This is a genomic window from Hymenobacter latericoloratus, assembly GCF_014199535.1.
Lineage (GTDB): Bacteria > Bacteroidota > Bacteroidia > Cytophagales > Hymenobacteraceae > Hymenobacter > Hymenobacter latericoloratus.
Genome location: NZ_JACHNV010000001.1, coordinates 1,256,659 through 1,308,929 on the forward strand (window position 1 = coordinate 1,256,659; position 52,271 = coordinate 1,308,929).

At 59.8% G+C, this 52,271-nt stretch carries 39 protein-coding genes, 1 tRNA gene and 1 rRNA gene (1 of these 41 running past the window's edge); 26 read left to right on the top strand and 15 right to left on the bottom strand.

What is annotated here, in order from left to right:
* The 3 genes from GGU46_RS05455 to GGU46_RS05465 form a co-directional block, all read left to right on the top strand.
* Positions 1-733, top strand: the 3' portion of a protein-coding gene (locus GGU46_RS05455) for a serine hydrolase (RefSeq protein WP_183402502.1). Its footprint begins 485 nt before the window's first position; only the last 733 of its 1,218 coding nucleotides appear in the window; its start codon lies off the left edge, out of view; the stop codon is at positions 731-733.
* Positions 734-818: 85 nt separating this feature from the next.
* Positions 819-1,445 (top strand): M15 family metallopeptidase, encoded by a 627-nt coding sequence (locus tag GGU46_RS05460; RefSeq protein WP_183402503.1) that lies wholly within the window; start codon positions 819-821, stop codon positions 1,443-1,445.
* A gap of 55 nt (positions 1,446-1,500) precedes the next feature.
* Positions 1,501-3,279 (top strand): glycoside hydrolase family 10 protein, encoded by a 1,779-nt coding sequence (locus tag GGU46_RS05465; protein ID WP_183402504.1) that lies wholly within the window; start codon positions 1,501-1,503, stop codon positions 3,277-3,279.
* Between the two features lie 71 nt (positions 3,280-3,350).
* On the opposite strand, the gene GGU46_RS05470 is transcribed toward GGU46_RS05465, so the two are convergent.
* The 3 genes from GGU46_RS05470 to GGU46_RS05480 form a co-directional block, all read right to left on the bottom strand.
* Positions 3,351-4,646: a hypothetical protein gene (locus GGU46_RS05470; protein WP_183402505.1), complete on the bottom strand. Its 1,296-nt coding sequence runs from the start codon at positions 4,644-4,646 to the stop codon at positions 3,351-3,353.
* A 45-nt stretch (positions 4,647-4,691) separates the two neighbouring features.
* On the bottom strand, positions 4,692-6,278 hold the full coding sequence (locus GGU46_RS05475; RefSeq protein WP_183402506.1) for a SusD/RagB family nutrient-binding outer membrane lipoprotein: 1,587 nt from the start codon (positions 6,276-6,278) through the stop codon (positions 4,692-4,694).
* An 86-nt stretch (positions 6,279-6,364) separates the two neighbouring features.
* Positions 6,365-9,490, bottom strand: a complete 3,126-nt coding sequence (locus GGU46_RS05480) for a SusC/RagA family TonB-linked outer membrane protein (RefSeq protein ID WP_183402507.1) — start codon at positions 9,488-9,490, stop codon at positions 6,365-6,367.
* Between the two features lie 420 nt (positions 9,491-9,910).
* Here GGU46_RS05480 and GGU46_RS05485 point away from each other — a divergent pair, with 420 nt between their 5' ends.
* From GGU46_RS05485 to GGU46_RS05495, 3 genes are all read left to right on the top strand, one after another.
* The gene (locus tag GGU46_RS05485) at positions 9,911-11,089 is read left to right on the top strand and encodes an acyltransferase family protein (protein ID WP_183402508.1); all 1,179 of its coding nucleotides are present in this window, start codon (positions 9,911-9,913) and stop codon (positions 11,087-11,089) included.
* 57 nt (positions 11,090-11,146) lie between these two features.
* The gene (locus GGU46_RS05490; protein ID WP_183402509.1) at positions 11,147-11,653 is read left to right on the top strand and encodes a DUF2059 domain-containing protein; all 507 of its coding nucleotides are present in this window, start codon (positions 11,147-11,149) and stop codon (positions 11,651-11,653) included.
* A gap of 451 nt (positions 11,654-12,104) precedes the next feature.
* On the top strand, positions 12,105-13,313 hold the full coding sequence (locus GGU46_RS05495) for a TIGR03435 family protein (RefSeq protein WP_183402510.1): 1,209 nt from the start codon (positions 12,105-12,107) through the stop codon (positions 13,311-13,313).
* An 80-nt stretch (positions 13,314-13,393) separates the two neighbouring features.
* Here the strand turns inward: GGU46_RS05495 and GGU46_RS05500 are convergent, their stop codons facing one another.
* Positions 13,394-16,576, bottom strand: a complete 3,183-nt coding sequence (locus GGU46_RS05500) for a glycoside hydrolase family 3 N-terminal domain-containing protein (RefSeq protein ID WP_246398579.1) — start codon at positions 16,574-16,576, stop codon at positions 13,394-13,396.
* 444 nt (positions 16,577-17,020) lie between these two features.
* Here GGU46_RS05500 and GGU46_RS05505 point away from each other — a divergent pair, with 444 nt between their 5' ends.
* The 4 genes from GGU46_RS05505 to GGU46_RS05520 all read left to right on the top strand — a co-directional run bounded on the left by GGU46_RS05505 (position 17,021) and on the right by GGU46_RS05520 (position 22,187).
* Complete coding sequence (locus GGU46_RS05505) at positions 17,021-17,401, top strand: hypothetical protein (RefSeq protein ID WP_183402511.1); 381 nt, start codon at positions 17,021-17,023, stop codon at positions 17,399-17,401.
* Positions 17,402-17,503: 102 nt separating this feature from the next.
* Positions 17,504-19,894, top strand: a complete 2,391-nt coding sequence (locus GGU46_RS05510) for a TonB-dependent receptor (protein WP_317171860.1) — start codon at positions 17,504-17,506, stop codon at positions 19,892-19,894.
* A gap of 278 nt (positions 19,895-20,172) precedes the next feature.
* Positions 20,173-21,735, top strand: coding sequence for a PepSY domain-containing protein (locus GGU46_RS05515; protein WP_183402512.1), 1,563 nt, complete (start codon positions 20,173-20,175; stop codon positions 21,733-21,735).
* Positions 21,732-22,187, top strand: a complete 456-nt coding sequence (locus GGU46_RS05520) for a hypothetical protein (RefSeq protein ID WP_183402513.1) — start codon at positions 21,732-21,734, stop codon at positions 22,185-22,187. Before GGU46_RS05515 ends, GGU46_RS05520 begins: the two co-directional genes overlap by 4 nt.
* A 291-nt stretch (positions 22,188-22,478) precedes the next feature.
* Here GGU46_RS05520 and GGU46_RS05525 read toward each other — a convergent pair whose 3' ends face one another.
* Entirely contained in the window at positions 22,479-23,228 is a 750-nt protein-coding gene (locus GGU46_RS05525; RefSeq protein ID WP_183402514.1) for a superoxide dismutase, read from the bottom strand.
* 201 nt (positions 23,229-23,429) lie between these two features.
* On the opposite strand from GGU46_RS05525, the gene GGU46_RS05530 reads away from it, so the two are divergent.
* A complete protein-coding gene (locus GGU46_RS05530) occupies positions 23,430-24,701 on the top strand; it encodes a carboxypeptidase-like regulatory domain-containing protein (RefSeq protein ID WP_183402515.1) in 1,272 nt (423 codons plus the stop codon).
* 66 nt (positions 24,702-24,767) lie between these two features.
* Here the strand turns inward: GGU46_RS05530 and GGU46_RS21880 are convergent, their stop codons facing one another.
* The 3 genes from GGU46_RS21880 to GGU46_RS05545 form a co-directional block, all read right to left on the bottom strand.
* Complete coding sequence (locus GGU46_RS21880; RefSeq protein ID WP_184093884.1) at positions 24,768-26,261, bottom strand: TPM domain-containing protein; 1,494 nt, start codon at positions 26,259-26,261, stop codon at positions 24,768-24,770.
* A gap of 229 nt (positions 26,262-26,490) precedes the next feature.
* Entirely contained in the window at positions 26,491-27,207 is a 717-nt protein-coding gene (locus GGU46_RS05540) for a 3-ketoacyl-ACP reductase (protein ID WP_183402516.1), read from the bottom strand.
* 439 nt (positions 27,208-27,646) lie between these two features.
* A complete protein-coding gene (locus GGU46_RS05545; protein WP_183402517.1) occupies positions 27,647-29,266 on the bottom strand; it encodes a Na+/H+ antiporter in 1,620 nt (539 codons plus the stop codon).
* Positions 29,267-29,394: 128 nt separating this feature from the next.
* Here GGU46_RS05545 and GGU46_RS05550 point away from each other — a divergent pair, with 128 nt between their 5' ends.
* Both GGU46_RS05550 and GGU46_RS05555 read left to right on the top strand, forming a co-directional pair.
* Entirely contained in the window at positions 29,395-31,251 is a 1,857-nt protein-coding gene (locus tag GGU46_RS05550; RefSeq protein WP_183402518.1) for a DUF885 domain-containing protein, read from the top strand.
* Positions 31,252-31,560: 309 nt separating this feature from the next.
* On the top strand, positions 31,561-32,070 hold the full coding sequence (locus GGU46_RS05555) for a DUF4126 family protein (protein WP_183402519.1): 510 nt from the start codon (positions 31,561-31,563) through the stop codon (positions 32,068-32,070).
* Positions 32,071-32,178: 108 nt separating this feature from the next.
* On the opposite strand, the gene GGU46_RS05560 is transcribed toward GGU46_RS05555, so the two are convergent.
* Positions 32,179-32,499: a hypothetical protein gene (locus GGU46_RS05560; protein WP_183402520.1), complete on the bottom strand. Its 321-nt coding sequence runs from the start codon at positions 32,497-32,499 to the stop codon at positions 32,179-32,181.
* A 99-nt stretch (positions 32,500-32,598) separates the two neighbouring features.
* Between GGU46_RS05560 and GGU46_RS05565 the strand changes: the two genes are divergently transcribed.
* The 4 genes from GGU46_RS05565 to GGU46_RS05580 all read left to right on the top strand — a co-directional run bounded on the left by GGU46_RS05565 (position 32,599) and on the right by GGU46_RS05580 (position 35,261).
* Entirely contained in the window at positions 32,599-33,345 is a 747-nt protein-coding gene (locus GGU46_RS05565) for a Dph6-related ATP pyrophosphatase (RefSeq protein WP_246398576.1), read from the top strand.
* 61 nt (positions 33,346-33,406) lie between these two features.
* The gene (locus tag GGU46_RS05570; RefSeq protein WP_183402521.1) at positions 33,407-33,817 is read left to right on the top strand and encodes a thiol-disulfide oxidoreductase DCC family protein; all 411 of its coding nucleotides are present in this window, start codon (positions 33,407-33,409) and stop codon (positions 33,815-33,817) included.
* A 46-nt stretch (positions 33,818-33,863) separates the two neighbouring features.
* Entirely contained in the window at positions 33,864-34,868 is a 1,005-nt protein-coding gene (locus GGU46_RS05575; protein ID WP_183402522.1) for a zinc-binding dehydrogenase, read from the top strand.
* A 111-nt stretch (positions 34,869-34,979) separates the two neighbouring features.
* A complete protein-coding gene (locus GGU46_RS05580) occupies positions 34,980-35,261 on the top strand; it encodes a hypothetical protein (protein WP_183402523.1) in 282 nt (93 codons plus the stop codon).
* Positions 35,262-35,363: 102 nt separating this feature from the next.
* Here the strand turns inward: GGU46_RS05580 and GGU46_RS05585 are convergent, their stop codons facing one another.
* Positions 35,364-36,806 (bottom strand): FAD/NAD(P)-binding protein, encoded by a 1,443-nt coding sequence (locus GGU46_RS05585; RefSeq protein ID WP_184093882.1) that lies wholly within the window; start codon positions 36,804-36,806, stop codon positions 35,364-35,366.
* Between the two features lie 232 nt (positions 36,807-37,038).
* Positions 37,039-38,004 carry an ADP-glyceromanno-heptose 6-epimerase gene (gene rfaD, locus GGU46_RS05590; RefSeq protein ID WP_183402525.1) on the bottom strand — a complete coding sequence of 322 codons (966 nt, stop codon included), beginning with the start codon at positions 38,002-38,004 and terminating at the stop codon, positions 37,039-37,041.
* A 362-nt stretch (positions 38,005-38,366) separates the two neighbouring features.
* Here rfaD and GGU46_RS05595 point away from each other — a divergent pair, with 362 nt between their 5' ends.
* The 4 genes from GGU46_RS05595 (at position 38,367) to lpxB (ending at position 42,038) form a co-directional block, all read left to right on the top strand.
* Entirely contained in the window at positions 38,367-39,284 is a 918-nt protein-coding gene (locus tag GGU46_RS05595; RefSeq protein ID WP_183402526.1) for an ABC transporter substrate-binding protein, read from the top strand.
* Positions 39,285-39,302: 18 nt separating this feature from the next.
* Positions 39,303-40,304: a FecCD family ABC transporter permease gene (locus tag GGU46_RS05600; RefSeq protein ID WP_183402527.1), complete on the top strand. Its 1,002-nt coding sequence runs from the start codon at positions 39,303-39,305 to the stop codon at positions 40,302-40,304.
* A gap of 93 nt (positions 40,305-40,397) precedes the next feature.
* Entirely contained in the window at positions 40,398-40,817 is a 420-nt protein-coding gene (locus GGU46_RS05605; RefSeq protein ID WP_183402528.1) for a 6-pyruvoyl trahydropterin synthase family protein, read from the top strand.
* 111 nt (positions 40,818-40,928) lie between these two features.
* Positions 40,929-42,038, top strand: a complete 1,110-nt coding sequence (lpxB, locus tag GGU46_RS05610) for a lipid-A-disaccharide synthase (protein ID WP_183402529.1) — start codon at positions 40,929-40,931, stop codon at positions 42,036-42,038.
* 561 nt (positions 42,039-42,599) lie between these two features.
* Here the strand turns inward: lpxB and clpX are convergent.
* The 4 genes from clpX to GGU46_RS05630 form a co-directional block, all read right to left on the bottom strand.
* Positions 42,600-43,823 carry an ATP-dependent Clp protease ATP-binding subunit ClpX gene (clpX, locus tag GGU46_RS05615; RefSeq protein ID WP_139920308.1) on the bottom strand — a complete coding sequence of 408 codons (1,224 nt, stop codon included), beginning with the start codon at positions 43,821-43,823 and terminating at the stop codon, positions 42,600-42,602.
* Between the two features lie 247 nt (positions 43,824-44,070).
* Positions 44,071-44,778, bottom strand: coding sequence for a ClpP family protease (locus GGU46_RS05620; protein ID WP_262890922.1), 708 nt, complete (start codon positions 44,776-44,778; stop codon positions 44,071-44,073).
* 112 nt (positions 44,779-44,890) lie between these two features.
* Positions 44,891-46,219: a trigger factor gene (gene tig, locus GGU46_RS05625; protein WP_183402530.1), complete on the bottom strand. Its 1,329-nt coding sequence runs from the start codon at positions 46,217-46,219 to the stop codon at positions 44,891-44,893.
* Positions 46,220-46,343: 124 nt separating this feature from the next.
* A tRNA-Leu gene (locus tag GGU46_RS05630) sits at positions 46,344-46,425 on the bottom strand.
* A gap of 321 nt (positions 46,426-46,746) precedes the next feature.
* On the opposite strand from GGU46_RS05630, the gene GGU46_RS05635 reads away from it, so the two are divergent.
* From GGU46_RS05635 to GGU46_RS05655, 5 genes are all read left to right on the top strand, one after another.
* Positions 46,747-48,954 carry a RelA/SpoT family protein gene (locus GGU46_RS05635; protein ID WP_183402531.1) on the top strand — a complete coding sequence of 736 codons (2,208 nt, stop codon included), beginning with the start codon at positions 46,747-46,749 and terminating at the stop codon, positions 48,952-48,954.
* 164 nt (positions 48,955-49,118) lie between these two features.
* Entirely contained in the window at positions 49,119-49,610 is a 492-nt protein-coding gene (locus GGU46_RS05640; protein WP_139920316.1) for a Fur family transcriptional regulator, read from the top strand.
* Complete coding sequence (locus GGU46_RS05645) at positions 49,607-49,954, top strand: STAS domain-containing protein (RefSeq protein ID WP_139920318.1); 348 nt, start codon at positions 49,607-49,609, stop codon at positions 49,952-49,954. The genes GGU46_RS05640 and GGU46_RS05645 overlap by 4 nt, the downstream gene beginning before the upstream one ends.
* Positions 49,954-51,225, top strand: a complete 1,272-nt coding sequence (locus GGU46_RS05650; protein ID WP_183402532.1) for an adenylosuccinate synthase — start codon at positions 49,954-49,956, stop codon at positions 51,223-51,225. Before GGU46_RS05645 ends, GGU46_RS05650 begins: the two co-directional genes overlap by 1 nt.
* A 956-nt stretch (positions 51,226-52,181) precedes the next feature.
* Positions 52,182-52,271, top strand: a 16S ribosomal RNA gene (locus GGU46_RS05655); the annotation flags it as partial.

Genomic DNA, 52,271 nt, shown 5'->3' on the forward strand with positions numbered 1-52,271 from the left:
GGGGCCTGCCGAGCTGCGGGCCGGCCTGCGCCGCCACGGCCTGCGCCACACGGTAGTGCGGCACCGCCTGTCAGTAGGCGACCAGGACTCTACGGCCCGCCGCACCAACCCACTGGCCTTCTTCACAGATACCAGCCTTACCCGCCCCTTGTACGTGCAGCCGGCCGCTACCTACGCGGGCCGCTGGCCCCGGCCGTGGCGGCGCGGCTGGGGGGTAGGGCGGGCGCACCTGCAGGGCGGCACGCTGGTAAACGAGCCCCTCGATTTCCAAACCAAAAACGTTACGTCCCTGCCCGACCTGCAACGCGCGTTGCGGGCCGTGCTGTTTCCGGAGGCCACGCCGCCGCGCCGCCGCTTTCGGCTGGCCCCTGCTGATGCGGCCCTGCTGCGCGACTACCTGCACCGTTTGCCCCGGCAAAGCGCGGCCCCGCGTTACCCGGCGGCCCTCTACCCCGATAACTACGCCAAGTTTCTGCTGGCGGGCGGCGCGCCGGGTCCGCTGCCCGAGGGCGTGCAGATGTATAATAAAATAGGGCAGGCCTACGGATTTCTTATTGATAATGCCTACGTCAGCAACCCCACCCGGGGCGTGGAGTTTCTGCTCAGCGCGGTGGTCTATGTCAACCAGGACGGTATTCTCAATGACGACCAGTACGGGTACGACACGGTGGGGCTGCCGTTTTTGCGGCGGCTGGGGCAGCTCATCTACCAGTTTGAGCTTGGGCAACGGTAACCGGACAAACGTAACAGTACCGATACCTGAACCGTAAGAGGCAGCACTCGTTGCTGTTCGGCTGCAGCTCTGATTGAATTACTCTATGGCTGCCAACGAATTCGGACTACCTCTTGTCAGCTCCCCGGAGCACTACCAGCAGCGCATTGCCCAGAGCCAGGAACAGGAGCTGGTTGACCTGCGGGAGCTGATTCCGGACCTGGTGCTGGATATCCGGTACGCTACCAGCCGTAATCTGCTGGGTGTGGCCTTGTATCCCACGGCTGGGGCCTACCTGCGCCGCCCCGTGGCCGAGGCCCTGGCGCGGGTGCAGACTGTCCTGGCCCAACGGGGGCTGGGCCTGTGCGTGTATGACGCTTACCGGCCCTACAGCGTATCGGTGCGGCTGTACGAGCAGCTGCAGGATGAAAACGTGGCCGCGCCGCCCTGGCGCGGCTCGCGCCACAACCGGGGCTGCTCCGTTGATGTAGGGCTGGTAGAACAGGCCACCGGCCGCCACGTGCCCCTACCCACTGATTTCGATGAGCTGACGCCGGCCGCCCACATCCGGTTTGAGAATCTGCCGAATCATATTCTGCTGAACCGGACAGTATTACTGGCTGCCATGCAGGCCCAGGGGTTTGTAAACTACCCCAACGAGTGGTGGCATTTCGACCACTACCGCTGGGCCGAGTTTGACCTGCTCGACCTGCCGTTCGCGGCGCTGAGGTAGGCGGTAAACCATACGTTCGCTAGTTCACCGCCTCGCTTGCACTACCTTTGCGGTAATGTTCCGATTACCTGCCGCCCGCCGCTTTCTGTTGTTTCTGGTTCTGAGTGTCAACTGGCTGGCCACCCGCGCCGCCGATGTCCCTCCCAAGCGTGAGCTGCGGGGCGTCTGGATTGCCACGGTGGAAAATATCGACTGGCCCAGCTCCCGCGGCCTCACGCCGGAGCAGCAGCGCCGCGAGTACCGCCGCATGCTCGATGACCACCAGCGCAGCGGCATCAACGCCGTGTTTGTGCAGGTGCGGCCCGCCTCCGATGCCTTCTACCAAAGCAGCCTGGAGCCCTGGAGCAAGTGGCTGACCGGGCAGCAGGGCAAGGCGCCGACCCCGTTCTACGACCCTTTGCCCTTCCTGATTGAGGAAGCCCACAACCGCGGCATGGAGTTTCATGCCTGGTTTAACCCGTACCGGGCCACCATGGACACCGTGACGCGGCGGCTGGCGCCCAACCACCCCTACCGCAAGCACCCCGAGTGGTTTCTGCGCTACTCCGGCAAGCTGCTCTACAACCCCGGCCTGCCCGAGGTGCGCAACTATATCAGCGAGGTAATCCTGGACGTGGTGCGCCGCTACGACATCGACGGGGTGCACTTCGACGACTACTTCTATCCCTACCCCGAAGCCGGCCAGGTGATCCACGATGAGGACGCCTTTGCCCGCTTCAACCCCGACGGCCTCAAGCTGGCCGACTGGCGCCGCCAGAACGTGAACACCCTCATCCGCGACCTGCACGATACCATTCAGCACACCAAGCGCTGGGTGAAGTTCGGCATCTCGCCCTTCGGCGTGTGGCGCAACCAAACCTCCGACCCCAACGGCTCGGCCACCAAAGCCTTCCAGGGCTACGACGGCCTGTACGCCGACGCGCTGGAGTGGCTGCGCCAGGGCTGGGTTGATTACGTGTTGCCCCAGCTGTACTGGAGCACGGGCTTCAAGGTAGCCCAGTACCCGGTGCTGGTAGAGTGGTGGGCCCGCAACAGCAACGGCCGCCACCTCTACATCGGGCACGGGGCCTACCGCATGTCGGAAAGCACGAAGTCGGATACGGTGTGGCGCAATCCGCGCGAGCTGCCCCGGCAGGTGCGCCTGAACCGCACCTTCCCCACGGAGGTAGGGGGTAGCGTGTTCTTTAGCTCGAAGTCACTGATGGCGAACGTGCTGCATACTACCGATTCTTTGCGGCAGCACGAGTTTCGCTACCCCGCCCTGGTGCCTGCCATGCCCTGGCTGGATGCTGTGCCCCCGCGCCCGGCCCAGAACCTGACCGTAGCCACGGCCGCTGCCGCCGCCACCCTCACCTGGCAGCCCGGTCCCGCCGCTGCCGATGGCGACCAAGCCGCCTACTACGCCCTCTACCGCTTCAACGAAGACCAGACGCCTACCCCCGACGACCCGCGTAACCTGCTGGCCCTCATCCGGCCCCAGCCCGGCCGGCCCCTGACGTTTACGGATACCACGGCCCGCGCCGGCCGGGGTTACTCCTACTACCTCACCGCCTTCGATAGGCTCCACAATGAGAGCCGACCAATTTCGGTGCGCACCACGGGCCGCGCCGCCGAGGTAGTGGTGGCCCAATCGGCGCCGCCCGCCCCGGGAACGACCCCCGTTACTACTTCGGCCCCCGCCACCCCGCCGCCGGCCGCGCCACCGGCTCGCCCCACGCCCCGCCCAACTACTCCGCGGCCGACTACTACCGTCAGCACGCCGACCAAGGTGAAGGTCAAAACCAAATCGAAGCGGCGCGGCGGCTTCTTCGACCGGATATTCGGCCGGCGGTAAAGGAGTACAACCGCACAAAAAAAGCGCCTTCCCAACCGGGAAGGCGCTTTTTTTATGGTGACACATCGGTTCTACAAGGCCTTCACGGCCAGGGTCAGGGTCACGTCCGTGGCCGTGCGGTTCAGGCCCGTCACGGTGAAAATGGCGTACTGGTTGGTGTTGCGCAGGCGGGCTACGTACACGTCGCCCACCACGGCATTGTCGATGGTGGTTACCTGGGCCGTGGTGGCGGCGTTCAGGTAGGTCTGGCGGATGCTGTTAAGCGTGGCGGCCGTGTACACGGCGGCCGTGGTTTTCACAAACCGGGTGGGCTCCGCGGCGGGCGTAGTGGCCGTGGCCGCCCGGCCGTTCAGGGCCTGCAGCCGGACGGCGTTGCTGGCCGTGCTGGTAATGGCCAGGTCCTTGAGCAGCGGGTCGCCGGCGGCTGGTACCGTACTGAATGTAGTCAGGTCCAGGGCGGCCTGGTCGCCGCCGGTGGTGCCAGTGTAAGTGAGCGTGAGAGTGCGGGCCGCCGCCAGCGCCGTGGCCGTGCCGGGCGTAAGGGGAGCCGCTGTAGCCGAAGCCGTGCGCACGTTGGGCGTGCCGGCAAACCGGCTTTTCGCCTCAAAGCGGTACGTTACCTCCTGGCCACCGGAGCCGGCCGGCAGAGTTACGTTTACATCCACGGCCGTGCGGGCCCCGGTTTGGGCGCCGGCGGTGGGTAGGCGCTGGCGCAGGGCCCGCCGCTCGGGCGCGGTGCCCACCTTCACGTAGGTAATCAGGCTGTCGAGGTCTTTGTAGAGCGTGCCGGCCGTGGTCAGGCTGGTAGCGGCGTTGATGCCGCCGTCATTCAGCACCACGTTGTAGCGCACCACGTCGCCGGGCACCAGGGTGCTCCCGGCCGGGGCGGTTACGTTGGTCACGCTGTTCACTCTTACGGTAGGGGTAGGCTCGGCCAGGCGGAAGGAGAACGTGCGCAGCTTCGACTGACCATTTTCGGCGGCTACCACCGCCGACACCCGCACGTTGGCTTTGTTGGCGCCGGCCGGCACGGTGTAGCTCACTACCAGCGTGTCGGCGTTTTTGCGCTTGGAGAAGGCCGCTTTGTACGGAATGGTTTGCACCAGCAAGGAGTCCGTGGCCGGCTCCACGCGCTGATAAATGCGCACCTCGCGCAGGGGCGAGGTCTGCTGGGCGTACTGCAGCTCGAAGGTAAACGTCTCGCCGGTGGCGTATTTGGTGCTCAGGCCCAGGGCGTTGCCGACAAAGGTCGGCAGCTGCTCGCCCACTTCCGAGTACATGGTGTCCAGCTCTTTGTCGCAGGCCGCCAGCAGCAGGGGGGCCGCGGCCAGCAGCCACCGGCCGGTATGGTTAATTATCCGTTTCATGGAAAGAGTTTCGTTAAGAGAAATCAACAGGGGCCGCAGTCAGGCTTAGGGCTGGTCCCACCACATGGGCTTGTTGATGTACTCGAAGTCGTTGCTAGCACCCACTGCGGCGTACAGGGCCGCTACGTTCTGGGGGTTGTACTGCGTTTCCGTCAGGGCCGGCAGCAGGCGGCGGGGCCAGCGGTTTTTGTACTCGGCCTGGTTGGCCAGAGCGGCATTCACGCCCACCGGGTAGCGCAGGTTCACGTAAATGCTGGGGTCGAAATCGTAGCGGCGCAGGTCCGACCACGACTCCGGGTTCAGGAACATGGCAATGTACTTCTGTTCCATGATGCGCTTGAGGTCCAGCTGATCGGGCGTCTGGGCTACGGCCGCGCTGTTGAGGTAGTCCGTTATCTGCTGGGCCGAGATGGGCGCGAAGGTTACGGCGGGTGAGGCATTGCTGCCGCCTACTCCAATTTTGTCCATATGCGCCCGAATGCCTTCCCGGTAGGCGGTCAGAGCCCCGGCTTTGTCGCCGGTGATAAACTTTACTTCGGCCTCAATAAACTTCACTTCGTGGTAGGTAATCACCTCGAAGTAGCCCAAGTCGCGGGCGTACCAGCTGCTGTAGAAGTCAGTGGCGTTGCCGGTGGCGGCCGAAATAGGCGTGCCGCCCGCCACGCCCGGGTCGGTGCCGGTGCTGTTGGCCGTGGCAATGATGGGGAAGCGCGGGTCCACCACGCCGGGGTAGGTAGCGCCCGGCGCGTTGCCGTTCAGGTACTTGATAATGTTGGCCGAGTAGGTAGCCGACGTAGTGGCGTTGGCAAAGTTGGCGCGGGTAGTCCCGAAAATGTTGGTGGTGCCAGTGAGGGGCGCTACCGGAGCCTGGAACTGCAGCTGGGCGTCGTCGGCCTTGCCCGTGAAGCTCTCGGCCACCAGCTTCAGAATCTGGGGCGCTACCTGGGCCGTAAAGTTGGCTTTCTTGCTCAGGTGCAGCAGCTGCCGGGCCTTCAGGGCTTTAGCCAGCCGCACCCACTTCTGCGGGTCGCCGCGGTACAGGATGTCGCCGCTGACGCTGGGGGAGGTGCTGTAGAAAGCCCGGAAGTTGGCCGAAGCTGGCTTCGAGAGCTCCACGATGCCCTCGTCCAGGAGCTGCTGAATGCTCTGGTACACCTGCTCCTGCGGGTCGTACTTGGGCGTGTAGTTCTGGGCCCCCTGGAAGGCCTCGGAGTAGGGCACGTCGCCGAGCATGTCGGTGGCGTGGGCCAGGCCCATGGCGGTAATAATTTTGGAAGCCCCCACGTAGTACACCGAGCCTTCGGCCTCAGCCGTTTTCAGGGCTTCGCGGGCATTGCCCGCCGACCAGTAGTAGAAGTAGTTGAGGGTGTTGTTGCCGTTGCCGGTGGTGAGGAAAAACTGGTCGGTGCTGGCCTGGGGCGTGCGCCGCACAATGTACTGGGTAATGTAAGGCGTCGTCAGGGACGTGAACATCTGCTGCTGAAAGGCCTGGGATATAGCGCCGGGCAGCAGGAAGTTGGGCGTGGCATCGGCCGGATTGTTGGGGTCGTTATTCACGTCGAGAAAACTCTCGCACGACGTGAGCAGGCCCCCGCTACACAAGAGTCCCAGGGCCAAGATATATTTTTTCATTAAAGTCGGGAGTAGGAAATGAGGAAGAAAGTAGGCCTCGGCGGCGGTAGCAACCACCGTCCCGCCGGCCTCGTTCACGTCATTGATTAAAAGTTAAAGCGCAGGGCCATGTCCACGCCGCGGGTGCCGGGCACGTTGCCGTAGTCGAAGCCGCCGGAGCCGCCGCCGCGCACGCCGGAGCCCGCCGCCGCCGTTTCCGGATCGGCCCCGGAGTAGTTGGTCAGCAGCAAGAGGTTGCGGCCCGTCACACTCACCTGCGCCCCCTTCACGATGGAAGTGCCCAGCCAGGAGGAGGGCAGCGCGTACGACAGGGTCACGTAGCGCAGGCGCGTCCAGGAGCCATCTTCAATGAAAGGAGTACCCACCGCCCCCAGAATGCTCTGGAAGTACTGCTGAGTTAGCTCCACCGGGCGGGTGTTGGGCGCGTAGGAGCCATCAGCCTGCCGTACTACCCCCTCAAACACGGCCTGTTTATAGCGGTCCTCGGTGCGGGTGCTCAGGCCGTTGCGGGTCGTAAACCAGTCGTTGCCGTTCACCACCTTGCCGCCCTTCCGGAAGTCGAGCAGGAAGGTCAGCTCCAGCCCTTTGTAGGTCAGGGTGTTGGTAATCTGGGTCGTGAAGTCGGGGGCGCGGTTGCCGGCGTACACGTAGGTGCTGGTGTTGATGGTGGGGTAGCCGTTGGCCCCGATGATAACCTGCCCGGCGTAGGGCCCGCTGGTTACGCGCACGTAGTCCAGGGCCGCAATGGAGTTAATGGGGCGGCCGGGGAAAGCGCTACCCCGCGCCACGTCAATGATGTTGGCGTCCGACTGGTTGACTTCGGTCAGGAAGCTGGGCAGCTTGGTGGCCTCGTTCACGTTGCGGTAGAAGTTGGCCAGAATGTCCCACTGCAGACCGTTGGCTTGCTTGATCAGGGTGCCGGCCAGGGCTATTTCGATGCCCCGGTTGGTCACCGTGCCGCCGTTGATGTACTGAAAAATATAGCCTGAGGGCTGACTTACGCGCGGCGCAATCAGCTGATCCGTAGTTACTTGGTAGTAGTAGCCGGCATTCACGCTCAGGCGGTTCTGCAGAAACTGCAGATCCAGGCCGGCCTCGTACGAGGTGGTGCGCTCCGGCACCAGATCAGCATTGCCCCCGAAGAATCCCTGGCGGAAGCCGCCCCCGATGTAGGAGCTCTGGGCCAGCGGCGAATCAACGCGGTAGGGCAGCGGGTCTTTGCCCACCTGGGCCACGGAAGCGCGGATTTTGCCGTAGTTGAAAATCGGGTTCTGGTCCAGGCCCAGGGTGCGGCTGAACTCGTAGCCGGCCGCGGCGGACCCGTAGAAGAAGCCGCCCCCGAAGTTTTTGTTGTTGCGCGGCAGCGTGGACGACACGTCGTAGCGGCCGCTGAGCTCCAGGGTAAGCTGCTGCAGCAGGTCCAGGTTCAGGCGGGCGAAGTTGCCGACCAGGCGCCGCTCGCTGGTGGTGTTCAGGGCGCTGCGCGTGTCGGTGTTGTTGAGCGAGGCCACGCCGGGCGTCCGGAAAATCTGACCCAGCACATCGGTGGTTTCGCGCTTGCTCATTTCCACCGTGTTGCCGATGGTCAGCACCCCGGCCAAGTTTTCGTTGATCTGGTGGGTGAAGATGGCCAGCAGGTTGGAGTTGAGCAGGCGGTTCAGGGTCGTCGATTCCGAAATGCCACCGTCCTGGTTGCCGGGCTGGGAGGTGCCAATGGCCCGCACCGACTGGGTTTTCTCGGTGTACAGGTCGGTACCGATGTTGTAGCTCACCTTCAGCCACTTCACGGGGTCGTAGCTCAGCTGCGTGTTGCCGATGAAGCGGTTGGTGCGGTCGGTCTGGGGGTTGTTTTTTACCGTCCAGTAGGGGTTGTCGGCGTCGGTAGAGCCCACGCTGCCGGGCAGCAGGCGGCGGCGCGTGCCGTTGGGGTTCAGGTACACGCGGGCGTCGTCGTTGCGGGGCCAGTTGAGCAGGCTCACGAAGTAGCCCCCGCTGCCCCCAAACAAGCCAGGGCCCTGCAGGGGCCGCTCGGCGCCCGAGTTTAGGTACTGCGCCGAGCCCGAGGCGCTGATTTTCGGCGAAAACTGCATGGTGCCCGCCAGGCGCACCGTGGTTTTATCGTACTGGCTTTCCGGCACTACCCCCTTGTTGTCAAGCCGGGAAGCCGATATCTGGAAGGTGCCCTTCTCCGTGCCGCCCGATAGGGTCAGGTAGTTCTGGTACGTGGTGCCGCGCCGGTGGAAGTTGCCCAGGTTGTCGTACACCGTTTCGCCGGGCTGGAAGCGCGGGCCCCAGGAGTTGCGGGTGGTGGCATCGAACACGCCGCCGGTGCCCTGCTTGTACTGGTCCTGCAGCTGGGGCAGGCGGTTTACCTCATCCACCGAAAACTGGGTGCGGAAGTCGATGGACGTGCGGCCAGCCCGCCCTTTTTTGGTGGTAATAATTACGGCCCCGTTGGCGGCGCGCAAGCCGTAGAGGGCCGCCGCCGACGGGCCTTTCAGCACCGTCATGCTCTCAATATCCTCGGGGTTGATGTCGGAGGCGCGGTTGGTGCTTCCCACCGAGCGGCCCAGCAGCCCGTTGAACGCCGAGCCCCCGCCGGGCGCGGTGCTTTCGGCAAACGAGCTGTTGTCCATGATGATGCCATCAATAACGAACAGGGGCTGGTTGTCGGCATCCAGGGAGTTGCCGCCCCGAATTACAATGGAAGCGCCTTCGCCGGCCCCGCCGCCCGAGCTGGTTACCTGCACCCCGGCCACTTTGCCCTGCAGGGCATTCACAATGTTGGGCTGGCGCGAGTCAATCAGGTCCTTGGCCTTCACTTCCTGGGCGCCGTAGTTGATCTGGCGGCGCTCCTGCTTGATGCCGAAGGCCGTCACCACTACTTCATCCAGCTTGCGGGTATCGGCCGAGAGGGTCACGTTCTGGTTATCGGCGGCGGCGGGGCGCTCCAGGCTGGTGTAGCCGATAAAGCTGAACACGAGGGTAGCCCCCTCGGGCACGCCGGCCAGGGTGTAGCGGCCTTCCACGTCGGTCTGGGTTCCGAGAGTAGTGCCCTTTACCAGCACGTTCACGCCCGGCAGCGGGGCCCGGCCGTTGGCATCGGTCACGGTGCCCTGTATGGTGCGCGTGGCGGCCTGCTGAGCCCACGCGGCGGGCGCGGCCACCAGCAGCCCCAAGGCTACGGAGGACGACCATAAACGTCTTTTCATACGCAGTTCGAAAAAGAGTGAGAGAGAAAGGAAAATAAAGCGAAGCGGCAACCGAAGCACTGTTCGGTTGCAGTTGGATTATGGCCGGAAGTAAGAAAAAAGATGCCGGAATGGATGGGACGGGTCCGGCGGGCTGCACAGCAGCCAAACAGCGCAAAAAGGGTAGGGTGGGGCGGGTAAGAAGGGTAGGGCGGGGCAGTGAAACGGAGGCGTTAGCCAGAGCAAGGATGCTAAAACTACGGCACGAAACGTAGGGAAGCAACTATATTTAGTATTTTTTGAAGGTCTGATTTGCTTTTGATTATCAGTTGCAAAACCGCAACTTTCCCGGCGACCTTGCCGGGCCGGAGGTATGTAAGCTGACCGATTTACCAGCCGCTTCCCTTAAAGCAATTCCGCAGGCTTTTACTTCTTTTCCGTATGCAGACTACCACCCAGGCCGCCGTGCGCACCACCGGTACCGTACCATTAGCCGAGGCCGCCCAGCCCGGCCGCCTCGTGAGCCTTGATGTATTCCGGGGGCTCACCGTCATGGCCATGATTTTGGTGAACAACCCCGGCGACTGGGGCCACATCTACGCGCCGCTGGAACACGCGCATTGGCACGGCTGCACCCCCACCGACCTGATCTTTCCCTTCTTCCTGTTCATTGTGGGCGTCAGCATTACCTATGCGCTGGACGGGGCCCGGCGCCAGCCCGAAACCCACGGCCGCACCTTCGTCCGGATTCTGAAACGCGCGGCTATCCTGTTTGGGCTGGGATTGTTTGGGGCCCTGTTTCCTGCGTTTGATTTCAGTACGGTTCGGATTCCGGGCGTGCTGGCGCGCATTGCGGTGGTGTTCCTGGTGTGCGGCATGCTGTTTCTGAAAACCTCGCGTAGGCAGCAAATAGGGTTACTGGCATTTCTGCTGGTTTTCTATAACGTGCTGCTGCAGTTGGTACCTGTGCCCGGCTACGGCCCCGCCAACCTGGAGGCCGGCACCAACCTCGGCGCCTGGCTTGATAGAGCCGTGCTCGGCGAAGCCCACCTCTGGAAGCAAAGCCGCACCTGGGACCCGGAAGGGCTGCTGAGCACCCTGCCCGCCATTGGTACGGGGCTGCTAGGGTTATTGGCCGGGCAGTGGCTGCGCCGCCGGGAGGTGGAGCCGGCCACCCGGGTAGCGTGGCTGTTTATGGCCGGCGGCGGCTGCGTGCTGCTGGGCCTGATCTGGAACGGCTGGTTTCCCATCAACAAAAGCCTCTGGACCAGCTCCTTTGTGCTCTACACCGGTGGGCTGGCTATGGCCGTGCTGGCCGGCCTCTACTGGCTGACGGACGTGCAGGGCTACCGCGGCTGGATAAAAGCGCCGCTGGTGTACGGCGTGAATGCCATTACTGTATTTTTCCTCTCGGGCCTGATTCCGCGCCTGCTGAACATGATCAAGGTGACGGGCGCCGACGGGCAGCCCACCGGCCTGCGCAACTGGCTGTACGCTACCTTCTTCGTGCCCTACTTCAGCCCCGTAAATGCTTCCTTGGCCGGAGCCATTGTGTGCGTACTGATCTGGCTGGGCGTGCTCTGGCTGATGTACCGCCGTAATATTATCATTAAGGTGTAGCGGGCCGGAGGGGGTAGGGAAATAGCTTGGTCGATAGAATTTCGCGTACTTCGGCAGATGAAGAAACTCCTGTTATTGGCCGCCGGCCTGGCCCTGGCCGCCCCTGCCGCTACGGCCCAAACCACGGCCGCCACTCCCAGCGCGGCCACGCCTATTTCGGCGGGCCAGCGCAAGGCAGCCGAAGACCTCCTCGCCGCTACCGATTCCGAAAAGAACCTCACGGCCACCATCGACCGGATGCTGGCCTCGCAGCTGGAGCAAAACCCCGGCATGAAAGTCGTGGAGCCCGAAATGCGCGCCTACCTCACCAAGTACATGAGCTGGCAGTCGATGAAGGAAGACATGGTGCAACTCTACGCCCGTGAGTTCACGGAAAAAGAGCTGAAAGAGCTGACCAAGTTCTACCAGACGCCCACCGGCCGCAAAACCATCACCAAAATGCCCCAGCTTATGGCCGCCGGCATGGAAATCGGCCAGAAGCGTATGCAGGAGCACCTGCCGGAGCTCCAGCAGGCCATTGCCGAGAAAATGAAAACTCAGGCTCCGGGTGGGGAAGTGAAATAGCGGCCGGGCCCCACGCCGACGCGCAGCGCCTGACTAGTTGACGCCCGCGCCGCCGGGACGGATGTTGTGGGCGCCGCAAGAAGTGTAGGTTTCTACCTCCGGCCAGCCCAGCCTTGCCGGCAAACAGCAGCACGAAGCTAATCAGTCGGACGCTGCGTGCCGGATCAGGGCCCAGCCGCTACTAGCCAGCAGCTGGCTAGTAGCGGCTGGGCCGCGGCGTAGGTATAGGGGTGGAGGCCGCCTTCGGGCGGGCAGCTAACAGTTTCGGTACCGGAGTGCTACCCGGCGGCGTGTTCCAGCAGCCCCGTAAGGCGCAGGGGCGGGTTCAGCAAGGGGCCTAGCAGACAGTGAGCGGGGAATTAGGCGGAAGGCAACGAGGTAGCAGACAAGCTACTGAGAAAAGAGTAGTTTACGACGCATCTGGAAACTACCTCCTGCTATGTATCCACTTATGTATCCACGAGTATGCCTGCTAGCTGGTCTGTGTGCCGGCCCCGCCCTGGTGTTTGGCCAAGCCTTGCGAGAAGGCGACCTGGTGCCGCCGTTTACTCTCTCGCAGGTAGTGAACCGCAGCGGAGGCGGCTTCAGCTCTACCGAAGCGAAAGGCAAAGTGCTGGTAATTGAGTTTTGGGGAACGTGGTGCGGCCCGTGCATTCCGGCCCTGCTCCACCTCGATTCGCTGCAGCAGGCCTTTCCGCAGCAGCTGCAGGTAGTGGGGGTAGCCAACGACTCGGAGCAGCGGCTCCGGACGTTCGTGGCCCGGCGGCCGGTGCAGCTTCCGCTGGCGGCTTTACCCGACCAGAATGCCCCGCTCTACCGCTACTTCCCGCACAACAGCGTGCCGCACACCGTTATCATTGGCAAAGACCAGCGCGTGCTGGCCATTACGCGGCCCGATCAGCTAACTACTGCCTCCCTGCGGGCTATTCTGGCCGGGAAAAAGGCCAAGCTGCAAGCCAAGCACGATGTAGTAGTGAAGGACCCGTTGGTTTTCTTCCCGGCCGATACCGCTACCCGTTTTGCCGTGAGCGTCCGGCCCTACCTGCAGGGCCAACACAGCCAACTGCGCCGCGACCAGACTCCCGGCCTGCGCGGGCGCCGACTCACGGCCATTAATGTGCCCGTGGAAACCTTATTCCGCGAAGCCTACGGAGTGTCGCACCTGCGGGTGAAAAACGAACTGCCCGCCCTGCAAGTCAGCCAGGAACCCGCCAACCTGGTGTGCCTGGATTTGATTGTGCCCACGACGGATAAAGCGCATCTGCTCCGGCACCTGCGCCAGGAGCTACCCCGCCAGTTTCCGGTCCAGCCCCAGCTAGTGCGCGAAAGCCGGCCGGTGTACGTGCTGCGGCAACGCAAATCCCGGCAGCCCTGGCCGGAGTCTAAGAAGCCAGAAAGCGGCATGTGGTCGGGCAAAGGGCTGGAAGTGGAAGGGGGCCGGGTGGAAATGCTCCGCGAGTTTCTGGAGAATATGTCGAGCAAGCCCGTGGTAGATGAAACGGGCCTGCTGGGCCGCTACGACATGAAGCTGGAGCTACAGCCGGAAGCCGGTAGAGCGGAAATCCTGAAGTCCTTGCAAGCCATGGGTCTGGAGATGGAAGAGGCAACCCGCAAAATTGAAATACTGCAGCTAAGCCCCGGCCGCCTGGCTGTTCAATAGCTATTCGTGAAGTCGTTAAAAACACTAAGCCCCAACAGAGACTGTTGGGGCTTAGTGTTTTTGGTTCCCTGAGGGTAGTATTACTGCTCCTGCGGCACCGTGCTTTCCACGGCCTGTTTCCGGGCCTGCTGAATGCTCTCTAGGGCTACCTGCAGCACCCCGCTCCGCACGCTGCGCTCCGTGATTTTGTTGTTGCGGCGGGTGGGGTTCACGCGGTTGGTCAGCACAATGCAGGTGAGTTCTTCTTTGGGGTCAACCCAGAAGTAGGTGCCCGTAAAGCCGGTGTGCCCGTAGCTGAGCTGGGAAACGCTGTTGGCCGAATTCACGGTGGGGTTAGCCGCCGGCCTATCGAAGCCCAGGGCGCGGCGGTTGTCGGGGCAGAACTGGCACTTGGTGTACTCGGCCAGGGTTTCGGGCTTGAGGAGCTGCTGCCCGCCGTACGTGCCATTCCAGGCGTAGAGCTGCACCAGTTTGGCTAGGTCGTTGGCGTTGCCGAAGAGGCCAGCGTGGCCGGAGAGGCCGCCGAGCAGGGCCGCGCCTTCGTCGTGCACGGTACCGTGGAGTTGGGCGTGGCGGAACAGGGAGTCGTACTCGGTGGGGGTGATGCGGCTGAGCGGGAAGCGACGGGTAGGGTTGTAGCCCAGGGTAGTGGCGCCCAGCGGCCGGTACAGCTCATCCGTCACGAACTGGTCAATCGTTTTGCCCGAAGCGGCCTTGATGAAGCGCGGGTACATGATAAACGACAAATCGGAGTACACGTAGCCCGGCTTCTCGTTCAGCGGCGACTCGGCAATGGCCTTGGTGATGCGCTCCGGAAAATCCTGGCGGGCCCACAGGCGAGGGCCCGCAGGCAACGGGAAGCGGGCCGAGGAATCGGGGCGGAAGTAGCGGCGGCTCATCTCGGCGGGCTGCGTGGCCGATACGTCCTTGGCATCGGGGCTCTTGCCGAACAGGGAGTTGAACAGGCCGCGGGGCTCGGTGTAGTCCTTCCAGAACGGAATCCAGGCTTTTAGGCGAGCCTGGTGAGTCAGCACGTCGCGCAGCTTCAGGCTTTCCTTATTAGTGCCTTTGAACTCCGGGAACAGCTGGCCCAGGGTCATGTCGGGGTTGAACTTGCCCTCGTCCTGGAGCTTCATCAGGGCCGGCAGCGCCGCCGCTACCTTGGTCACGGAAGCCAGGTCGTAGAGGTCGGTGTTGCGAACGGGGCGGGCGGCTTGGCCGGCGGCAGAGGGGTAGGAGTGGGTGCCGTAGCTTTTGCGCAGCACCACTACCCCCCGGCGGGCAATCAGCACCTCGCCGCCCGGAAACGCCTGCGCCCCTACTGCCCCATTCATAATAGAGTCCACGCGGGCTTCCAGGTTGTTGTTCATGCCCACAGCCTCAGGGAAGCTGTAGCGCAGCCGAATGCCGCCCTTGGTAGCCAGACCCGCGCCGTAGCCATACCGGTCGGAAACCGTCACGGGCAGCTTACCGCTGGCCGACACGCCCCCGAAAATTACCTCAGCGGCTACGTCCTGGGCGTTCTTGCTTTCCTGGTAGGCCAGCACCACCGCATCGGCGCGGTCCAGGTCCCGGACTTTCGCCACGGCGTACGCGGAGCCAAACACTGTTACCACCAGCTTCTGGCCCTTGCCACCCAGCTCGCGCAGCAGCACGTTGGTTTCGGGCGCAATACCGAAGTTGGTAGCGGGCAGGCGGCCCAGGTTGTTCAGGCCCACCAGCACCAGGTTGTAGGGTTTCAGGGTTTCGCGCATGCGCGTCAGCTCGTCCATGCTGGGGGCGGCGGGCAGCCAGAAGTGGCGTACCGGGGCGTAGTCGGCTACCATGCGCTGAAAGTCGGTGGTATCCTTGGTGCCGATGGTGAGGGTAGCGAGGCGCAGGGTATCAAGGCGCTGCAGGGGTAGCAGGCTCCGCTGGTTGCGCAGCACCGTTACGCTCAGCTCCGTGAGGCGCTGGCTCAGGTATTGGGCGTGGGGCGTGTTCAAGTCCTGAATGAGGTTGCGCAACTCGATGGGCTTGTACTTGTTCAGGCCGGCCCACTCCTTCAGGGCCAGCACCTTGCGGCAGCGGGCATCGAGGTCGGCCTGGCTGAGCTGACCTTTGTTGATGGCTTCGCGCACCATCTTCAGGGCCAGCGGAATGTTCTTGCTGAACTCCAGAATGTCGTTGCCGGCCAGCAGGGCGCGCAGGTCGGCGTCGCCGGGCGGGTATTTCGAGATGACGCCCTTCATGTTCATGGCGTCGGTAAAGATGATGCCTTCGAAGCCCAGCTTCTGCTGCAGCAAGCCCTGGATAATAGGTTTGGAGAGGGTAGAGGGCAGGCCCGTCGTATCGAGGGCCGGAATGTTGAGGTGGGCCACCATCATGCCCCCTATGCCGCGCTTAATCAGGCTTTTGAAGGGGTAGAGTTCCAGGGTATCAATGCGCTTCTTGTCGATGCGAAGCAGGGGTAGGGCCAGGTGCGAATCGGTGTCGGTGTCGCCATGGCCGGGGAAGTGTTTGGCTACGGCCAGCACGCCCGCATCCTGCATGCCCTTCATGTAGAGGTAGCTTTTCTCCGTGACGCCTTCCCGATTCTCGCCCCAGCTGCGGTACCCGATGACGGGGTTCTGAGCGTTGTTGTTCACATCGACCACCGGCGCGAAGTTGACGTGCATGCCCAGGCGCTTAAATTGAGCTGCCACCTCGGTACCCATGTCGTACACCAGCTGATTTTCGCGGATTCCGCCCATGCTCATCTGGTAGGGAAAGCGCTGCACGCTGTCGAGGCGCATGCCCACGCCCCACTCGGCGTCCATGGCTACCAGCAGAGGCACTTTGCTCTGGCTTTGGTAGCGGTTCAAAAGCTTGCTCTGGCGCACCGGTCCGCCCTGGAAGAAAATCAACCCCCCAATGCCGTACTGCTGAATCAGGGCCGATACAGAGTCCTCATCAATGCGCTTGCGGTTGGAGTAGGCGGCCACCATGAACAGCTGGGCTACCCGCTGATCGGGCGTGAGCGTCTTCATCACCGAATCAACCCACCGCGACTGGCCCAACTGCCCGGCAAACGGCACCGGCAGGTTGCGACTCTTGGCGGGGGTAGGCTTGTTGGCGGCCAGTGGTTTAGCGGTTCCAGCCGCCTGCGGGGCGGAAGCACGGCGAGCAGTAGCCGTGGTTTTCTTAGCGGATGGCTTCTTCTTGCGGCGCTGGGCCGAGCCATCGAAGGGGCTCAGCAGTGCCAGCAGCAGCCACAGAAACGGGAGGGAGCGAGTGAAGGACAAGGGCAGTTGCAGCGGTTAGAATGGGTAGGCTGCGAATTTAGCGGAATTGAAGAGGATGGATGGACTGCATTATTGAAACAGCAAAACATCATTCCCGCCAGAATCAAGACCGTCATGTCGAGCTTGTCGAGACATCTCGCGTGCTGACGTTGGATTAGCACTGCAACATCAGCACGCGAGATGTCTCGACAAGCTCGACATGACGGTCTATTTACTCTTTTGCCCTTTCTGCTACTTGCCTTCCTCTATCTTCTCCGAGTAAAACACTTTGCCCTCGTCGCCGCGCAGTGAGGCCGTAACGAACAGATAGCCCAGGGCCTCATCTGGCTATCAAAAACTGGGTATTGGGATGTATAAAATCCCGCTAATGGCGTACAATACTTGGTGCGAGCGGTTGGAGGATGTTCCTTTGCAGCAGTATTCGTAGCTTCTCATCCGTTTCCTGTGCGTCAGGCCATAGCTATTCTGCTGCTGTTCTCGCTCTCGGTGCACTGCACCGGGCAGTTGGGTATTGCGGTGAGTTGGTGGCTGAATCAGGACTACATTGCCCGGGTGCTGTGCATCAACCGCGACAAGCCCCAGCTAAAGTGTAATGGCAAGTGCCACCTGCGCAAGCAGCTAAAGGTGGTGGCCGAGCACGAGAAAAAGCAGCAGCCCGGCAGCAAGCAGGTAGTACAGGATGTTAACCTGTTCTGTGCTACGGTGGTGCCCCTGCGCCTCACCCCACCCACGCACTTCCCTGCTACCCCCCACTACGGGGCGTACCGTGTGGAGTCCTACGCCTGGGACCGGCCCGGCCCCGACCACCCGCCCGCAGAGGGCTGATTGACCCCGGTCTAACCCAATCTGGTGGGCCCGCGCGGCTAGCTCAGCACCTGCGTGTGCTAGGGCCTTGGCGCGGCCTGCCGTCAATCAGCCTTTCTTCCTGTGATAAAAACGGTATTGCTGCCCCTGGCCCTGTGCGCCAGTCAGGCTGCCTGGGCCCAACGTGCCCTAACCGGCCGCGTCTTCGATGCGGCCACCAAAGAACCTGTTCTTGGAGCCACCATCCGCACCCCCGATGGGCAAGTAGGCACCGCCACCAACCCGAACGGGCAGTTTTCCCTGATCACCTCGGCCACTGAGCTGGTGGTGTCAGCGGTGGGGTATGAGCCATTCACGGTGGCCGTGCCGGCCGAGGGCCTACCCCTGCGCGTGGCCCTGAACCCGGCCGTGCAGGACCTGCAAACGGTGGTGGTAACTGCCAGCCGTGAGGCTCAATTGCGCACCGATGCGCCGGTGGCTATTGCCAAACTTTCGCCTACCCTGGTGCAGGACACCAAACCCACCCTGCTGGCCGAGCTGATCAACAAAGTGCCGGGCGTGGTGATGCTCAACTACGGTAACGAGCAGCACGCCATGGGCATCCGGCAGCCTTTTGGCACCAACGCCTACTTCCTGTATCTGGAAGATGGAATTCCGTTGCGGCCTATGGGCGTGTTCAACCACAATGCGCTGCTGGAATCGAATCCGCTGGCCATCAACTCTATTGAGGTAGTGAAGGGCCCAGCCTCCTCGCTCTACGGACCGGAGGCGGTAGGCGGCGCCCTCAACCTGCTGACTAAGCGCCCTACCGCCGTCCCAACGGCCAGCGTGGGCGTGCAGGCCGATAACTACGGCTACCGGCGGGTGCAATTTGGGGGCGGCGGCATGCTCACGCCCCAGCTCGGGGGCTTCGTGAGTGGCTACGTGGCCCGGCAGCGCAACTCCTGGCTGGCCAGCTCCGACTACGACAAGGTCAGTTTGAACGCCCGGCTGGAATATGCCCTTGGCACCCGCACTCACCTGACGGCCGCCGCCTCGTACAACGACTACGACTCCCAAACCAGCGGCTCGGTGGATAGCGTGGCTTACTACCGCCGCGAGTACAGCAGCCCGACTGATTTTACCTACCGCAAAACTTACGCTCTGCGCGCCCGCCTCACCGCCGAGTGGCAGTGGAACGCCCAGAACCAGACCACCCTCACGGGCTTCTTCCGCGACAACAGCATCGGCCAGAACCCTTCGTACGGCATCCGGTGGCGGGCCGGGGCTGCTATCGCTACGGGCGAGGTCAACGAGAACCGTTTCCAGAGCTACGGTCTGCTTGCCCAGCACAGTGTGCGCTGGAACTGGCTGAACTCGCGCCTGATTGGTGGGGCTAGCTTCGATTATTCGCCTACCCAGTACGATGCCCACCAGATTGACCTGGCGGCCCAGCTGCGGGCCGATAAGAAGTCGGTGGAGAAGTACACCATCACGGCCGACCGGCCCGACCTCCCCATTGCCAACTACGATACCGACCTGCTGAACTCGGCCGTGTATGCCCAGTTGGATGTTCACCCGCTGCCCAAGCTGCAGCTCACCCTGGGCGGGCGCTTTGACCGCCTGTCTTTCGACTACGACAACTACCTCGATAAGTCGAGCGGCACGAAAACCTTCCAGCAGGCTACCCCCAAAATCGGGCTGACCTACGACCTGGGCCACGGCCGGGGGCTGTACGCCAACTACTCGCAGGGCTTCTCGCCGCCCGGCCTCACGGCTATTTTCCGGAAGCGCCCCGGCACCGGCGTTACTACCCCCACCGGCGAGGTAGTACCCGCCGAGTTCTACTACAACCTGCAACCAGCTCGCTTTTACAACCGCGAAATTGGGGCTTGGGCGTCGTTGCTAGACAACAAGGTGTACGTGGATGTGGCGTTGTACCAGCTGGATGGGCGCAACGAGCTGCTCAGCATCCGCCAGCCCGATAACTCCACCGACTACCAGAGCGCCGGCAAAACCCTGCACCGCGGCATCGAATACAGCCTGACCTGGAAGCCTACCACCGAGCTGTTCTTCCGCTTCGGCGGCACCAACGCCATGCACCGCTTCGAAGAGTTTGCCCTCAGTACCAACGCCACCGACGCGGTAAAGGATGTGAATGGCAAGCAGATGCCCCAGGCTCCGCGCTGGGTCGCCAACACCGAGCTGACATACAAGCCCCAGTGGCTGCGCGGCCTGCGCGCTTCCCTGGAGTATCAGCGCATCAGCAGCTGGTACCAAGACCAAGTGAACCAGGTGCGATACGATGACCGGACCCTGTTCGGGGCCCGCGGCGTGAGCGTGCTCAACGCCCGGGCCGGTTACAGCTGGCGCGAAACGCTGGAAGTCTTCGTGAACGTCATCAACCTCACCGACGAGCTGTACGCCAACGCCGCCACCCGCGGCAATGCCCTCACCGACCGCACCACCTTCACGCCCGCCGCTCCCCGCACGGTATCGGTAGGGGTGCAGTACAATTTCGTGGGGAAGAAGTGAATCAGGTGATGAGGTGAATGGTGCTGAGGTGACAGAAGAAAGGAGCTGTCATCCTGAGCAGCGCGAAGGACCTCTCCCGCTGGCTAACTCATGAAGCCTACTACGTCAACCGCTTCATAGCCCAGGGTTAAACCCTGGGCTAGTGAACTGCAAAAAGGTAGCCGCTGCGGCTGCACTGCCCGCCGTCCGACCGGTACGGCGGGCAGTGCAGCCGCAGCGGCGGATGAAGCGCACATCAACAAAAAAGGGCCTGCTGGCCTTAACAACAGACATTTTCTATGCAAACAACGCAACAAGCTGCCCCGGCGGCTCGGGCCGCTGGCTCTGTAAAGCGGGCGGTGCAGCGCCACATGTACCGCTGGCACCGCATCATCGGGCTGCTGACGGTGGTGCCGGTTATCCTCTGGACCCTCAGTGGCCTCGCACACCCGCTGATGAGCAACTGGCTCCGGCCGAAAATAGCCCGCGAAACCTTGGCGCCTACCCCCGTGGTTAAGCCCAAAGTGGCGTTGCGGCAGGTGCTGAAGCAAAATCAGATTACCAGCCTGCGCAGAGTGCGCGTGGTGCAGTGGCAGGGCCAGCCGGCCTACCAGGTGCAGCTAGGAACCGAAGCGCCTACGGCCGTGCCGCGCTACTTCAGCGCCGAAACCGGGCAACCCTTGCCTGTCAGCGCCGACCGGCAGTACGCCGAGCAGCTGGCCCGCTACTTCACCCAGGATTCTACGGCGCAAGTGAGCAGCGCCGTGCGCATCACCGGCTTCGACCAGGAGTATAAGTTCGTGAACCGCCTGCTGCCCGTGTGGCGCATCGCCCTCGACCGGCCCGACGGGTTAGTGGTGTACGTGGAAACCGCGCCGGCCCGGCTGGCTACGTTCAACAATGCCAGCCGTAGCGCCTTCATCCGGGTGTTCGACTTGTTCCACAACTGGTCGTGGCTGGAGCTGATTGGCAGCAACACGTTCCGGGTGCTGACCATGCTGGTGCTGCTGGGCATTATTATCGCCTCGGCGGTGAGTGGGCTGGTGATTTACGGCTTTATGTGGAAGAAATTCCGCCAGCCCCGTAATGCCCAGGACCGGGTAGGCTGGCTGCGCAAGTACCACCGGCAGGTAGGGTTGGCCGTGGCCTTGGTTACGTTCACTTTTGCGGGCAGCGGGGCCTTCCACGTCTACCTCAAGCTGCACCCCGACGACCGGCTGCGCTACCAGCACGCGCCCGCCGTGCCTACCCCCGCCTTGGCCGTGGACCTCACGGAGCTGCCCCTAGCCTGGGAATCGGTGCAACAGGTAACCTTGGCGGAGCTGAGCGGACAGGTGTACTACCAAATATTCCTGCTTCCGGCCGAAAAGCCCACCGGCCCGGTGGCCGGTGCCAGCACGGGCCAGCCCGTGGAAGCGGTGCGGGCTACCCCCGTAACCTACTACAATGCCGCTACCGGCCAGCTGCTGCCCGACGGCGCCACCCAATACGCGGCATTTCTAGCCAACTCTTTCCTGAGGCAAGCCGGGGGGGGCGCTACCCCCGCTATGAGCGGCAAACCTACCCTGGTGGATCATTTTGAAGGCGAGTACGGCTTCATTAACAAGCGCCTGCCCGTTATGAAAGTGGCCTACAATACCCCGCAGCAAACCACCCTGTACGTGGAGCCCGCTACCGGCCGCCTCGCCGCCCGCGTCGAGAATGTAGCCCGCTACGAAGGCCTCAGCTTTGCCTTCCTGCACAAGTACCACGCCGCCGGGGAGCTGGGCAAAAACATCCGCGACATCATCACGATGCTGGCGGCCGCGGGTGTATTGGCCGTGTCGGTGCTGGGCTTGTGGCTGTTTATCAAGATGAAATGAGCGCGCCGCTGAACCCGAAAATGTGGCTGCGTTGCGCGGCCCTTTTCCTGCTCGCCGGGGCCTGCCAGCCCCAGCAAGACCAACCCGCCGAAAGCAAAACGCCCGCCACCCGCGCCGCCGTGATGCGCCACCACGATGAGCTGATGGCCCGCATGGACGGGCTGGTATCGGAGCGCCAGCGCCTCGCTGCCCAGCTCGTCGGCCTGGATTCCGCTACCTCCTCGGGCCGGGCCAAAGCCGAGCGCCTGCACCGCACCATCAGGAGCTTGCGCCGCGCCGATGCCGCCATGATGACGTGGATGCACCAGTACCAGGAGCCCGACACCGTGCAGCTGACCGCCCACCAGTACGAAGATTTTTGGGCGGCCGAAGCACAAGAGCTAACTGAGCTGGAACACCAGATGACCACCGCTCTGGATTCGGCCAAAGCTGTGCGCTGGGAAAACAAGTGATATTCTCTAAAACTGTTCCTGCACAACGGTCATTCCGAGCTTGTCGAGGAATCTCGCGTGCTTCTCCAAGACGTCATGCTGAGCTTGTCGAAGCATCTCTACCTCTGGCTAATCCCTATTAGAAGAACGAAGAGGTAGAGCTGCTTTGGCAAGCTCAGCATGACAGGTAGCATCACAACATCAGCACGCGAGATTCCTCGCTCCGCTCGGAATGACCGTTCTGAATGTTCATCAAAAGGAAAAGCCGCTTCTGACGATTCAGAAGCGGCTTTTTGCGCGGAAAGACAAGGGCTACCCTTTGCGGGCTTCGTCGAAGCGGCGGTTTACTTCGGCCCAGTTAATCACGTTCCAGAAGGCTTTTACGTAGTCGGGGCGCTTGTTCTGGTACTTGAGGTAGTAGGCGTGCTCCCACACATCTAGGCCCAGCAGGGGGGTACCGCGCTGAATGCCCGAGAGGTCCATCAGGGGGTTATCCTGGTTGGGTGTGGAGGTAATAGCCAGCTTGCCGGATTTTTTATCGTGAATCAGCCAGGCCCAGCCCGAGCCGAAGCGGCCGGTAGCGGCCTTGGTGAATTCATCCTGGAATTTCTCGTAGGAGCCAAAATCCTTGTTGATGGCCGCGGCCAGGGCTCCGGTGGGCTGTCCGCCGCCTTTGGGGTCGAGCAGCAGCCAGAAGAAGGAGTGGTTCCAGTGGCCGCCGGCATTGTTGCGGATGGCATCGGGCTGTTTGCTGGCCGAGGCCAGCAGCTGGGCCAGGCTCAGCTTTTCCTCGGGCTTGCCGGCCACGGCCTCGTTCAGCTTAGACACGTAAGTTTTGTGGTGCGCATCGTGGTGAATCTCCATCGTTTTGGCGTCGATGTGAGGTTCCAGCGCATTGAAGGCGTAGGGCAGAGCCGGCAGCGTGAAGGGGCCATCGGCCATGGGCATAGCGCGGGCTTCGCGCAGGAGTTTTTCTTCGTGGGCCGCGGCCAGCACGGCGGGGCTTATCAGCGCACCCACGGCGGCCAGTAGGCCATTTTTCAGGAAATCTCGCTTCAACATGGGAGTAGGGGAGAAGGAAATGTGGAAGGACGAACCACCCGGCTAACGGTGGGGAATCGTCCTAAGGTACACTACTTACCCACATTCCAGCCTTGCTGTTGCGTTTAGCGCCTACTTTTGTGCAGGTGGGCACGGTTTTGGGTCGGGCCCGCGTTATTCCGGTCGGTGTACCGTTTTCTCGTTTTCTGCTGCTTGTTTGCTATGCTTCCAGTTCGTTTGCCCGCTGTCTTTTCAACCGCTACCCGGCCGTTTCGCGGCGCTCTTGTACTACTGCTATTGCTACTCAGCCTTACCCAGTTCAGCCAGGCTCAGGTGCAGCTGCGCGGGGTAGTGCGCGACAAGGAAACCAAGGAGGTGCTGCCCTTTGCCAGTGTGGCCGTGCCCGGGACCAGCAACGGGACGACGACCAACCTGGAGGGCGAGTTTACCCTGGTAGTGAAGAGCCTGCCCGTGACCCTGCTCTTCTCGGAGCTGAATCACGTGAAGGACACCCTGCGCGTGACCACCGATGCGCCCCTGAACGTGACCCTGGCCGAGGCCACCGTGGTGCTGCCCGAGGTGAAAGTGGCCAGCTTCCCCTTCCAGCTCGTGGACCGGGCCTTCCGCAACCTGCAGCGTAACTACCGCCGCACGTACTACGGCAAGGCCTTTTACCGCCAGATTACCCGCATCGACAACGAGCCCTCGGAGCTGCAGGAGGTGGTCTGGAACGTGAAGTCGAACCCGGCCCGCATTGACGGTACTACCCTGGCCCAGGGCCGCTACGCCGCCCGCCAGGCCCCCATCAACCTGAGCAATTTCTCGGTATATACCCGCAAGTTCGGCCTCTTCGACCCTCAGCAGGACAGCACTACCTCCCTGGCCCTGCTCAGCCCCAACGTGGAGAAAAACTACCTGCTGGAGCTGAAAGGCATCGTGGGTGAAGACTCCACCGGTGGGGTAGCCGAAATCGAGTTTGAAACCCGCCCCGAGGTGCGCTACCGCGCCCAGGGCACCGTCTGGATTGACATTGAAACCAACCAGGTGGTGCGCTACCGCATGGTGCAGCCCAGCTTTACGGGCTCGACCAACAACCCCCGCCAGAAGTTCGAAAACGCCAAGCTCACCATTGAAATGGCCTTTCACCCCGGCGGCAAGGCCAGCGTGGCGCCCCTGGAGCTGATGAAGATGGACCTGACCACCGACCTGACCGAGCCCGGCAAAAAACCGCTGGCTATCAACGTGTCGTCGTTCACCTTCTTCTACGACCAAGCGACTACCCCCACGCGCCTGCCTTACGCCCGCGCCAGCCTCACGGACCGCGACCTGGACGCCATTCGGGCCAAAGCCTACGACCCCGAGTTCTGGGCCAACAACCCCGTCGTGAAACGCACCCCCGCCGAAGACGAAGTAATTGCCGCCTTCGAGCAGAAAGGTGCTTTCGGCACGATGGTGAAAAAACCTGCCCCCAAACCCGGAGCGCGCACCAACTAAAGCCAAAGCCTAAAACGAAAGCAACCTCCACAGCCTAGCGCCGTGGAGGTTGCTTTCGTTTAAGCCCTACCAGCTGCTCCCAGCCCCGCCGCCGCCCGACGAGCCTCCACTGCTACTGCTGCTGCTGGAAGAGCTACTGGATGAGGATGAGCTGCCGGACGATGAGCTATTGGACGGATCGGGCAGACGGGCAATGGTGTAGCGCTCCTTGGTTTCGTGCGGGCAGTGGCGGCAGCGGTGCCGGTGCCAGCCCCACCCCTCCGAGTACCGCGTGGCCGGCTTCATTACCTGTCGGCCCGCATCCTGAAAAGTGCGGAAATGGCATTTCGGACAAGGCTCGGCATCGGAGCTAAGATTCTGGTAATCCAGCGTGAGGGTATGCTGGCACTCCGAGCAGCGCCACACGTCGTAATCCACGGATTTGATACGCTCCTCTACCTGCTCGCCCTTCTGCAAGTGAGCGTCGTCCTCGGTTTCGCCGAGGCGGTGCATGGGACTATTGCAGTGAGGGCAGGGGTAGGGAGCTTCGCGCAGTTCCTGCATGTGGCGGCGGTGCCGGGGCCAGTACCAGGCCAGGGGCAAAGCAAAAAGGTAGGCCGTGAATTCCAGCCCGTGGTGGGCCTGCTCCAGTTGCTGGTGTTGCTGGTGTCGTGGTAGCTCGGCGCCTTCGCGGCGCCGCTTGTCTGCCCCGCGCAGGTACCAGAGGGTGTAGAGCCAGGGCACGCCGTAGCCCAGGCCCAGCAGCCAGAGAACGGCGGTACCCAGCGTGTCAGAAGACAGCAGCGCTACGCCTAATCCCAGCGGCACCAGCAATAGCACCAAGGCCGGATAACGCAAAGAGCTTCCGCGGGTGGTGAAGTGCCACAGCACCCCATACAGCAGGAGCACGCCCGAAAAGGCGACTATCCCCAGCGTCAGGATAAACCAGTTGCTTCCTCCCTGGGGAGTTTCGCTGTCATAAGCCAGCTCCTGCTGCGGAAGAATATCGGGCATAGCAGCCAAAGAATCGTCTGCGGCAGCCGACTCGGCGATGCTGCCGGTGCTTAGCTGGCGTATTACAGCCGCTACTCCCTGGCGCACGGCCTCATCAGGCTGGCCGTTGCGCAGGGCAGGCACCATGTAGCGCTGCTGAATTCGGTAGCAGATAATGTCGGGCAGGTTGGCTTCCAGCCCGTATCCGGTTTCGAACTCTACCCGGCGCTGATCCAGCACCAACAGAATAAGCAGACCATTATTAGTGTCTTTTCGCCCGATTTTCCAGCGGTTAAACAGCGTGGTGGCAGCCGTTTTAGGCACTGCTTCCCCAATGCTGCGGGCTACTACCACATCGATGTGGGCGCGGCCGCTCTGGTCCAGGGCACGCAGGCTTGCGTTCAGGTCCTGCACGGTAGCGGGCGCCAGTATAGCATCGGGGTTGCTGACGTAGCTTTCCCCCAACCGCTTAGGGTCCGGAATCTGGGTAAGATAATTGTCGGTGGACTGGGCTAGAAGCGAAATAGGGCCGCCGGTCAGCAGCAGCCAGACCAATGGCAGCAGAAAGCGGAGCAGAGCAGAAGGCATGGCTGAAACATACGCACATTCAGCTGAACAGGTGACCCGGCAACTGCTCCTCGCAAAGAGAGTGGGCTTTTGTGCTCCGTTGCTACTAGCTTCAGCTACTAGTAGGAAGGAAACGTAAGCAACACAAAAAGGCCGGTAGCGGATACTACCGGCCTGTTGTGCCGAAACTCGGCCGCCGCGTAAGCGGGAGTTAGCAAAAAAGATTGGCTTGGCAGTCAGATAACCCCGATTACGGGTTGGTGCTCCACATGCCGGCTTCCTTGATGAAAATACGACGGTTGAGCTTGAGCTGGGAGATGATGAACTCGGCCAGGTCCTCGGGCTGCATTACCTTCTCGGGGTTACCGTCGGTGAGCTTGTTGTTGATGGCAAGCTCGGTGGCCACGGTGCTGGGCGTGAGGGCCGACACGCGGATGTTCTGCTTGCGCACTTCCTGCATCAACGACTCGGTAAGGCCCAGCAAAGCAAACTTCGAGGCACTGTAGGCGCTGGTGGTGGCGGCTCCGCGCTGGCCGGCGGTAGAAGCAATGTTGATAATATCGCCCGACTCACGCTGAATCATCTGGGGCAGCACGGCCCGGGTGATGTAGTAAGTACCCAGCAGGTTTACCCGGATGATGTTTTCCCACTCCTCGGGGTCCATGTCCACGAGCTTGGCAAAGGTGCCGATGCCGGCGTTGTTGATTAGGATGTCGATGCTGCCCAGCTCCTGAAGGGCCTGATTTACGGCAGCTTCGGCGGCGGTACGGTCGGCTACGTCGGCGGTTACTACCACGGCTTTCACGCCCAAGGCTTCAATTTCCTGGGCTACTTCCCGGAGCTGGCTTTCGGTGCGGGCCAGCAGGGCCACATTGGCGCCTTCCTGGGCCAGGGCTACGGCCACGGCCCGGCCAATTCCTTTACCAGCGCCCGTTACCAGGGCATTCTTACCAGCTAATGATTCCATAAGGGAGAGTTTAAAAAAGGGGGTTGATATATTTGTGTAACCCAAAAGAGAAGAGTTAACGGTGTTGAAGTTCGAGTGGAAATTAAAAGTGCAGGCTATTCAACTGGTGGCCTAACGGAGCTTTTTGTCTTAATAAATAACAGTTTTAAGTATGCCCTTACTGCTAGATGAAACCTATGCTCTCGGAGTAATAGGCAATGTTATAGGTGTATTTGTTCTTTTTATTTACTCGGTTTTTGTCCGCATTGCTTGGATACTTACCAAGGGCACTACACGTTCTGTCGTGATAATAATCATGTTACTTATTGGGCTAGGAATAGTGAATTTCTTCTTCGTGTAGTTGAGGCCGACTATGTCTCTACCTGACTAAAAGCGCCGCTCTGGCCGGTTTTAGAAAGACTACAACCAGATTACGGGCCGGATGTTGCCGGCCGGGCGCTTACAGAGCATTCAGCTGCGAGTAAAGGGTAGAGGTAGTAATGTCCAGCTCCCGCTCCACGCGCCGCACGGCTTCCTCGCTGAAGGTGCCGGCGCGGTGCAGCTGTACCAGCAGTTCCCGCTCGTGCTCAATAACGGCCAGCTGCTGGCGCAGAATCTGCTCGAATTCGGCGCGCTCGGCGGCGGGGTTTGAGCTGGTATCGGAGGTAGCATCGGGCGGAACGGGATTTTCCAGGCGGCTGATGCGGTGCTCGAAGCGGTTGCGGATTTCCCGGAAGGCGCGGGCGTTGGTAGCGCCGGCCACTGTCGAGTCGATGTAGGTGAGGGCGGCGCGGGCCAGCTCCAGGCGCAGCTCCCGCGCCTCCTGCAGATCCTGCTCGGGCGGCGTCTGTACGCCCAGGCGGCGCACAAACCAGGGCAAAGAAAGACCTTGTACCACCAGCGTCACGAGAATAACGCAGAAGGTAATGAACAGAATCAGGTTGCGCTGCGGAAACGGCTCGCCGTTGCTCACGACCATGGGCAGCGCCAGCGCTGTCGCCAACGATACTACCCCCCGCATCCCTGACCAGGAAACGACAAACAGCTCCCGGGCCTGCTCTTTAAACGAAGTAAACTCTTGGCTGCCCCGCCCGAAATAGTAGGAGGAAAGCCCAGCCGGAAAAATCCACAGCAGGCGCACCACAATGGCCACCACGCTAATCAGCAGCCCATACCCAATAATAGAAGGTAGGGAATAAGCGCCCAGCCCCTCCATAATGGCCGGCAGCTGCAAGCCAATAAGAATGAACACGAAGCCGTTGAGCAGAAACGTGAGGACCTTCCAGAAGTTGCTGCGCCGGATGCGGGTCCGGAACGTGTAGGCCTCAAACGAGTTCCACGACATTACCAGGCCCGTGGCCACCACTGCCAGCACTCCGGAAATGTGCAGGTGCTCGGCCAGCACATAGCCCATAAACGGACTGAGCAGGCTGAGTACAGTGGCGAGGGTAGGGTCCTGGACATGGCTTTGCAGGCGGGTAAAGAGGTAGCCCAGCGCCCCGCCCAATGCCAGTCCGCCGCCCGCTACCAGCAAAAACTGTAGGCCCGCTTCCCAAAGCCCGAAGGTGCCACTCACTACGGCCGCCACGGCGTAGCGGTAGGCAATCAGGGCAGAGGCATCATTCAGCAGGCTTTCCCCTTCCAGAATGGTCGATACCCGCCGGGGCAGGCCCAGGCCGTGGGTGGCGCTGGTGGCGGCTACCGCATCGGGCGGCGACACGATGGCGCCCAGCACGAAGCCCAGGGCCCAGGTCATGCCCGGAATAACGTAGTGCGCTACGGCCGCCACCGCCGCCATGGTAAACAACACCAGCCCAATGGCCAGCAGAGAAATGGAGCGGTGGTAGCGCTTGAAATCATGCCAGGAGGTATTGAAGCTGGCTTCGTAGAGCAGGGGCGGCAGAAACACCAGAAACACCACGTTGGGGCTGAGGCGGACGACCGGCAGGCCGGGCACTAAGCCAATCAGCAGACCCGCTACCACCAGCAGCACGGGGTAGGGCAGCTTCAGGCGGTTGGCCAGGGCATAGAGCAGCGCCAGCGCCGCCATCAGCAGAATGATGATTTCGAGGTTTTCCATAGAGCAGGCCGCGCGGCGGCGGTAGTACGCCCCAACTGCTGCCTCGGGTTTCGGGCCGGCTGGGGGGTAGCAAATTCAGAAAACATCGGTGTACCTTCCCGCTCTGAACTCAACTTCCTTTTCTCTCCATGAAAAAACTCGCTCTGGGCGGCTTGTTCGCCTGCGCGCTCCTGGCCGCCGCCTGCAACCAGCAGAAATCAGCTGACCAAAGCGGTGCGGCCGGCACCGAAACCAACCTGGCCGATATCAAAGACACAAAGCAGCTCTTTGACGCCTACTGGGAGGAAAATGCCCGGCTGTTCCCGCTGGAAGCCACTGCCCAGGGCGACAACCGCTACAATGACCAGCTGCCCAACGACGGCACCCAGGAGTTTCGGGGCAAGCTGCGGGCCTTCTACCAGAAGTACCTCGATGGCCTGCAGAAATTCAACCGCGAGGAGCTGTCGGCCAACGACAAGATCAGCTACGACATGTTTCGCTATGATCTGGAAAGCAAGCTGGAAGGAATAAAGCTCAATACTTGGATGATACCCTACCAGCAGTTCTGGGGCCTACCCCTTACTATGGGGCAATACGGCTCGGGTGAGGGTGTGCAGCCTTTCAAGACGGCCAAGGACTACGACAACTGGCTGGGCCGGGTACGCGGGTTTTCGGTGTGGGCCGATACGGCCATCAGCAACTTCCGGCAGGGTATGAAAGCCGGCGTAGTGCTGCCCAAGGCGCTGGTAGAAAAGATGATTCCGCAGATGCGAGCTATGGAAACCCCAGACCCTACCAAGAGCCTATTCTACGGCCCCATCAATAAGCTGCCCGAAGGCCTGACCGATGCTGAAAAGCAGCGCATCACGGCGGCTTACAAAAAGGCTATTCAGGAAGAGCTGGTGCCTACCTACAAAAAGCTCGGCGACTTCCTGGAAAAGGAATACCTGCCTAAGTCGCGGCCCAGCACCGGCATTGCGGCCATTCCGGGCGGCCCCGAGATATACAAGTACTACGTGAAAACGTGGACCACCACCGACAAGACGCCCGAGGAAATTTACCAAACCGGCCAGCAGGAGGTAGCCCGCATTCGGGGCGAGATGGAGAAAGTGAAGGCGCAAGTTGGCTTTAAAGGCGACCTGAAGGCGTTCTTCGCTTCCCTGAAAACCGACCCCAAGCTCATGCCCTACAAAACCCCGGAAGAGGTGTTGGGCGCTTTCCGGGCCATTCAGACCAAAATGGAGCCCAACCTGAAGAAGATGTTCGGGCGCACCCCGAAAACCCCGTTTGAAATCCGCCAGACAGAAGCCTTCCGGGCGGCTTCGGCCTCGGCGGAGTACAACCCCGGTAGCCCCGATGGCTCGCGGCCGGGCATTTTCTACATCCCGATTGTAGATGCCACCAAGTTCAACGTCACCTCCGGCATGGAGTCGCTGTTTCTGCACGAAGCCATTCCGGGCCACCACTACCAAACCTCGCTGCAGCAGGAAAACACCGATCTGCCTAAGTTCCGGCGGTTTGCCTGGTACGGCGCCATGGGCGAAGGCTGGGCTCTGTACACCGAAAGCCTGGGCAAGGAGCTGGGCCTCTACCAGGACCCCTACCAGTACATGGGGGCCCTCGGCGACGAAATGCACCGCGCCGTGCGCCTGGTGGTGGACGTGGGTATGCACACCAAAAACATGACCCGCGAAGAAGCCATTAAGTACATGCTCGATAACGAGGCCATCAGTGAGGACGGAGCCGTAGCCGAAATTGAGCGCTACATGGCTATTCCGGGCCAGGCCCTGAGCTACAAAATCGGGGCCCTGAAAATCCGGGAGCTGCGCCAGAAGTACGAGAAGCAGCTAGGCGCCCACAACGACAAGCTACGCGAGAAGTACGCCGGCCAGAGCCGCTCCCACTTCCGCCTCAGCGACTTCCACGATGAGCTGCTGAAAGATGGTGTAATGCCCCTGGCCGTGCTGGAACGCAAAATGGACGCCTGGGCCGCCAATCAGAAGTAACTCCCTACCCTCAGTAAAAAGGGCAACCCACCGGGTTGCCCTTTTTACTACTGCTGCATAACGGGTTTCGGTAATGTCGCCCCACCGGATGCAGAGCTGGTGGTACTGGTAGTATCTGGGGTGCCCGGGCTCTTGCGCGGCAAGAGAAGGGTATAGGCTCGTAAATCAGACCAGTAACCACGAATAATGAGCTGAGGAAAATGCCAAGGCTGCTGGCTTACTCCCAACAAACAACTTGGCCCTCCGGCGCCGGTACCCGTTAAAGGCAGCAGTGCATTACTGAACCTTACCCTGCACTACCCCTTTCTCATGAGCAAGCATCTGTGGCAAACCGTAGGGCTCGGGGCCGTGGCCGGCCTGCGGAGCATGACGGCGCCGGCCCTGCTGAGCAGCAACCTGCTAACCTACCATCCGCACGCCCTGGCGGGCTCGCCGCTGCGCTGGCTGCAAAAGCCGCTGGTAGCGCACGGCCTGAAGGTGCTGGCCGCCAGTGAAATGACCGCCGACAAACTGCCCCAAATGCCCGCCCGCATTGTGCCGGTTTCCTTGGCGGGCCGGGCGGCGGCCGGGGCCCTGGTAGGGGCCACCCTCTACAAAATCAACCACGATACGCCGCTAACCGGGGCCTTGGTTGGAGCGCTGGCGGCCGTTGGGGCCACCTACGCGGGCTATTTTCTGCGCAAGAAAGCTACCGAGGGGTCCGGCCTTTCCAGCGCGGCAGTAGGCGGCCTGGAAGATGCCCTTACGTTAGGGGTTGGGCTGGCGCTGGCGAAAGGCACGAATGCCGGCGCTCCGCAACCCCGGCACTGGGTATTGTAATTTCTTGTCCAGAAGCCAACAAAAAAGACCCCGCTGGTATGCACCGGCGGGGGCTTTATCACTTATAGAGGGCCACGTCAGGCAGGGGAGTAGGCCTGACTTCCGGAATTACTGCTCGCGGCTGGTGGCCTTTACTTCCTCGTTACCGGAAGGCATGTCGCCGACCGGCGAGCCGGCGTTGTTGGGCTGGCCCTCAATAGCGGCATCCACGGAAGTTTTCTGGTCGTTGGCCGAGCCCGTGCCAATGGGGGTGTAGGCCTCGTCGCCCCCGCTGACACTATCGGTCATGGTTTCCGTGGGGCGCGCCTTCTGGTAGGTGGAAAAGTCCTGGGAGGCTTGCGGGTCTTTGCCCGGGGTGTTTCGGTAGTCGCAGGCGGTCAGGGAAGCCAGCAGGCCACTGGCCAGTGCGAGAGAAAGAAGGCGTTTCATGGGAATGGAAGACTAGGTAGAGAAGTCAGTATGTACCCCGGCAAACGTACCCGGCCCGGCTGCGGTTGCGCCAACGGCCGCGGGCCCTACCTTTGGGCCATGTCCTGTCCTGCCCTCATGAACTGGAGCGGCGGTAAAGATTCGGCCCTGGCCCTTTACCACGCCCTGCTCAACCCCACCCTCCACGTCACTGATCTGCTCACCAGCGTGAATGCCCACTACGGCCGCGTGTCTATGCACGGCGTGCGGGTGGCGCTGCTGGAAGCCCAGGCCCAGCGCATCGGCCTGCCCCTCACCAAGCTGGAGCTGCCCGAAATGCCCGACATGGCCCTCTACGAGCAGCAGATGCGCGCTACCCTGGCCCCGTTGCAGGCCAAAGGTATTGAGCGGGCGGTGTTCGGGGATATTTACCTGGAAGACCTACGCCAGTACCGCGAGCAGCAGCTGGCGCGGGTGGGCATGCAGGCCGTATTTCCGCTCTGGCAGCGCCCCAACGCCGATCTGCTGCGCGAGTACCTCGACCTGGGCTTCCGGGCGGTGGTCGTGTGCGTGAATGAGCAGCACCTCGATGCCAGCTTCTGCGGCCGCCTCCTCGACGAGGAGTTTCTGCGCGACTTGCCCGCCGGCGTCGATTCGTGCGGCGAAAACGGCGAGTACCACAGCTTCGTTTTCGACGCGCCCTACTTCCGCAGCCCCATCCCGTTCCGGCGCGGCGAGCTGGTGCGCCGTACCTACCAAGCTCCCGCTTCCGCTGCCGGCACCGCCTCCGCTGCAGAAACCGCGCCGGAGTCGTCGCCTTTTACCGCCGGCTTCTGGTACTGCGACCTGCTGCCGGATGAAGCATAACAAACCAGCCCGTTGGCGGGTACTATACTACCTCCGCTTGTTTTCCTAAGCCTTCCCGCTTATGCCCTCCGCGTCCACTGCCACTATTCTCTTCGATGGGGTTTGCAATCTATGCAATGGCTTCGTGCAGTTTGTCATTGAGCACGATGCCGCCGGCCGCTTCCGGTTTGCGTCATTGCAGTCGGGGGTAGGGCAGGAGCTGCTCCGGTCCCACGGCCTGCTGCCCCAGCAGGAGCCCGATTCGGTGGTGCTGCTGGAAGGGGGCCGGGCCTATACCCACTCGGCCGCTGCCCTGGGCGTGCTGCGGGGGCTGGGGGGCCTGTGGGGGGTAGTAGGCACGGTGGGCCAGCTGTTTCCCCGGTTTCTGCGCGACGCCGTGTACCGGCTGGTAGCCCGCAACCGCTACCGCTGGTTTGGCCGGCAGGAGGCCTGCTGGCTTCCAACCCCCGAACTAAAAGCCCGCTTCCTGTAAGTTGGACCGAGCTAAAAACCCTTTTTCACGCTTTTACTACCCCTCTATGCAAGCCCTCGTGCTCGAAGGAATTGGCCAGCCCGTAACGCTGCAAGAAGTTCCTACCCCCCAACCCGGCCCCGGACAGGTGCAGGTGCAGCTGCACGCCGCCGCTCTTAATCACCGCGACGTCTGGATTCAGAAGGGGCAGTACGCCGGACTTAAATTCCCGATTATACTGGGCTCCGATGGAGCGGGCATTATCTCGGCCCTGGGCGAGGGAGTAGATGCGAATTTGTTGGGGCAGCCGGTGCTCATCAACCCCGGTCACCACTGGGGCAACAACTCCGCCGCCCAGGGCCGCGACTTCCAGATTCTGGGCCTGCCGCAGGATGGCACGTTTGCTGAGTTTGTGTGCGTAGATGCCGGGCAGGTACGAGCCAAACCCGCTCACCTGAGCTTCGAGCAGGCCGCCGCCCTGCCCCTGGGCGGCGTTACGGCCTATCGGGCGGCCTTTACCCGGGCCGGCCTGCAGCCCGGCGAGCGGGTGCTCATTAGTGGGGTAGGGGGCGGCGTGGCCCTGCTGGCCCTGCAGATGGCCGTAGCCAGTGGCGCCGAAGTGTGGGTTACCTCGGGCTCCGAAGAAAAAATTGCCCGAGCCGTGGGGCTGGGCGCGAAAGGCGGCATCAGCTATAAGGCCGATAAGTGGCCGGCTACCCTCACCAGGCAAGCCGGCGGTGGCTTCGAGGTGATTATCGACAGCGCCGCTGGCCCCGGCTTCAACGACTTGCTGGATGCCGCTGCTCCCGGTGGGCGCATCGTGTTTTATGGTGCTACCCATGGCGATATTCCGATGGTGGCGGCCCGCAAAATCTTCTGGAAGCAGCTCTCGGTGCTGGGCTCCACCATGGGCACCGCTCAGGACTTCACTAGCATGGTCAGCTTGTTTGAGCAGCACGCCATTGTGCCCGTGCTGGATGAAACGTTTGCCCTGGCCGAGGGCCAGCAGGCGCTTCACCGCATGGATGAAGGCCTGCAGTTTGGTAAGTTGGTGCTGCGGATAAAGGATTGATAATCAATGACTTTAATTTCGTTAGAATAGATAAAAAATCCTGTTTTCGGGAATAATAATGCGGGCTGTTCTGTTATTTACCCGACATCTGAAACTTAGATTTGCTGCCTGATGAAAACGCCTGCTGAGTACCTGAATTGCCCGGTTTTTGAGCTGACTTACCCCACTGGCGAAGCCGCCGAATCGGTGCCGGTAGTAGCCTACGACGATGCCGTGCGGGCCGTGGAGCTTGCCCTGGCCGACGCGGAGAAGTACAAATACCTGCTGATGCGCGCCCTGCGCCGCCACGCCGCCGAAACTCAGGTTTCCTACCCGGCTCTGCCTACGCTGCCCCTACCCCAGGAGGCACCCGAAACTCCCGTGCGCCCGCTCTACCCTGACCTGGCCGCCTAGCGTTTTCAGGCAGCTATTTTCATACGTGAAAAGGCCGCGCCCGAATTGGGCGCGGCCTTTTCTTGTTTAATGAGCCGCTATACAAAAACCTGAAAGCTAAAGTCAGCTCTTCTCTTCGGAGGAGGAAAAGGAGCTTTCTGTGCCTTTCAGCAGCCGGCGGCCCAGTTCCTGAGCCAGCTCTGTAGCCTGGCCGCGAAGCTCCGGCACGGCCGTCGATTCGAAATAGGCGGGGCGGCGGCTGGGGCCCAGGGTGAACAGCACAGATGACGCAGTACCCTGCGCATCAAGCAAAGCGCCGCACTCGTTTGTTATGATGCCCAGCCGTAAAGCATCGGGCACCAAGTGGCCGGCTTCGCGCAAACCAACGACCAGTGGGGTCTGAATTCGGCTGTAGTCCAGCAGGGGGCCAGTGCAGTTAATAACGTGCCGGGCTGTGAGGGGGCGGGCGGGCTGTTGCGTACCGGCCTGCACCGTCACAACCAGACCCTGTCCTGCTGTTTCGGGCTCGATGGCGCGCACCCTACCCCGCTCCACTCGCACAAGCCCCGCATCCAGCATTTGCTGCAGAGCCTGCGCGTTCTGGGGCGGGCTGCGGTGCCTGACCACCGACCAGATGCCCGCCAGGTGGCGCAGAAACCGGGCTTGCTCCACCGAGGGCCACGCCGCCCAGATACGCCCCAAATCGGGCCGAAGCGAGTCGATAACTGCCTGCCAGCCAATGCCCAGGCGCTCCGCTTCCCGCACATGCCGCCGCACTACCTTCAGCACGTCCGCTACTTGGCTCAGGCCCGCCAGCTCTTGGGCATAGAAGCTGGGGTAGGGGGTAGGCTCGTCCTGATAAGCCAGCGGCCAGCGGCCGTGACCCGATACCACCGTAATCTGCCCTCGGTGACCATCGGCCCGCAAACCCAGCAGTACATCAATGGCCGTCAGGCCGGTACCGATTAGCAGCACAGTATCGTCGGCGGCAATTTCGCGCAGTGCCCCCTGGGCCCAGGGGTTGCCATGGTACGCCGGGTGCTGGAGGTAGCGCAGGTCAGCGGGGGTAGGAGGGGGCGGCGGAAAGTTGCCCAGGGCCAGCACCACATAGTCGCTGTGGATTTCGGTGCCCGACGACAGCTTCACCCGGGCCGATTGGCCATCGGGGGCTACCGTTACGGCCTGGGCCGTCAGGTTGTGCCACTTGCACCGGATACCGTTGCTGGAGGGCCACTCCAGTACCTGGCTGATGAGCTGCTGCAGGTAGCGCCCGTAGCTCTGGCGGGAGCAGAAGTCGTTTTCGCACGCACTGGCCTGCGTAACGCGCAACCAGTTCAGGAAGTGGTCGGGCTGATCGGGGAAGGCGCTCAGGAACTGGCTCCGGACATTAAGCAGGTACTCGGGGCGGCGGGCCGTGTACGCCAACCCCGGCCCCGGTACCGGACGGGGTTCTACCAAATGTACGTCACAGGCAATCAACTCCTGATTGGGTAATCGGGCTAGTTGGAGGGCCAGCATCGAGCCGGAAAACCCGCCACCCACTATAGTTATGCTTTTTCGTTGCACCAGCCTGCAGAAGTGAGATGAACTAGGGGAAGGAAGGTACTCTGGAAAAAATGATATAAAAATTAATTTTTGCAATATGATGAGCTATTCTAGACATTTCAGTGACGCATTTCGTCATGCGAAGCGCGTATAAGTGGCTAATAATCAAAAGAAACCCCCAAGCTGATTTCTCGGCTTAGGGGTTTTCTAAAAAATGCTCTGCTTTCAGCAAAAAGCAGCTGCCGACGAAAAGCTAGTAGTAGCGGCCGGGTACCAGGTAATTGCGCACGTAATCGGAAATACCGTCTTCCAGCTTCGTGAATGGCCGGTCGTAGCCGATGCTGCGGAGCTTGCTCATATCCGCCTCCGTAAAATACTGGTACGTGTCGCGGATGTCCTCGGGCGTATCGCGGAAGCGGATGTCGGCGGTGCGGTCCAGGGCCGCGAAGGTGCTCAGGGTCAGATCGAGGAAGGTGCGGGCCTCGCCGGTGCCCAGGTTGTAAATGCCCGAGTTGCGGCGGTGCTGCATCAGGAAGAAGCACACTTCCACTACATCCTTTACGTACACAAAGTCGCGCTGCTGCTCCCCGTCGGCGTAGTCGGGGTTGTGCGAGCGGAACAGGGTCATCGAGCCCGTTTCCTGAATCTGGCGGAAGGCGTGCAGAATTACGGAAGCCATGCGGCCCTTGTGGTACTCATTGGGGCCGTACACGTTGAAGAACTTCAGGCCCGCCCAGAAGAAAGGCTTTTCGGGCTGCTGCACGGCCCAGTTATCGAAGTCGTTCTTGGAGTCGCCGTAGGGGTTTAGGGGGCGCAGCAGGGGTAGCAGGGCGTCGTCATCGGAATAACCCAGGGTACCGGAGCCGTAGGTAGCAGCCGAGGAAGCGTACACCAACGGCAGCTGGTAGCGGCAGCAGGCCAGCCACATCTTTTGGGAGTACTCCAGGTTGAGCACGTTCAGCACGTCGCGGTTTTGCTCCGTGGTATCGGTGCGGGCCCCGAGGTGGAAGATGAATTCCACCTGCTCGTGGTGGGCCTCCAGCCACTCAAAAAACGCTTCGCGGTCCACGTACTCCCGCAGGTGCTTGCCGGCGAGGTTAGCCAGCTTACGCTCCGAGGTGAAGTTGTCCACCACCACGATATCGTTGAAGTTGGCGGCATTGAGGCGGGTGACAAGACAGCTGGCAATAAAGCCGGCGGCTCCGGTAACAACGATCATAAGGCAGAATATTTAAGCCAAAAGTAAGCAGACGCGGCGGAAGCACCGTGGCGAGGGGCCTACATCGGCAGTGGAAACCCTACCCCCGCCGATTAGCCAAGCTTATGGAAAGGTGCTGGTATATGGTAAAGAGCGTTATAGGAAGCAAACAGACCGTCATGTCGAGCGCAGTTGAGGAATCTCGCGGGCTGACGTTGCAATGGTATTTACTCCCCCTTCTCCCTGCGGAGAGGGGCCGCGGGGTGAGGCGAACGTCAGCCCGCGAGATTCCTCAACTCCGCCCCACATGGCGTTCCTTATCCTTTGATCTATGCCGAGAGGGGGTAGGCGCAACCCCAGGTTGCTTCCGCTACCTTTGCCTCATGCTCCGATTCTTCCGCTCCGTGGCTACCGCCCGGAAGTTGCTACCCCTGCTACTGCTGGCAACTGCCTGCCAACCCGAAAAGCCTGCCACCACCGAAGCGGCGGCCCCCCAGCACCTGCGCGACGACCTGGGCCGCGAGCTGACCGTGCCCGCCCGCCCGCGCCGCATCATGTCCCTGGCGGCTTCCATGACGGAAATGCTCTACGCCGTGGCCGATACGGCTACCATCGTGGCCCGCACCCAGGTCTGCGACTACCCGGCGGCCGCGTTGCGCAAGCCCGTCATCAACAGCTACCCCCTGGATATAGAACGCCTCGTGGCTCTTAAACCCGAAGTAGTATTTACCACCGAAGGCATTACCTCACTGACTGATGCGCAGCGGCTGCAGGAGCTAGGCATTCCGGTCTATTACCAGCGCTATACCAAGGTGGAGGATGTCTTTCGGGGCTTAAACGATTTGGGCCGCATCCTGGGCCGCCAGCCCCAGGCCCGCCACCTCACCGACTCCCTGCGGGCGGAGTTGGGGCGGATTGCCTCTGCTACCCCCCCAACTGCCTCCAAACCCCGGGTCCTGGCCATTACCTGGTCGGATCCTATTTATGTGTATGGGCAGAACACGCTGTTTACGGACAAGATAGCCCTGGCCGGTGGCCAGAATGCTGTAGTCGAGAAATTTGCCCAGCCCTACCCCGCCCTCACCCGCGAGTATATTCTCAAGCTTAACCCCGATATTATCATTGGCGGTACCTTCGGCAAAATGGACAGCACGTTCTTTCGGCTGTACCCGGAGCTGAAGCGCATCCGGGCCTACCAAACCCGCCGGATCTACCGCGTCACCGACGATTTGATGTCGCGGCCCAATCCGCGGGTGGTAGAGGGGGTGCGGGAGCTGCAGCAAGTGGTTTCCGGCTCGTAATCCGCTGTTTGTTCTGGTATGTCGCGCCCCGCTCTGCCCTGGATTCTGGCTTGCCTGCTGCTCATGGTTGTGCTGCTGGCGGTGGGGCTACGAGTTGGTAGCTATGAAACCAGTTATAGCCTCATCAGCCGGGCGCTGCTGCACTACAACCCCCAGGACGCGGCCCAGCTGGTACTGATAGAGCTGCGGTTGCCGCGGCTGCTACTGGCGCTGCTGGCCGGCGCGGGGCTGGCCGTGAGCGGCTACCTCATGCAGGCCATGGTAAACAACTCTTTAGCCGATCCTTACCTGCTGGGCACGGCCTCGGGTGGGGCATTGGGGGCTAGTACGGTCTTTACCTTTTTTCCTGCGCTTACCATCACGGGGCTGTATCTGCCGCCGCTGGCGGCGCTGCTCGGGGCCTTGGGTACTACGCTGGTGGTCGTTATTGTGGGTAGCCGCCGGGGGCGCATCGTTCCGGCTCAGCTCCTGCTGGCTGGGGTGGCGGTGGGCTCCCTCACAACTTCGCTTGGGGGGCTGCTGACCTTTCTGGCCGCCACCGAAGAAAAGCTGCGCACCATCACGTTCTGGGCCTTGGGCGGCTTCGACAAGGCTAGTTGGGCCATTCTGCCTTACCCGGCGGTGGCGCTGGGGGTAGGGCTCCTGCTGCTCGGGTTTCTGCACAACAGCCTCAACCTGCTGCTGCTGGGCGAGGAGCGGGCCACAGCGCTGGGTCTGCCGGTGGCTCGCACGCGCTGGCTACTGCTGCTCATTGCCTCGGGCCTTACGGGTTGCGTGGTGGCGCTGGCGGGGCCCATTGGGTTTGTAGGGCTGGTGGTTCCGCACATCACCCGCTGGCTGCTGGGCACCGTGAGCCGGGGTAACCTGGTGTTCTGCGCCTTGCTCGGAGGCAATTTCCTGCTGCTCTGCGACCTACTCGCCCGCCTGCTCTACCCGCCCGCCGGACTACCCGTGGGCCTCGTAACTGCCCTGTTCGGCGTACCGTTCTTCGTATATTTGCTGCGAAAACAAGGCTCGTAGGGTTGGAAAGGGTTGACGGTTGCGTATGGGGTAGTACCTCGGCCGCTCTATCAGCCAAATCCTCAACTTCCTACGACAGCAACACCCGAACGAATGGTATACATCAGCCGACAGGAGCACTTCAATGCGGCCCACAAGCTCTACAACCCCAGCTGGAGCGAGGAACGCAACCGCGAAGTCTTCGGCCCCTGCGCCAATGCCAACTGGCATGGCCACAACTACGACCTTATTGTAACCGTGAAAGGCAAGCCCGAGCCCGAAACCGGTTTTGTCATCGACCTCAAGCAGCTCAGCACGGTAATTCGCACCCATATTGTAGATCAGGTTGACCATAAAAACCTCAACCTCGATGTGCCTTTCATGGAAGGGCAGCTGGCCAGTACCGAAAACCTGGTAATGGCTTTCTGGAAAATTCTGCAGCCCGAAATCGAGCGGATTTCTTCGGCCCGGCTGCACAGCATCAAGCTCTACGAAACCCCGCGCAACTTCGTGGAATACTTCGGGGAGGAATAATTAATAATTAAGAATTAGTAATTAAGAATTGCTACTTGGGCTTTCAGTGCTCAGGGTGCTATGTTCTAATTGCTACTAATTCTTAATTACTAATTCTTAATTGTTAATTGAATGAAATACTACCTGATAGCTGGCGAGCGGTCCGGCGACTTCCACGCGGCCAACCTCATGCGCGAGTTGCGCCAGCAGGACCCCCAGGCGGAGTTTCGTTGCTGGGGCGGCGACATGATGCAGGCGGCCGGCGGCGAGTTGGTGCACCACTACCAGGAAATGGCCATTATGGGCTTCTGGGAAGCGGCCACCAGCATCCTGAAGTTCCGGGGCTACCTGAAAGAATGTCAGCGCGACCTGCTGGCCTACCAGCCCGACGTAGTAATTCTGGTTGATTACGCCGGCTTCAACATGCGGATTGCAAAGTTCGCCAAAGCCAACGGCCTGAAAGTATTCTACTATATCTCGCCCAAAATCTGGGCCTGGAACCAGAGCCGCGTACACAAAGTGAAGGCGCTGGTTGATAAGATGTTTGTGATTCTGCCTTTCGAGGAGGAGTTCTACCAGCGCTTCGATTATAAAGTAGATTACATCGGCAACCCTACCGCCGACGCCGTAGCAGAACACCAGAAGTCCGAGGATTTCTACGAGCGGAATGAACTGGACCCTCTGCGCCCCATTATTGCGGTGTTGCCCGGCTCGCGCAAGCAGGAAATCGAGGAAATGCTCTACGAAATGGTGGCCATCCTGCCGCCTTTCCTCGACTACCAGTTCATCGTAGCCGGCGTCGATAACCTCGACCGGAACTACTACGCCCACTTCGAGCGCAACAACGTCCGCATCCTCTTCGATCAGACCTACGACCTGCTGGCCCACGCCACCGCCGCCCTCGTCACCAGCGGCACCGCTACTCTCGAAACGGCCTTGTTCGACGTACCGCAGGTAGTGTGCTACCGCACCAGCGCCGTATCCTACTCCATTGGCAAGGCGGTAATCAAGGTGCCGCACATTTCCCTGGTCAACCTCATTGCCGGCAAAGAGGTAGTAAAAGAGCTTATTCAAGGCGAATTCAACGCCCGTAACCTCGTCACCGAGCTAAAGAAAATAACCGCCGACGAAGACTTCATTGCCCAGCAAAAAGCTGGCTACGCCGCAATTCGCGCGAAGCTAGGCCAACAGCGAGCCGCCGAAAAAGCTGCAAAGCTGATGGTGGGGTATTTGAAGGGGTAGAATTAATGTAATATGTAAATGATATTTATGCGAAGATCTATATTTATAGCTGTGTTATTATGTGTAGTATTTGCTTGGTGTAGGGATACCTTCGCACATAAAAATAGATTTATTGATCTTTCGTCAAAGCATTGCTATACTGTAACCAAACTAGATTCTAGTGTTAATCAGATAAACGTATATGGCGAGGAAAATACAAAAGAGCGAGGTGGTGTCTATATCATATGGGCGCAGCGCAATGATTCTATCTACAAAATAGTTTCACATAGATCATTATCGAAATATCACAGATGTATAAAAGTAGGTAGTTGTTATTCTTTTCAACTGAAAAGCTATTCGAATTCAGATATCCTAGGGCCTGCAGAAGAAGGATTTATTATAAATGGAACGCTCGTTATGGCAGATGGTGAGTCGATGTATAATTTATTTTATGATGAAAATTTACGAGACTTATGTTTTCAAAAACGCTCTGAAAAGAAATAGAAGATTTATATAGTAATAACAAAAAAGAGCAAACTATTATAGTTTGCTCTTTTTTGTTATTACTATATAAGGTTGGCTTTACGCCGCGCGCAGCTGCTTTAGCGCCGTCTGCTCAAACTTACTACGGGCGTATTCTTCGTCAATCACCAGTTCCTTCACACCTTCTTCTGAGGGCATATCGAACATGGCGTCCGTCATGATGGCTTCGCAGATGCTGCGGAGGCCGCGGGCACCCAGGCGGTACTCATCGGCTTTCACCACGATATATTCCAGCGCACCGTCGGAGAAGCTCAGCTGAATATTCTCCATATCGAACAGGCGCTGGTACTGCTTCACGATGGAGTTCTTAGGCTCCGTCAGGATTTTGCGCAGGGTAGCATGGTCGAGCGGATTCAAGTGAGTCAGGACGGGTAGGCGGCCGATGAGCTCCGGAATCAAACCGAACTGCTTCAGGTCCTGAGCCGTCACGTAGCGCAGGAAGTTCTGGGTATCAATCTTCTCCTCCAGCTGCGTCTTGGCAAAACCAATCGGCTTGGTGTTGAGGCGGTTCTTGATGATGCGCTCAATGCCCACGAAGGCCCCGCCGCAGATGAACAGAATGTTCTCGGTGTTTACCGTAATCATTTTCTGCTCGGGGTGTTTGCGGCCGCCGTGCGGGGGCACGTTTACCGTAGTGCCTTCCAGCAGCTTCAGCATGGCCTGCTGCACGCCTTCCCCGCTCACGTCGCGCGTAATGCTGGGGTTGTCGCTCTTGCGGGCAATCTTATCAATCTCGTCGATGTACACGATGCCGCGCTCCGCCGCTTCCACGTTGTAGTCGGCGGCTTGCAGCAAGCGGGTCAGGATGCTTTCCACATCCTCGCCTACGTAGCCCGCTTCCGTCAGCACCGTTGCGTCGGCAATGCAGAAAGGAACCTGCAGAATGTTGGCCAGCATGCGGGTCAGAAAGGTCTTACCCGTGCCCGTTTCGCCTACCATGATGATGTTGGATTTCTCAATCACCACGTCATCCTTCTGCGGCTTCTGCATCAGACGCTTGTAGTGGTTGTACACCGCCACCGACATTACCTTCTTGGCTTCGTCCTGGCCGACCACGTACTGGTCGAGGTACTCCTTCATCTCGCGCGGCTTCACGAGGTTGAACTTCGGGGCCTTGGAATTGGCCCGAATCTTATTCTCCTCGTTCAGGATTTGTTGGGCCTGTCCCACGCACCGTTCGCAGATGTGGGCATTAATGCCCGAAATCATCACCGAAACGTCTTTTTTGCTCTTGCCGCAGAAGGAGCACGTAATATCAGCCATTGCCAGAGAAACTCACTAGTAGGAGAGAGGATAGGTAACTTTCGCTAACCTACCTCAAAGGTACGAAAAGGCCAACGCCCCGCAGGCTTAAAAAAGTGCCGTTGGGTTTGGCCCTTACTTAAAAGAAAAAGCCCGCCGAAGCGGGCTTTTTACTGTTATCATTCCGAACAGGGCGAGGAATCTAAGTGATAATCAAGGAGTGATAACACAAATTTCCTACCCCTGCCGGCGCGGCAAACCTAACCGGTTACGCCTTCTTTTTTTCGAGAACCTCGTCAATCAGGCCGTACTCCTTGGCCTCATCGGCCCGCATCCAGTAGTCGCGGTCCGAGTTGTCATGGATTTCCTGATACGACTTGCCGGTGTGCTGCGCCAGAATGTCGTACAGCTCTTTCTTGAGCTTCAGAATCTCACGAGCCGTGATTTCAATATCCGACGACTGGCCTTGCGCGCCACCCGAAGGCTGGTGAATCATGACGCGGGCGTGGGGGAGGGCCGAGCGCTTGTCTTTGGCACCACCAGCCAGCAGTACAGCACCCATGGAAGCCGCCAGACCCGTGCAGATGGTAGCCACGTCAGGGTTCACGTACTGCATGGTATCGTAGATACCCAGACCGGCATACACCGAGCCACCCGGCGAGTTGATGTAGAGCAGAATATCCTTCTTGGCATCTACCGACTCCAGAAACAGCATCTGCGCCGTCAGGATGTTGGCGATGTAATCATCCACAGCCGTGCCCAGGAACACAATACGGTCCATGATCAGGCGCGAGAAAACGTCAATTTCCGCGAAGCGGGTAGGGCGCTCCTCAATTACCGAGCGAGTCATGCCCGTGGGCAGTATCAGGCCGTTGCGGGTCTGGCCCTCCACGTGCTGGATGTATTGATCAACGCCCAGGCCACTGAGGCCCTGGCCTTTCACGGCGAACTTGCGGAACTCTTCTTTATTCAGCATGTCAGAAAATTAGGAGAAGTAAAGTGGCACAACGAAACCGCAAGGGCAACAAAAAAGCCCATACGACAAGTAAGGGCTTTTTTGTTGGTTCTAGAACCAAAAATGTTAGCGCTTAGCCAGCATTTTGATTGCGGAAGTCCTCGGCCGTAATCGGGTTGTCATTAACAACAACTTTGCCGCGCAGGTTTTCCAGCACTTTCTCTGCCAGAATGGCTTCGTACTCGTTCACGTAGTTTTTGCCGTTCTCCTGACGCAGGAAGTTGTCGGCAAAGCCGCGTACCGATTCTTCCAGCTCCGGCGTCATTTCCATGTTGAACTGACCCAGAATCTTCTGCATCGTGCGGTCCACGATTTCCTCGTTCGACACTTTCAGCTCGTTGGCTTCCACTACTTTGTTACGGATCAGGGACCATTTCAGCTCCTTCTCGTAATCCTCGTAGTGTTCCTCAATCTGCTCCGGGGTCAGCTTGCCTTCGTTGGCACGCAGCAACCACTTCTTGAAGAACTCCTTCGGGATTTCAATGCTGGTATTTTCCAGCATTTTGTCGATGATCTGGCGGTTTACCAGGTTGTCAGCTTCCCGGTCGTAGTTTTCCTGTACCGTCGAGCGTACTTTCTCATCGAAATCCTCTTTGGAGGTTACGATGTCTTTGCCGAATACTTTGTCGAACAGTTCCTGGTTGAACTCCGCCGGTACCGAGCGCTGTACTTTGCCTACGGTCAGGGTGTAGTCGCCTTCAATGGCTTCAGCTTCTTCCTTGCTCAACCCCGAGAAGTTACGGATAGCCGTCAGGTCGCCGTCGAATGCGTTTTTCAGGTCGAAGGTGATTTCGTCGTCCACCTTTACGCCCACAAACTTGTCGGCGTCGTTTTTCAGCTTGTTGGTTGGCAGCAACACCACGCGGCCTTCGCCTTCCTCACCGGCTTTCTTCAGCTTGCCCGAAATGTAGTCGCCGGCTTCAGCGGTTTCGGGGTCAGTGGTTTCGCCGAACTGGCGCTCCAACTGCTCGTAGGTTTCTTTCAGCGTATTCTCGTCGAGGTCAACTTTATGACGGTCAACGGTTACGGACTGATCAGCGGGCAGCTCGAACTCGGGCAGCAGGCCCAGCTCAAACTGGAAGGTGTAGTCCTTTTGGTTGTCAAAGTCTACGTCCGTGGGCACGGGCAGGGGCTCACCCAGAATCTTCAGGTCGTTGTCCTTGATGTAGCTATCAACGGCTTTGCCCAGCAAGGCGTTGATTTCATCGACCAAAATGCCTTTGCCGTACATTTTGCGCACCAGCGTTACCGGCACCTTGCCCGGGCGGAACCCTTTGATCTGCGCCTTTTTGCTGTACTCTTTCAGCTTGCTCTCCACGGCGGGAGCGTAGTCAGCCTCCGTAAGAGTTACTGTCAGGATGGCATTCAGCTGGTCGTCTTTCTTGTCGAGGGTAATGTCCAAAACGGGTCGTCGGTTAAGGGTACTACGAGGGGTGTCAATGTCGGGCCAAAACCCGGATAAAAAGAAACCCCCAACGGGTGGGTTGAGGGTTTAAAAGCGGTTTTCTGCTGAAAACCAAAATAAGTGCGGATGGAGGGACTCGAACCCACACGCCTTGCGGCACCAGATCCTAAGTCTGGCACGTCTACCAATTTCGCCACATCCGCATCTCAAGGCCGGCTGCCTCGGGGGCGCAAAACTACACAGGTGAAATTTAAAAACAAGCAGGTTTGTCAAATTAAGCTTAGTAGCGGGGCCTTCATTTTGGGCAAAAGAAGTCTGTAAGCCAGCTAAACCGTGAATTCATCGAAAACCCAGGCAGACAACACCGAATGATGGTATTCTGCACGAACCTGGCCGGAGCTATGTTCTACAGGTGCTACCCCCAGTATAGGTTCATAGTTCGGTGGGGGGGTAGTCAAGCTTCCGCCTCAAGCCGTACCTTAGCAAGCAAGTATTTCGGTGCCGTTAGGCGCCGCCCGCGTACCATGTCTACTGTCATCGACCCCGAAGTAGAGCGCCAGGAAATTCTGCGCCACTACCGCCGCCTGCTCCGCACCGCCAAGCCTTATCTAAAGGAAGGCGATGCAAAACTTATTAAGAAGGCTTTCAATACCTCTCTGGAAGCGCACAAGGAAATGCGCCGCAAGTCCGGGGAGCCCTACATTCTGCACCCGCTGGCCGTGGCCCAGATTGTGGTGGAGGAAATCGGCCTCGGTACCACCAGCATTGTAGCCGCGCTGCTGCACGATGTGGTGGAGGACACGCCCTGGGAAGTGGCCGACGTGGAGCGGGAGTTTGGGCCGAAGGTGGCGCGCATCGTGGATGGCCTCACTAAGATTTCGGGCGTCTTCGACTACGGCACCTCCGAGCAGGCCGAGAACTTCCGCAAAATGTTGCTCACGCTCTCCGACGATGTGCGCGTCATTCTCATCAAGCTCGCTGACCGCCTGCACAACATGCGGACCCTGGACTCGATGCCGCGGCACAAACAGCTGAAGATTGCCTCGGAAACCATTTACCTCTACGCTCCGCTGGCCCACCGCCTGGGCCTCTATACCATCAAAACGGAGCTCGAGGACCTCTACCTCAAGTACACCGATACCGAAATCTATACGGAGCTGGTAAACCGGGTGCGCCAGAGTCGTGCCGCCCGCAACCGCTTTATTAAGGAGTTCGTGCAGCCTATTGATGAGGAGCTGAAGGCCCAGGGGTTTCAGTACGAAGTGAAGGGTAGGCCCAAGAGCATCTATTCTATTCTGCGGAAAATGCGCAAGCAGAACATCACCTTTGATGAGGTGTACGATTTGTTTGCCATCCGCATAATTCTGGACGTGCCGCCGGAACAGGAAAAAGCCGCTTGCTGGCAGGTGTACTCCGTTGTTACCGACTTCTACCAGCCCAACCCCGACCGGCTGCGCGACTGGGTGAGTACCCCGAAAGCCAATGGCTACGAATCGTTGCATACCACGGTTATGTCGCGCACGGGCCAGTGGGTAGAGGTCCAGATCCGCAGCCGCCGCATGGATGACATTGCCGAGAAAGGCTATGCCGCGCACTGGAAGTATAAGGACAGCAGCACCGCCCAGTCAGAGTCCACCCTTGAATCGTGGATTAATAAGGTGCGCGAAATGCTCGAAACCAATAATTCCAGCGCTCTGGAGTTCATGGATGAGTTTCGCCAGAACCTCTTTGTTAAAGAGGTATATGCCTTTACCCCCAAAGGCAAGCTGGTCATTCTGCCCGATAAGGCTACGGCCCTGGACTTTGCCTTCGAAATTCACTCCCATATCGGGCTGCAATGCCTCGGCGCCAAGGTAAACCAGAAGCTGCAGCCCCTAAGCTACCAGCTCCGCAACGGCGACCAGGTTGAAATTCTGACTTCCCAGAAGCAGAAGCCTACCGAGGAGTGGTTGCAGTACGTTACCACCTCCAAGGCTCGCACGCGCATCAAAGACTGGCTACGCGACGATAAACGCAGCAAGGCGGAAGATGGCCGCTTCATTGTAGAGAAGCGGCTGGAGTTGCTGGGGGTAGAGTATTCGCAGGATAACCTGAACCGGCTGCTCGCGCATTTCAACAATAGCAACCCTCTGGATTTTTTCTACCGGGTTGCCATCGGGCAGGTAGATGGTCGCGAGATTCAGAAAAATCTTTTCGATTCTACTGTGGAGGCCCCGCGCCTACCCTCCATGCTGGAACCCAAAGCTTTCGACCACGAGGTGCAGAAAGTTCGGGGGGTAAATGCCAACATGCTGGTAATTGGTGAGCAAACTAACAAGTTCGACTACACCATTGCCCCCTGCTGCAACCCCATCCCCGGCGACGATGTATTTGGCTTTGAAACCGATGAGGGCATCGTAATCCACCGTACTTCTTGCCCGAAAGCGGTACAGATGATGTCGAACTACGGCAACCGCATCGTGCGTGCCAAATGGACCGAACAGCTGGAGCTGGCTTTCCTGGCCGGCATCCGGATCAAAGGTTCCGACAGGGTGGGGCTGGTGAATGATGTAACGCGCATCATCAGCAATAGCCTGAAAGTAAACATGCGCTCCATCACCATCGACTCCAACGACGGCATGTTTGAGGGGCAGATCATGGTATTCGTAAACGACACCGACCACCTGACCAAACTGATTCACCGCCTGTCTAAAGTGAATGGGGTGCTGTTGGTAGAGCGCTTCGACTCGTAAATAGCTCTAAAAAGTTTTCAGATAAACGGAAAGTATAAAACAGTACAAGAGGGAGGTCATGTACGACACTATCCCATTGGTGTCTGTCTTGATTTACTCTCTGTTGAAGACGCAAACTTCTCCCAAAGCTGCCGGTTTCCACTCCTTATAAGTAGAGCATCACCATGTCCGTCACTGAGAAGCATCTGGATAAAGAAAAGTACGAGGAGGTGAAGAAGATTTTCACTGCCTACCTCGAGAATAAAGGCCTGCGCAAAACCTCCGAGCGGTACGCCATTCTGGAGGAAATTTACTCTCGTACGGGGCACTTCGATGTGGAAGAGCTCTATGCTGGTATGAAAGAGCAGGGGCTGCAGGTTAGCCGGGCAACGGTATATAATACCCTTGATCTACTGGTAGAGCATGGCCTGGTCAGCAAGCATCAGTTCGGCCGCAACTTGGCACAATACGAGAAAAGCTACGGCTATCGTCAGCACGACCACGTTATCTGCACCGAATGTCACAAAGTGGTTGAGTTCTGCGACCCCCGCATTCATGGCATCCAGACCATGGTAGGCGAGTTACTCAACTTCCATATCTTGCACCACTCTTTGAACCTTTACGGCGTGTGCGGCGACTGTCGTGCCCAGGCCGCCGCCCGCTCTCTAGCCGAATGAAAACTGATACCGCCGTCCGCGACGGCATTCTCTTTGTGCGCCTCTCCGGCGACCTGATCGGTAGCCCCGACACCCAGCAGCTTCTGCAGAGCGTTGACCAGCATCTTGGCGAAGAACTGCGCCACTGCACCGTCGATTTGTCGAGCATTCGGTACATCAACAGCACAGGTATTGGAGTGCTGGTATCGCTACTCACCAAATTCCGGAGCCGTGGTGGCGAAATGATGTTGATCAATCCCGCCGATCATCCTCGCAAAATGCTGGCCTTAACCAAGCTGAACGCCATATTTTCCATTGCGGACGACGAACAATCGGCCGCCCAACAGTTGAAAGCCGCAAACTAATGCCCGTTGATGTACTAGTAGGATTACAGTGGGGGGATGAAGGCAAAGGCAAGATTGTCGATGTGCTGGCCCCCACCTACGATGTAGTAGCCCGTTTCCAGGGTGGCCCCAATGCTGGCCATACCCTCACGTTCGGCGGTACCAAGCACGTGCTGCACCAAGTTCCATCCGGAATCTTTCACCCCCATATCACTAATGTGGTAGGTAATGGGGTAGTACTGGACCCTGTTGTGTTTCGTCAGGAACTGCAGAAACTCACCGACCGGGGCGTAAATTGGAGCCAGAACCTCTACATCTCGCGCAAAGCTCAGCTTATCCTTCCCTCGCACCGTGCCCTCGACCGTATTAATGAAGAGGCCCGGGGCGGTAGCAAGATCGGTTCCACCCTTAAGGGCATTGGTCCCACGTATCAGGATAAAATAGGCCGCACCGGTCTGCGGGTAGGCGACATTCTTCTCCCCGATTTTCAACAACGTTACCAGGAGGCAGTTGCCCGTCATGCTACCCTCGCCGAATTTCACGGCCGCGGCCTCGATATTGAAGAATTCGAGGCCGATTTCTTTTCAGCCGTGGAGTTCCTGCGCACGCTGCAACTCACCGATACAGAATATCTGCTGAACGAGCTGCTCAAGCAAGGCAAAAGCATCTTGGCGGAAGGCGCCCAAGGCTCCATGCTCGACATCGATTTCGGCACTTATCCCTTTGTTACTTCGTCTAGCACCATTGTAGCGGGCGCTTGCACCGGTCTGGGGATTGCGCCACGGCATATTAATAAGGTGTACGGAATCAGCAAAGCATACTGTACCCGCGTAGGCAGTGGCCCATTTCCCACCGAACTTCATGACGAAGTAGGTGAGCAAATCCGCGCCGCCGGCAGAGAGTTCGGTGCTACCACGGGCCGCCCCCGTCGTTGCGGCTGGATTGATTTGCCTGCCCTACGGTACAGCATAATGCTCAACGGCGTCACAGAAATCCACTTGATGAAGGCTGACGTGCTCGATGAGTTCGATGAAATTCAGGTTTGTACCCACTACCTCCTACCCAACGGAGAGCAAACGGACCACCTGCCAGACCACGGCGACCTACAAAACCTCACACCTGTATATACTAAGGTAGCGGGTTGGCGCACGGAGCTACAAACCATTACGGATCCTCAGGCACTCCCTCAGCAGCTAAAAGACTACGTGCACTTCCTAGAGCAGAAACTAGAGGTTCCCATAAGCATTGTCAGCGTTGGCCCTGATCGGGTAAGCACCCTACACCTTAATTAGGCGTACAACTTACTAATACAAGTCAACAGAAACCGCCTCCTGGGCGGTTTTCTGCATTATATACCAAGGTGTTTGGAGGTAAGATGCCACTTTTGAAAAAAAATATCTACCAATAATGAAATCAAATCAACAAGTAAATAGTTTGCAATCAACAGGATAGCCAGGTGCTGAACGGCAATGTCCAGCGGCCTTCAACGAAAAAAGGCGGGGCTAGGTTTGGAGATATCAGATCAGTCCTGCACTTTTGCACTCCCAAACCGAAACGCGGTAGGGGGCCAGGGTCGGGACGCGGTGCGCCGGCTGGGTCGAATCTGCTGCTTGCTTTCCTCTGCAAACGGGCTGCCCGCGGGGCGCCCGAAAAAAAAGAGGGGGCGGGGCTTGCGAAAGTGAAACGGACGGTGCTAGCTTTGCACCCCGATTCAGCCGGAAGCGGGCTGGGAAGACGAAAAAACTTTCGGGCTTTCCTTGCAGAAGATAAACAAGAGGTGCTACCTTTGCCGCCCGGTTCTGGCTCAGAAACGGGGCCCAGGCCCCGGAGGCACCGAAAAACGAAGAAAAAGTTTTTCGGGGCTAAGCTTGGAAAAAGCAAAACCGGGTGTACCTTTGCAGCCCGCTTCAACCGGAAGCGGCTAGCGCGCTTCGGCAAGCAAAACACTTCGAAAAAAAGTTTTTTGCGCTGAGCTTGCGAAACGAAAAAAGAGTGTTACCTTTGCAACCCGCTTCGAACGGAAGCGCGGAAAGGCTCACGAAACCAGCTGCTTACCCGAAGCGGCACACGGTCAGAAACAGCGGTTTTTGGCACACGTTCTTTGAATGACTGGAAAAGACAAATTGGTAAGGTCTTCGGCTACCTGCGGGTACTGAAGACACGAAGCGTAACATACGAGGTAACTCGTTACTACGAGTCGGATCAGCACTTGACATCAGCTCATCTTTGGGTGAGTGTAGTATTTTATACAATGGAGAGTTTGATCCTGGCTCAGGATGAACGCTAGCGGCAGGCCTAATACATGCAAGTCGAACGGGCGGTAGCAATACCGCTAGTG

Bases quoted from the DNA above. Each gene is read 5' to 3' on its own strand.
- GGU46_RS05620 (WP_262890922.1), bottom strand. From the start codon at position 44,778: ATGCTGAATAAAGAAGAGTTCCGCAAGTTCGCCGTGAAAGGCCAGGGC.
- GGU46_RS05605 (WP_183402528.1), top strand. From the start codon at position 40,398: ATGGTATACATCAGCCGACAGGAGCACTTCAATGCGGCCCACAAGCTC.
- GGU46_RS05530 (WP_183402515.1), top strand. From the start codon at position 23,430: ATGCTTCCAGTTCGTTTGCCCGCTGTCTTTTCAACCGCTACCCGGCCG.
- GGU46_RS05545 (WP_183402517.1), bottom strand. From the start codon at position 29,266: ATGGAAAACCTCGAAATCATCATTCTGCTGATGGCGGCGCTGGCGCTG.
- GGU46_RS05485 (WP_183402508.1), top strand. From the start codon at position 9,911: ATGCAGACTACCACCCAGGCCGCCGTGCGCACCACCGGTACCGTACCA.
- GGU46_RS05635 (WP_183402531.1), top strand. From the start codon at position 46,747: ATGTCTACTGTCATCGACCCCGAAGTAGAGCGCCAGGAAATTCTGCGC.
- GGU46_RS21880 (WP_184093884.1), bottom strand. From the start codon at position 26,261: ATGCCTTCTGCTCTGCTCCGCTTTCTGCTGCCATTGGTCTGGCTGCTG.
- GGU46_RS05570 (WP_183402521.1), top strand. From the start codon at position 33,407: ATGCCCTCCGCGTCCACTGCCACTATTCTCTTCGATGGGGTTTGCAAT.
- GGU46_RS05550 (WP_183402518.1), top strand. From the start codon at position 29,395: ATGAAAAAACTCGCTCTGGGCGGCTTGTTCGCCTGCGCGCTCCTGGCC.
- GGU46_RS05520 (WP_183402513.1), top strand. From the start codon at position 21,732: ATGAGCGCGCCGCTGAACCCGAAAATGTGGCTGCGTTGCGCGGCCCTT.
- GGU46_RS05600 (WP_183402527.1), top strand. From the start codon at position 39,303: ATGTCGCGCCCCGCTCTGCCCTGGATTCTGGCTTGCCTGCTGCTCATG.
- clpX (WP_139920308.1), bottom strand. From the start codon at position 43,823: ATGGCTGATATTACGTGCTCCTTCTGCGGCAAGAGCAAAAAAGACGTT.
- GGU46_RS05495 (WP_183402510.1), top strand. From the start codon at position 12,105: ATGTATCCACGAGTATGCCTGCTAGCTGGTCTGTGTGCCGGCCCCGCC.
- GGU46_RS05525 (WP_183402514.1), bottom strand. From the start codon at position 23,228: ATGTTGAAGCGAGATTTCCTGAAAAATGGCCTACTGGCCGCCGTGGGT.
- GGU46_RS05560 (WP_183402520.1), bottom strand. From the start codon at position 32,499: ATGAAACGCCTTCTTTCTCTCGCACTGGCCAGTGGCCTGCTGGCTTCC.
- GGU46_RS05645 (WP_139920318.1), top strand. From the start codon at position 49,607: ATGAAAACTGATACCGCCGTCCGCGACGGCATTCTCTTTGTGCGCCTC.
- GGU46_RS05490 (WP_183402509.1), top strand. From the start codon at position 11,147: ATGAAGAAACTCCTGTTATTGGCCGCCGGCCTGGCCCTGGCCGCCCCT.
- GGU46_RS05640 (WP_139920316.1), top strand. From the start codon at position 49,119: ATGTCCGTCACTGAGAAGCATCTGGATAAAGAAAAGTACGAGGAGGTG.
- GGU46_RS05580 (WP_183402523.1), top strand. From the start codon at position 34,980: ATGAAAACGCCTGCTGAGTACCTGAATTGCCCGGTTTTTGAGCTGACT.
- GGU46_RS05650 (WP_183402532.1), top strand. From the start codon at position 49,954: ATGCCCGTTGATGTACTAGTAGGATTACAGTGGGGGGATGAAGGCAAA.
- GGU46_RS05480 (WP_183402507.1), bottom strand. From the start codon at position 9,490: ATGAAAAGACGTTTATGGTCGTCCTCCGTAGCCTTGGGGCTGCTGGTG.
- GGU46_RS05555 (WP_183402519.1), top strand. From the start codon at position 31,561: ATGAGCAAGCATCTGTGGCAAACCGTAGGGCTCGGGGCCGTGGCCGGC.
- GGU46_RS05565 (WP_246398576.1), top strand. From the start codon at position 32,599: ATGTCCTGTCCTGCCCTCATGAACTGGAGCGGCGGTAAAGATTCGGCC.
- GGU46_RS05460 (WP_183402503.1), top strand. From the start codon at position 819: ATGGCTGCCAACGAATTCGGACTACCTCTTGTCAGCTCCCCGGAGCAC.
- lpxB (WP_183402529.1), top strand. From the start codon at position 40,929: ATGAAATACTACCTGATAGCTGGCGAGCGGTCCGGCGACTTCCACGCG.
- GGU46_RS05465 (WP_183402504.1), top strand. From the start codon at position 1,501: ATGTTCCGATTACCTGCCGCCCGCCGCTTTCTGTTGTTTCTGGTTCTG.
- GGU46_RS05515 (WP_183402512.1), top strand. From the start codon at position 20,173: ATGCAAACAACGCAACAAGCTGCCCCGGCGGCTCGGGCCGCTGGCTCT.
- GGU46_RS05595 (WP_183402526.1), top strand. From the start codon at position 38,367: ATGCTCCGATTCTTCCGCTCCGTGGCTACCGCCCGGAAGTTGCTACCC.
- rfaD (WP_183402525.1), bottom strand. From the start codon at position 38,004: ATGATCGTTGTTACCGGAGCCGCCGGCTTTATTGCCAGCTGTCTTGTC.
- GGU46_RS05575 (WP_183402522.1), top strand. From the start codon at position 33,864: ATGCAAGCCCTCGTGCTCGAAGGAATTGGCCAGCCCGTAACGCTGCAA.
- GGU46_RS05475 (WP_183402506.1), bottom strand. From the start codon at position 6,278: ATGAAAAAATATATCTTGGCCCTGGGACTCTTGTGTAGCGGGGGCCTG.
- GGU46_RS05540 (WP_183402516.1), bottom strand. From the start codon at position 27,207: ATGGAATCATTAGCTGGTAAGAATGCCCTGGTAACGGGCGCTGGTAAA.
- GGU46_RS05470 (WP_183402505.1), bottom strand. From the start codon at position 4,646: ATGAAACGGATAATTAACCATACCGGCCGGTGGCTGCTGGCCGCGGCC.